Here is a 57671-nt window from a genome sequence, read left to right as displayed (position 1 = left end):
GCCGGAGTCGACGAGGTGCTGCAGCGCTGCCAGCGTCTCCTCGACGGGCGTCTGACCGTCCCACTCGTGCAGCTGGTACAGGTCGATGTGGTCGGTGCCGAGGCGGCGCAGGCTGGCCTCGCAGCCGCTGATGACGTGGTGGCGCGACAGGCCGCGGTCGTTGGGCCCCTCCCCCATGGGGAAGCGGACCTTGGTGGCGATCAGCCAGTCGTCGCGCTGGCCGGCCAGGGCCTGCCCGACGATCTCCTCCGACAGGCCTGTCGAGTAGGCGTCGGCGGTGTCCACCAGCGTCACGCCGGCGTCCCTCGCCATCGCCAGCTGCCGCTTGGCGCCGTCCAGCTGCGTGTTGCCGAAGGCGGCCAGGCCGCCTCCGAAGCCCGCCGTCCCCAGGGTCATCGTCGAGACCTTCAGCCCCGACCGTCCCAGTGCTCGCTGCTCCATGCGGCCCAGCCTGTCAGGTGGCGCAGATCACGTCGCACGCGACCTGGGGACACCCAGCGCAGGACTGAACGGCCACGAACGGTTGTTGACGAAGGTGACAGGACGGACAGGGCCCGTGACCGGGCCGCCGAGAGGGTGAGGACCGCGAGCACTCGACGCTCCACCGCCAGCAAGACCGTGCCGACGACCATCCGCACCGTCGAGACCCCGGTGCGCCCGCTGCCTGCGGCGTCGCAGCTGCAGCTGCCGAGCAAGCCCGTGTCCGACCGCATGCGGACCACCGTGACCGCAGCGGCGATGCGCGAGACCATCGCCGAGTGGCTCGAGGAGGCGGGTCCGCTGGGGCCGAAGGCCCTGCGGGACCTCGCCACGGCCGCGCACGTCCCCTACGACGTGGTCCGCGGCATGACCCGGCGCGAGGCCACCGGCACGGTGCCCGCCGGCCTGGCGGCCCGCCTGCTGTGGGCGATGGGCGAGCCGCTGCGGCCCGACCTGCGCCAGGCCCTCGCGGAGGACCTCGCCGTCGAGGCCTCCGCCGCCTGAGCCTGTCGGCCCGTCAGCGGGGCGGAGGCTCGCGCCGCTCGCCGTCCTTCGCAGCCTGCTGCTGAGGACGGCGACGGCGGCGCTCCCGCAGGCGCGCCAGCAGCGCAGCCCGGTACTCCTCCTGGAGACCGGGCTGCGCTGCTCCTGCACCCCCGGCGCCGCGGATCGCGTCGACTCCCATGCGACAGGAGTGCCCGCGGCCCGCCGCGCTCACACGCGGTCAGCGCCCGCTACGCCCAGTCAGCGCAACGGCGTCTGCCCTCACGTCGCCGTGGGGCGCCGGCGTCAGCTGAGCGTCTTCGGCTGCTGGGCCGGGTCGTCCAGCTCGGCGGCCTCGAGCAGCGAGCGGACCGTCGCGGCGTCCGCCGGGACGGGCGTGGCGACGTCGCCGTCCTTCGCGTACGGGAAGACGTAGACCGGCCGGCCGTTCTCGGCGCGCCAGCTCCGGGCCAGGGGCCCGCCGTCCACCGCGTCGTAGCCGAGGCCGTCGAGGAAGCGGGTGGCCGTGGCCTTCGCGTCGTCGTCGTCCCCGAAGATCGGCAGGGCCGCGCGGTCGGGGTCTCCAGCGGGCTTCGACAGGGCCGCGAGGGCGATGAAGAAGATGTTGTTGAAGACCTTCACCACGGACGCGCCGGCCAGGTGGCGCGCCACGAGCTCGCTGGTGGTGGCGCTGTGGTCGTCGAGCTCGGCGATGTGGCCGTCGCGGTCGGGGTAGTAGTTGTTGGTGTCCAGGACGACCTTGCCGGCCAGCTGCTCGGCCGGCAGCTCGCGGTAGGCCTTCAGCGGGACGGTCACGACGACGAGGTCGCCGGCCTGCGCGGCCTCGGCGGCCGTGGCCGCGCGGGCGTTCTCGCCGAGGTCGGCGACGAGGTCGGCGAGGGTCTCGGGGCCGCGGGAGTTGGCGATGACGACGCGGTGGCCCGCGTCGACCGCCAGGCGCGCCACGGTGCTGCCGATGTTGCCGGCGCCGATGATGCCGACGGTCTGGCTGGCCGGGCTCGTCGGCGCAGCGGGTCCGGTGGTGCTGGTGCTCATGCGGGTGCGAACACCGGTTGCTCGAGCGACCTTCCCGCGACCGCCTCGGCCCGCGCACCGGCGGCGGCGAGCGCGGCGAAGGCTCCCCCGGCGCTCGCCAGGTCCGCCGGCGCGCCCTGCTCCACCACGCGGCCGCCGTCGAGCACGGCGACGCTGTCCGCGCCGGTCACGGTGGACAGGCGGTGGGCGATCATGATGGTCGTCCGGCCGCGGCGGACCTCCTCGAGCGCCGCCTGCACCGCCCGCTCGGTGGTGTTGTCCAGCGCCGAGGTGGCCTCGTCGAGCACGAGGACCTTCGGGTCGCGCAGCAGTGTGCGGGCGATGGCCAGCCGCTGCTGCTCGCCGCCGGAGAAGCGGTGGCCGCGGGCGCCGACGAGCGTGTCGTAGCCGTCGGGCAGGGCGGTGATGACGTCGTGCACCTGGGCCCGGCGCGCCGCCTGCTCGACCTCGGCGTCGGTGGCCGACGGCTCCGCGTGCCGCAGGTTCTCGCGCACCGTCGCGTGGAGCAGGTAGGTCTCCTGGGAGACCACGCCGACCACCGAGGCGAGCGCGGCCAGGGACAGGTCGCGCAGGTCCACGCCGTCGAGCAGCACCCGACCGCGCGACGGGTCGTGGAGGCGGGCGACGAGCGAGGCCAGCGTCGACTTGCCCGAGCCGGTGGCTCCGACCAGCGCCAGCGACGTGCCGGCGGGCACGGTGACGTCGACGTCGGCCAGCGCGGCGCGGTCGGCGCCGGGGTAGGTGAACGAGACGCCCTCGAAGCGGACCTCGCCGCGCACGCGCTCCGGCTCGAGCGGGACGGGGTGCTCCGGGTCGGCGATGTCGACGGGCAGGTCGAGGTACTCGAACACGCGGCTGAACAGCGCCATCGACGCGGTGAGCTGCACGCCCACGTCCAGCAGCCCCATGAGCGGCCTGAAGATCGCCGCCTGCAGCGCGGTGAACGCCACGAGCGTGCCGACGGTCATGCCGCCGGAGGTGACGGGCAGCCCGGCGGCGAGGTAGATGAGCGCGGGGATGGCCGCGAAGACGACGTTCATGGTGGCCATGCGCCAGCGGCCGGCGAGCGAGGAGCGCACCTCGAGCTCGACCAGCTCGGCGGAGGTGTCGGCGAAGCGCTGCGCCTGGGAGCCGGCGGTGCCGAGCGTCTTGGTGAGGAGCGCGCCGGAGACGCTGAGGGACTCCTCCACCTGGTGCTGCAGGTCGGCGAGCCGCCGCTGCTGCGCGGAGGTGATCGAGCGGCGCAGCAGCGCCACCCGGCGCGTGAGCCACACCGCGGGCGGCAGCACGACGAGCGTCAGCAGGGACAGCCGCCACGACAGCGCCGCCATGGCGACGGCCGTGCCGACCACCGTGGTGGCGTTGGACGCCAGCGACGTCGCCGTGGAGGTCACCACGGACTGCATGCCGCCGATGTCGTTGGTGAGGCGGGAGGTGATCTCGCCGCCGCGGGTGCGGGTGAAGAAGTCCATCGACTGCCGCTGCAGACTCGTGAAGACGGACGTGCGCAGCCGGTGCATGACCCGCTGCCCGACGCCGGTGGAGATCCACGTCTGCACGACGCCGAGCAGCGAGGTGACCGCGGCGACGGCGACCATGCCGGCCACGGCGAGCACGAGCAGGCGCACGTCGGCGTGCGGCAGCGCGTCGTCGATGACCGCGCGGACGAGGAACGGCGAGGCCAGCGACACCACCGACGACGCCACGATCAGGACGACGACGAGCGCGACCTGCCATCGGTGCGGCGCGAAGAGGGAGGCGATGCGGCGCAGGGAGACGGGTGAGCGGCGCAGCTGCTCGCGGTCGGCGGGGTCGGTCTTCGCGGGACCTCGCCCGTGCTGGGCTCCGCGCGGGCCGTGACCGCCCGGGTTCCCGGGGGTGGTCGTGGGGACGGGGGGACTGAGGGTGGGACTGAGGGTGGGGCTCGACGTGGTGACCACGTCCTTCCGGTCGGGGACGGGTGGTGGGAGGCGATGCTGAGGTTACCTCACGAAGAGGTAAGCGCCAGACCTGGCGCTAGCATTCCCCGGTGACTCCCGGCCACGAGCGCTCCGACGCGGACGACCAGGGAAGCGCGGAGCTGGCCGACGCGCTGCTCGGCGCCGCCCGGGGTCTGCGCCGCGGCTTCCACGCCGCCCTCGAGCCCGCGGGCCTCTCGCCGCACCACGCCCGCGCGCTGCGGGTGCTCGCGCACGCCGGCCACACCGGCGCGGGAGGGGGCGTGCGCATCTCCGAGCTGGCCGCGGCGCTGCGCATCGCACCGCGCTCGGCCACGGAGGTGGTCGACGGTCTCGCCGACCGGGGCCTGGCGGAGCGGCGGGCGGACCCCGCCGACCGGCGCGCCGTCGTCGTCGTCCTCACCGGCGCGGGTCGGGAGGCGGTGGCGCACGCCGAGCGCGCCCGAGCGCAGGCCGCCTCCGAGCTGTTCGGGGCGCTCAGCGACGACGAGCGCACCCAGCTCACCGGCCTCCTGCGCCGCCTGACGCCCTGACGCCCTGACCGGGGACGCCGCACCTGGGAGGTCGCTGCGCGGTTGCCGGGGCGGGGCTGGATCGGGCGGGTCGTGGTCGCACGGCGCCCTAGCGTCGAGGCGTGCCGTCCACCGCCCACCCCCGGGACGCCTCGCCGCGCGCCCGCACGCTGCGGCGGCGTCGCCGCACGCTCCGCACCGTCGCGGCGGTCGGCGCGGTGGTGCTCGTGGGCGGCGCGGCCACGGCGTACGGCGTGTACCGGCACCTCGACGGCAACATCACCAGCGCCGACATCAGCTCCCAGCTGGGCGGGGACCGGCCGGCGGTGCTGGCCCAGGGGGCCGAGAACATCCTCGTGCTGGGGTCCGACAGCCGCGCCGGCACCGGCACGGAGTACGGCGCGGGCCTGACCACCGCGCAGTCCGACACGATGCTGCTGGTGCACCTGTCCGCGGACCGGAGGTGGGCGGCGGCGGTGAGCATCCCGCGCGACTCGTGGGTGTCGATCCCCAGCTGCACCGGCTCCGACGGCACCACCACGCCCCGTCAGGCCAAGATCAACGAGGCGTTCACGCTGGGGTCGGAGCACGGCGGCACCGCCAGCGGCGCGGCGTGCTCGATCAAGACCGTCGAGGCCGCCACGGGGGTCCACGTCGACCACTTCGTGGTGGTCGACTTCGAGGGCTTCAAGGACATGACCACCGCCCTGGGCGGGGTGCCGGTGTGCACCACCGCGCCCGTGGTCGACCCGAAGGCGGACCTCGACCTGCCCGCCGGCGAGCACAGGCTCGAGGGCGAGCAGGCGCTGGCGTTCGTCCGCGAGCGCCACGCCGTCGGCGACGGCTCAGACCTCGGCCGCATCGAGCGCCAGCAGCAGTTCCTCGCGTCGATGGCGCGCACGGCGGAGGGCGAGCTGACCGACCCCACCGCGATGTACGGCTTCCTCGACGCCGCCACCAGGTCGGTCACCACCGACTCCGGCCTCGGCAGCCTGGGCGCCCTCGCCTCGCTGGCGGAGTCGGTGAGGTCGCTGCCCCCCAGCCAGCTGCAGTTCTTCACGGTGCCCAACCACCCGCGCAGCGACGTGGTGAGGTCCGACACGGCCAACGTCCTGTGGAGCCAGCCCGCGGCGGGCACCCTCTTCGGCGACCTCGAGCACGACGTCGACCCGACCGCCGCCGCGCCCACCCCTGCGCCTTCGGCATCGCCGTCGACATCGCCGTCGACATCGCCATCGCCGTCGTCCAGCACGCCGTCGGCTCCGCTGACGCCGTCGGTGACCGGCTCGGACGAGGCCTGCACGGTCACCTGACCCGCGCCGTCAGCCCTGCGGCGCCCCGATCCACAGCTCCCCCGCCAGAGCGAGCCCGGGCCGCCGCCCCGGGCGCACGCCCCGCGGCGCGGTGCCCTCGAGGACGACGACGGCGGGACGCACCCGTCCGGTGAAGCGCACGGCGGCCGGCTCGCGCCGCGGCTGGCGCAGCTGGGCGGCGAGCCCGACCGGCACCCCGCGCCCCGCGGCGACGCGTGCGGTGACGGTGAGGTCGACGCCCTCGGCGAGCACCCTCGCCGTCGTCGGGCGGCTGCTCAGCCCCGCCTCGGTGTCGATCACGGCGAGCTCCTTGGGCAGCCCCCACCCCTGGCGCCCTCCGGCGCGCGAGGCCTCGGAGTCGACCACCATCCACGGCACCCAGCCGCTGCGGGCTGACAGCGCGACCGCGGTGAGCGCCTCGCGGTAGGGACCGACCGGCGTGTGCTCGTAGTCGACGACGGCGAAGGCCCCGGCGCGCAGCGACGGCGCCCGCAGCAGCGACGGGACCACCACCGCCTGCAGCTGGCACGTCCACGGCGGTGGCGGCGGGCTCACGCCCCGACAGTAGGCGGAGCCCCCGACCGACGCCGCTCAGCGACCGTGCGCGAGCGCTGCGTGATCAGCGCTCCGCGCGGGCCAGCGCCTCGCGGACCGCGTCCGCACCGGCCGGCTTCGCAGCGGTGAAGTCCTCGCCCGCGGCGTAGGGCAGCCCGTAGGCGGGACGCCCCGGCTCCGCGCGCCAGCTCTCGGCGAGGTCGCCGCCGTCCACGGCGTCGTAGCCGATCACGTCGAGGAAGGCGGTGGCGACGGCCTTCGCCTCCTCGTCGTCGGCGAAGACGGGCAGGGCGGTGCGCTCGGCGTCGCCGGACGGCCGGGCCAACGACCTCAGCGACTCGGAGTAGATGTTGTTGAACACCTTCACCACCGAGCTGTCCGCCAGGTGCTGCTGGGTCAGGGCGCTGGACGTGGTCGAGCCGTCGTCGAGGGCGGCCACCTGCCCGTCGCGCTGCGGGTAGTAGTTGCCGGTGTCCAGGACCACCGTGCCGGCCAGCGGCTCGGGGTCGATGTCGGTGGTGCTCTTCAGCGGGACGGTCAGGACGACGACGTCCCCGGCACGGGCCGCCTCGTCCGCTGTCGCGGCGCGGGCGTGCGGGCCCAGCGCGGAGACGAGGTCGGTGAGCGTCTCGGGCCCGCGGGAGTTGGCGATGACGACGTCGAGGCCGGCGTCCACCGCGAGCTGCGCGACGGCCGAGCCGATGTGCCCGGCACCGATGATCCCGATGGTGCTGCTGGAGCTGGACGTGCCGGTGTTGCTCGTGCTGCTCATGGTGGTGCCAACACCGCGGCGGCCTGCGCACTTCCGCTGCTGGGCGACCAGCCCGCGGCGTGTGCTGCGCGACCGGGTGCTCGACTCGCCCTAGCGTCGTGAGGGACGGCGGTGACGCCGACGACGGGCCAGCCGGGGGCGGACGTGGACGAGCGCACCATCGACCTGAGGACGGCGCCGCGCGCCCCGCAGCCGCACGCGACGCTGGTGCAGCGTCCGGGGCAGGGCGACCACGCGACGGCGAGCGCTGCGCTCGTGGGCGGCCAGACCGCCCGGGCGGCGGTGCCGCGCCCTCGTCGTGCCGCGCGGGGGTCGGCTGCACCTGCCGTCACCGCCGTCACCGCCGGCGCCGCCGGCACGGCGGAGGTGCGCGAGGGACCGGCCACCGGACCGGGTCCCCTGCCCTCGCCGGCGCAGCCCCGGCGCTGGCGCCGGCGCAAGTACCTCGCGGTGGCCGCGGCCTCCGGGATGGTCTCGCTGCTCGTGGGCATGGGCATCGGCGGTGCGGGCAGCTCCTCGCGGATCGCCGCGGCGGACCAGCGAGCAGACTCCGCGCTCCAGCAGGCCTCCGAGGCCGAAGCGGCCATCGCCGGTGCCCACCAGCAGATGGCCGAGGCGCAGGACAGCGCCGCCGACGCGGCCGCCGCCCAGGCGGAGGCCGAGCAGGGACGGGCTGCGGCGCAGTCCGCCGCGGACGCCGCGTCCGCCCGCGCCGCCGACCTGCAGGCGCAGCTCACGGCCGCCCAGACCGCCGCGGCGAAGGCGTCCTCACCCACCTCCTCGAAGGCCTCCTCCAAGGCCTCCCCGGCCGAGTCGGCCGCCCCGGCGCAGGGGCAGGACGAGGCGGACGACGCCCAGAGTTCGTCGGTCACCTACGCCAACTGCTCGGCGGCGCGGGCGGCCGGTGCTGCGCCGGTGCGCGTCGGCGACCCCGGCTACAGCCGCAAGCTCGACCGCGACGGTGACGGCGTCGGCTGCGAGTGATCCGCGGGTGACCGGTCGCGGCTCGCCCACGGACGGCTGAGCACGCCGCGGCGTCGCTGACGGGCCGCCAGCCGCTCCGCGTCGCGCAGCGCGCGGCGGGTGAGCGGGACGACGACGGCGCGGGCCCCGTCCGCTGCCTCGTCAGCCGTGCCGTCCCCGGGGTCGGTGCCAGGCGCCTGGGCGTGAGACGTGGGGGCCGCCTCGCCGAGCTGCCAGCGCAGGTGCGCGGCGATCCGGTGCGCCTCGTCGTCGTCGAGCCGGACGGGCAGCTCCAGCGCCCAGCGGTGCAGGTCGCACGCCGCCACCACCATCACCCCGGCCGCCAGCGGAACGGGGACCGGAGCCGTCTCCGGAGCCGGCGGCGTGGCCGATCCGGTCAGGCAGAGCACCGCGCGCACGGCGTCGTGGTGCTCGGCGTGCAGCAGCGACGCGACGGCGGCAGCCGCCCGGACCGCGGCCGTGCACTCCCTGGCCCTGGTCCTGCGGCCGACGCGCAGCACGCCCTCGTCGACCACCACCCCGGCCCAGGGCTGGACGTCCACCACCAGCACGCCGCCGGGGCCGACCACCACGTGGGCCAGCGGCTTGCGGAGGCGACCGGGCCAGCGCAGCTGGTGCAGCACCGTCCAGCCGGCAGCCGCGAGCGACACCAGCGCCCGCGCCAGTGCGTCGGGCGCCGGGCCCTGCGCAGGCACGACGCTCATGCAGCGGGCATCGGCAGCTGACGATCTTTCCCTCAGCGCTCTCGACGGCCCGGTCGTGGTGAACCGCTCACGACCACCCGATCGGCTGGCCCCTCAGGCAGCGTCAGACAGGCGCATGACCTGGAGATGGGCCCGGGGATGGGCCGGGGGATGGACCGGGAACGGCCGGCCTGGGCTGCCGCGCGCCACCCCGGATCGGTCCCGACGAGGGGTCGTCGCCCGTCGGCGCGCCGAAGGCCGTCAGCCAGGTCGCGTCGGCGACTGCGGTGTCCTGCGACGTCGTGCGGTGCGGCCGCGGCGGGTGCGAGCGAGCGGACGCGCCCGGAAGGCCCCCCGCGGTCGCCGTCACCGCGCTGGCCACCACGGCGGCGGTCACGACCACCGCCAGCACCACCAGCGAGGCGACCGCGGGAGCCCCGACGGCGAGGCCGACCACGAGGAGGACCGTCCGGAGGGATCGCCGGCCGCGGCGGTCCGCCGCCGGCGGAGGCTGAGGGAGAGGAGCGGGCGGGCACTGGTGGTCGATCATGGTCGGCAGGCTAGGAAGGCCGCGCCCACCCGCGCTGATCATGGTCGCCGGCCTGTGGACGGCCTCTGCCGAGCACCCCCGCGGGCCCGTGGGAGGCTCCGCCCGTGAGCACCCGCGCTCGCGGCGCCGCGGCCGCAGCCCTCGTCCTGTCAGCCGCCGTCGGGCTGGGCGGTTGCGTCACCGCCTCCGCCCCCGACGCCCCCACCGGCAGCCCCGCCGGCAGTCCCGCAGACGCTGCCACCGCCACGGCGACCGGCCCCTCGAGCGAGGGCGCTGCGCCGGAGCCGGCGGGCGACGGCTACGCCGTCCTGGAGACGGACGAGAGCACGGGCGAGCCGATCCGCTACAGCTCCTGCCAGCCCATCCGCTACGTCACCCACCTCGACGGCGCACCCGCCGAGGTGGGGCCGCTGGTCACGGAGGCGGTGGCGATGATCTCCTCGGCGACGGGGCTGACCTTCGTCGACGAGGGCGCCACCGACGAGGAGCCCGGTCCTGAGCGCGAGGCGCAGCTGGCCGAGTACGGCGAGGACCGGTGGGCGCCCGTGCTCATCGCCTGGACGGACGAGGAGACCATCCCCGACCTGGAGGGCGACACCGTCGGCCTCGCCGGCAGCCAGGCGTACACCGACGCCGAGGGCCGCAGCGCGTACGTCAGCGGTGACGTGATGCTCGACGCCCCCGACCTCTCGGAGATCCTCACCGAGCGGTCGGGGGAGGCCCAGGTGCGAGCGGTGATCGCACACGAGCTGGGCCACCTGGTGGGCCTCGACCACGTCGAGGACCCGACGCAGCTCATGTACGCCGAGGACAACCCCGACGTGGTCGAGCCGGCCGCCGGCGACCTCGCGGGCCTGGAGCTCATGGGGGCCGGTCCGTGCGTGGAGGACCTCGCCACCCCCTGAGGCCGGCCAGTGCCCGTCGGCCCCAGCGCCGGTCGGCTCAGGAGCCGGTCACCCGGACCAGTGCCGTCAGCGCTGCCACCACGGCCAGCACGAGCGCCACGAGCAGCGCGGCCGCGCTGAGGAGCGCGCCGGTCCTCGCGGCCCGCCGCCCCGGGGTGCCCCGCCGCAGCGACAGCCCGGACACCGCGAGCCCGGTGACGGCGACGAGCCACCCGACCAGCCCGAGCGCCGGGAGCAGCGCAGCGAGCAGCACGAGGACCAGGGCCGCGACGCCGAGCGCCGCGCCGAGGAGCGCGACGTCGTCGACGGGTGCCTCCAGCTCGTACGGCGCGGGCAGCTCCCAGGGCTGCTCCTCCGGCGCACGGTCGTCGGGCACGCGCTCACGGTAGCGAGCGGTCCTCCTGCCACCGCAGCACCTCGAGGGCCGCGGCGACGGCGAGCGCGTCCTGGGCGAGGGGTCGCGGCAGCAGCTCGTCGGCGCGCGCGAGCCGGCGCAGCACGGTGTTGCGGTGGGTGAAGAGCCGCTGCGCGGTGCGCGTGACGCTGCCCAGCTCGCGGACGTGGGTGAGCACGGTGTCCCGCAGCTCCGGCGGCGCGTCGGCGAGGGGGCCCAGGACGTCGGCCACCAGCTCCTCGACCCGCGCCGGGTCGCGGGTGAGGAGGTCCACCAGCTGGACGTCCTGGTAGCGCGCCACCTGCTGCGGGGACGTGAGCCGGGCCAGCAGCCGCTGGGTGGTCAGCGCGTCGAGGTGGCTGCGGCGGAACCCCTCGACGTCGTGCCCCGCCCGCCCGAGCGCCACCCGGACCGACGGCGCGGGGCCTGCGGCCAGGTGCGCTGCGACCTCCGCCACGGCCACCTCGCCGGCCACGGGCAACCACAGCCACAGCGCGGTGGCTCCCGCCACCACGGTGAGCCGGCGGCCGGCGCCGGCGGCGCGGGCGACGGCGTCGGCCGCGGCCTCCAGCTGGTCCGAGCCGGTGTCGGTGGTCCAGACGACGGCGGCGGTGTGCGGGCCGGTGAGGCCGTACCCGAGCTGCGCCTCAGCGCGGGCGCGGCTGAGGGGTGCGCCTTCCAGCAGCAGCGTCACCGCGGCGCGGCGCTCGGCGTGGGCGCCGCGGGTGAGCTCGGCGCGCTCGGCGCCGACGAGCTCCACCACGGCGGCGACGGTGTCGTCGAGGAAGGTGGAGATGGACAGCGCCGACACGTCCAGCAGCTCGCGCAGCAGCGCCGGGTCGGTGGTCAGCTCGAAGCAGGTGGCCGTCCACTGCCGCCACACCACGCCCTGCACCGCGCGGTAGGCCTCCAGGGCGCGCTGGTCGAGGCCGCGGCGGACGAGGTCGCGGGCCGTGGCCAGCGCCTCCGGTCCGGTGCCGGCGGGCACCCGCGCGCCCGGGTGGCGGACGTTGGCGGTGGCCCACTGCAGCAGGTTCGCCTCGTTGGTGCGGCGGACCGCGGCCGCCAGCACGGGGTCGGCGGCCACGGCGCGCATCGCCCCCGACCCCAGCGAGGCCTCGTGCAGCCGCTCCACCCACCGGGCGCGCAGGTCGAGCGCGGTCTGCGCGCCGCGGCGGAAGAGCTCCCTGGCGGCGTCGGACAGCTCCGGCCACGCACCGCCGGTGGTGGCGGGGACGACGCCGGGGGGCTCGTCGTCGAACGCATCCCCGGTCACCGCAGCATCGTGCACCACCAGAAGCGCTGCACGGTGCACGGTGCTGCAGCGGTGGCGGCGCGGCGGCGCGCAGGATGGTGTGGTGAGCGTGACCCCAGACGCCCCTGTCGGGCTCGAGCACCTCGACGTCGTCGTGATCGGCGCCGGCATCTCGGGCATCGGGGCCGGGCGCTACCTGACCGCCGAGCTGCCCGGCACCTCCTTCGCCGTCCTCGAGGCGCGCGGCGCCTCGGGCGGCACGTGGGACCTGTTCCGCTACCCCGGCGTGCGCTCGGACTCCGACCTGTCGACCTTCGGCTACGAGTTCAAGCCCTGGCTGGACGAGCAGGCCATCGCCGACGCGCCGCGCATCCTGCGCTACCTGCGCGAGGCGGCCAGCGAAGCCGGGCTCGACGAGAAGATCCGCTACCACCAGCGCGTGGTCGAGCTCGCGTGGAGCAGCGAGACGGCCCGCTGGACCGTCACGGTGGAGCGCACCGACGAGGAGCGGTCCGGGGAGCGGTTCCAGCTCACCGCCGGCTGGGTCTTCGCCGGCACCGGCTACTACCGCTACGAGGCCGGGTACACCCCGGAGCTGCCCGGCCTCGACAGGTTCGCCGCCACGCCCGGCAACACCGTCGTCCACCCGCAGCACTGGCCGCAGGACCTGGACCTGACCGGCAGGCGCGTCGTCGTCGTCGGCAGCGGGGCGACGGCCGTGACGGTGGTGCCGGCGATCGCCGAGCAGGTCGCCCACGTGACGATGCTCCAGCGCACCCCCACCTACGTCATGCCCGTCTCCCGCGGCGACGCGCTCGGCGCGCGGCTGCGGCGCTGGTTCGGCGACGAGCGTGGAGCGGCGCTGACGCGGCGCAAGAACATCGCCAAGCAGCGGGCGGTGTGGCGCTTCAGCCAGGAGCACCCGCGCGCGGCCCGCGCCGTCTACCGGCGCGTGGTGACGAAGGCGCTGCCCGAGGGCTACGACATCGGCACGCACTTCGACCCGCCGTACGACCCGTGGGACCAGCGCGTGTGCGCCTCCCCCAGCGGTGACCTGTTCGCCGCGATCCGCTCCGGCAGGGCTTCCGTGGTCACCGACCGCATCGCCACCTTCGACGCCACGGGTGTGCGCCTGGTCAGCGGTGAGCGCCTTGAGGCCGACGTCATCGTCACCGCCACCGGGCTCGCGGTGCAGATCTTCGGCGGGACGCGGATCACCGTGGACGGCGAGGTGGTCGTGCTGCCGGAGCGGCTCGCCTACAAGGGAATGATGCTGTCCGGCGTCCCCAACCTGGCGTTCGCCATCGGGTACACCAACTCTTCCTGGACCCTCAAGGTCGGGCTGCTGTGCGAGCACTTCGTCCGGCTGCTGCGGCACATGCGCGAGCACGGGTACGACACCGCGCGGCCCGTCCCGTCCGACCCGGACATGCCCACCCGGCCCTACCTCGACTTCGCCGCCGGGTACATCCAGCGTGCGGTCGGGGAGCTGCCGCGGCAGGGCAGCCGGCCTCCGTGGACCACGTCGATGGACTTCCACTCCGACGTCGCCCTGCTGCGCGAGGGCAGCGTGGTGGACCCCGAGCTGGAGCTCACGGCGGTCGGGCGGCCCTCGCAGGACCGGTTCGTGCAGCTGCCGGCCGGGCCCCGGATCTGCTTCCGGGACACCGGAGGCCCGGGCGAGGTGGTGCTGCTCGTCGCCGGGCTGGGACAGGACCTGACCGCGTGGCCCGCCGCCCTCGTCGACGGGCTCGTGGCGCGAGGGCTGCGCGTGGTGAGGTTCGACAACCGCGACATCGGGCGCTCCAGCCGCATCGACGCCCCCTCGCCCGGACCGGTGCGGCAGCTGCTGCGGCGCCCGCGACCCGACGCGTACGACCTCGCGGACATGGCGGCGGACGCCGTCGGTCTGCTCGACCACCTCGGGGTGCAGCGCGCCCACGTGGTGGGCCAGTCGCTGGGCGGGATGGTCGCGCAGGTGCTGGCGTCACGCCGGCCGGACCGGGTGGCGTCGCTGACGTCCATCTACTCGACCACCGGTGCCGCCGACGTCGGTGGCCCCGCCCGCTCGACGCTGTGGCGGCTGCGCCACGCCCCGGCGACCACGGTGGAGGTGGCCGTGCAGCGGCACGTGGCGATGATGCGCCACCTCGCCGGCCCGGGGTTCCCGTTCGACGACGACGACGCGGCCGCCGAGGAGGCCCGCGCCCGCGGGGCGTGGGAGCGCGGCGGTGGGCCGGCATCGCGGATCGGGCCGGCGCGGCAGATCCAGGCGATCGCCGCCAGCGGTGACCGGACGGCGGAGCTGGCGCGGGTGAGCGCGCCGACGCTCGTCATCAACGGTGACCGGGACGTCATGGTCGACCCGAGCGGTGGTGCCGCGACCGCGGCGGCGATCGCCGGGGCGCGGCACGTGGTGGTCCCGGGGATGGGGCACCTGCTGTCGCCCGGGCTGCTCGACCGGCTGGTGGGCCTCATCGGCGACCACGTCGCGGCCGCAGCAGCCACGCCGACCCCGCCGGCACCGACCCCGCCGGCACCGACCCGGCCGGCACCGACCCAGGACCAGTTCGAGGGAGCGCAGCAGTGAGCAAGACCGTCAACAGCGTCGCCGGCAAGGTGTGCGTGGTGACCGGGGCGGGGTCGGGCATCGGCCGCGCACTGGCGCTGGAGCTGGCCAAGCGCGGAGCGCGCCTGGCGCTGTCCGACGTGGGTGAGGCGGGGCTCGCCGAGACCGTGCAGCGCGCGCGGGCGCTCGGGGCGCAGGTCCACACCGCGCGGCTCGACATCAGCGACCGGGAGGCGTTCTTCGCGTACGCCCGCGTCGTCGTCGACGAGCTCGGGGTGGTCCACCAGGTCTACAACAACGCGGGCGTGGCCAGCAGCGGCACTGTGCTCACGAGCGACTGGTCGGAGTACCAGCGGGTGCTGGGCATCAACCTGTTCGGGGTCATCCACGGGACGCAGGCGTTCCTGCCGCACCTCATCGCCTCCGGCGACGGGCACGTGGTCAACATCTCCAGCCTCAACGGGTTCATGGCGCAGAGCGGGCTGTCGGCGTACAGCGCGAGCAAGTTCGGGGTGCGCGGCTTCACCGAGGCGCTGCGCGCGGAGGTGCTCGCCGCTGGGCAGCCGGTGGGCGTGACCGTGGTGCACCCCGGTGGGGTGCGGACGAGCATCGCGACGTCCGCGCTGGAGCACGCCAAGGCGTCCGGCCACCGCGTGAGCGCGGCAGAGGAGGCCCAGCAGAGGCGGTACAACGAGAAGCTGCTGCGGATGCCGCCGGAGCAGGCGGCGCGGATCGTCGTCGACGGGGTCGAGGCGGGTCGACCGCGGGTGCTGGTCGGGCGTGACGCGAAGCTCGTCGACGCCGTCGTGCGCCTCGTGCCGGCGCACTACCCGGCGCTCGTGGCGCGGCTGGCTCGCCGCACCTCCCGCTGAGACGACGGGAACGGTTCACGAGGCCGGCACGAGCACCGGGTCCGCGCGGAGGTTGACCGAGACGGACCGCAGCAGGGGCTCGGCGCCGGGAGCGACGCGGAGCTCGTCGCCCTCGGCGAGGAGGCCCCACGCGCGCAGCTCGGTGACGTGCTCCAGGACGACCCGGTCCACGTGCTCGGAGACGAGGTCGTCAGGTCGCAGCGCGCTCAGGAGGCCGAGCGGCCAGGGGTTCTCCTCGACGGAGGTCGCGAGCATCGTCGCGAGGGCGTGCCGGACGTGGTCTCCCAGCACGTGCTGGGCGGACACGTAGCGGGCGGTGCACTCGACGGCCGCGGCGACGACGAGGGCGCGGGCCCAGGCGCGTTCCTCCGGGTCGACGGCGGTCCAGCCGAGGACGTCCGGGCCGCGCTCCAGCCCCTCCTCGGTCAGCGAGACCAAGCCCCACCGCGTGCAGGCCATGGACAGCACGCGAGCACGCCAGCGCTCGACGGCGGTGCACCCGATGGGTGCGACGCCGAGGCGCGCGGAGAGCGCGGCCTCCGACGGGAGGGGGGCGTCCTCGGTGGGGTCGGTGTGCGGGTCGAGCTCACCGTCGAGGTCGTCAGGGTCGTCGCACTCCCCGACCCACTCCAGGAAGCGGCTCACGAGGTCGACCAGCGGGAGCTGGTCGAGGAACTGCTGGAAGGCCGGGTCCTCGGCGGCGCGGTGCAGCACGAGGAGGGCGTCGTCGTTGGAGACGAAGGGCTCAGCCCGTTGCGGGTGGCCGTCCTCAGGAGCCTGACGCTGCCGCGGGATGCTCGGGCGCGGGCGCCGCCGAGCGGCGGTGCGGCGAGCGGCGGACTTCGTGTGGCGGCGGCGTGATCGCGGGCTCATGTCCGCACTGTGCCGGGCGGTGAGACCGCGGTGAGCGGCACGAGGACCCCCTGTGGACAACCTCGGTCCTCGTCCCGGTGGGACCTGCGTGTGGGCGCATCAGGCAGCCGGGAGGTCGTCGAACAGGCACGGCTCCTCACCGTCGTCCGGCGCCGGATCGGGTGGCACGTCGCTGAAGGCGACCTGGGTCCAGTCAGGCGACCACGGCACCGCTGCGTGCGGCCCGCTGGGAGCGGGTCGTCCATCCGGTGGCCAACCCACCCATGCGGGCAGCACGTCGGCCAGCAGCCGGTGCACCCACGCCGGCAACCCACCCTCACCGGGCCCGCCGGAAGCGCCGGTGCTGCCACAGGTGCCGGAGCCGTCAGGGGTGCCGGGGTCATCGTCGGGGTCCAGCAGCGCCTGGGGGCTGACGCGGTAGGTGTGCCCGGTCGGTGAGGTCCACACCACCCCGTCCCCCGGCGCCGGGCCGGGCACTGTCCCGCCAGGTCCGGGTGGTCCGGTCCGCTGCACCGCCACGCTCCACCCGTGCCCGGGCCGGGCGTGCTCGCCGGTCTGCTTGAGCAGGTGTTCCACCTGGGCCAGCAGCTGCAGATTCGTCGCCTCCGTCGACCCACCAGCGCGGTCATCGGTGTGGCTGCCGGGGTGGTTGCCGGGGTGGTTGCCGGGGTGGTTGCCGTGGTCGTAGGGCTGGACGTGGTCCAGCTGGCCGCCCCCGGCGCTGCCCCCACCACCACCCCCACCGGCTGGGCCGTGATCCAACCCGACAGGACGGGTCGAGGACGGCATCGTCGAGGACCACCACCGCAACCCCACCAACCGCGCCAACGCCGTCGAGGACCGCCACGCGCCCTCCTCCACCGCGACCGCCGCACCACACACCGGGTCTGCCAGCACCCGGCGCCACAACCCGTCCGCCGCGATCCGCAGCGCCGCGACCGCACCGACCGGGCCGTACCCGGCCAGCTGCGCCCCTATCGTGGAGACACCGGCCAACACCGTCCACGGCAGCACCAGGTGCACCACCGGCTTGGACGCCGCCGTGCGCGCCACCGGGTACCACGTACCCGCCACCCCGGAGGTTCCGGAGATCTCCAACGCCGCGGTCGCCCACTCGCGCAGCGCCGCGATGCGGTGCTGGTCCAAGCTGCCCACCGCCGCCCGCTCGAAGGGGCGTCCCTGCTCCTTCGCCGCGGCGCGCTCGGCGGCGCGGGCCTGCTCCTGACGGCGACGGGCACGCGCGTCCATCGCCGCAGTGATCACCGCGATGTCCTCCGCAGGTCCGCGCAGCTGCAACGCCGCTTGCCCGTCGGGCTCGCTCCAGCGCGCGGTCGAGCACGCCGCACGGGCCTTCAGTGCGCGGCGTTGAGCAGCGTCAGCGTCAGCGCGGTGCACCGCGGTGTTCAGCCGCTTGGTCCACGCCCGCCGGTTCGGCCCCAACCCCGCACCCGCCGTCGGACGCGACGCCGCGGGCTGCTCCTGGCGGCCGCTGCCCTCTTCCTCGCTCTCCCCGGTCTGGGCCAGGTCCTGCCCGGCACCTGCGGCCGACCAGGCCGAGGTGCCAGTGGCCTTGCCCAGCAGCTCCCGGCGCACCGCCGCCGCGACCTGCTCGGCGTGCGCCGCAGCCGCTGCCTCAGCCTCGGCGTCGACCTGGGCCTGGTCAGCCGCCGCCCGCGCGCGGACCTCCTCACCGGTCAGCGGGGCCTGCCCGGCCTGCGCGCGGGCAGCGTCCTGCGCAGCCCGGGCGTCCTTGACCGTCTGCTCTCGGGCGGCCGCCTCCCGTTCCAGGGCGGACAGGTAGGAGGTGGTGCGCACCGCGGACAGCTGCTCCAGCAGCCACGAGCCCGCCCCCGCGCCCAGCGCCCCAGCGGCCATCGCTGCGGCCACGTCCCGGTGAGCACCGACCGCTGCCAGGCCCCGCTCGACGAGGGCCTCCGCCGCGAGCGAGCCGATGCCGAGCCGGGCACACAGCTCCGAGGGGGCGGTGGAGCGGATCCGGGTGGCCCACGGGCGGCCCTAGCCGTCACGGGCGCTCGCCGCGCGGGCCTCGGCGACGTCAGCCTCGGCCTCAGCCTGGCGGCGGGAGGCGAAGACCCCCGCGAGCTGGTCACGCCGCGCGGCCAGCGCCGCGATCTGGCGCTCGCACGCCGCGACCGCCTCCACCAGCTCAGCGTCCGAGACCCCGGTGCAGGTGCTGTCTGCGGCTGCGGTGTCGGTGGGGCAGCAGGCGGACTCGAGGTCGGTCGCCAGGTCCGCCCACAGCTCCTCGACCGCTGTCACCAGACCGACCCCGGGGGTCCGCGCCGCCCACTCCAGCGCCACCTGGTCACGCACCCCGACCAGGCACGCCTCCGGCAGCAGCACCGGCCCAGCCGGTCCCTCCTCCTGCACGTCGGCCAGCGCGGTCACGGGCTCAGCGGCGTCCGCCGGGGAGGCTCCCTCGTCGTCGTCCTCGTCCTGCTGCTCGAGGCCCAGCACGTGGAGCTGGGGGTCGAGCTCGTACCCGTCAGGGTGCGCCGCGACACGCCACCACAGGGACGCGGCGACGCGCGCCTCCAGCAGCGAGACCGACGTCGAAGCCATGCCCACATGTGATCACCCACCACCGACACCCCGTCCCGACCTGCGCGTTCGCGCCACGACCCCACCTCACCGAGGCTGGAGCGGTGAAGCCGGTCACCAACGAGGCGATGCTCATCACCTACGCCGACAGCCTCGGCGGAGACCTGCGCCAGCTGCACGAGCTGCTCGACGGCGAGCTGGTCGGTGCCTTCGGCGGGGTGCACGTGCTCCCGTTCTACCCGTCCTCGGGAGACCGCGGCTTCGCCGTCGTCCACTACGACACCGTCGACCCCCGCTTCGGCACCTGGGACGACGTCGAGCGCCTCGCCGACGAGTACACCGTCATGGCCGACTTCATGATCAACCACGTGAGCATCCGGTCGGCCGAGTTCCAGGACTACCTCGCCCACGGCGACGACTCCCCCTACCGCGAGATGTTCATCCGCTGGGACGAGTTCTGGCCCGGCGGCTCCCCCACCGCCGACGACCTGGACGCCCTCTACAGCCGCCGCGAGGGCGGCCCGGTCCGCACCTTCACCCGCGCCGACGGCACGGACGTGCAGCTGTGGAGCACGTTCTTCGCCGAGCAGGTCGACGTCGACCCCTTCGCCGAGGCCACCCAGGCCTACTACCGCCGCACCCTCGGCCGCCTCGCGCAGCTGGTCCCCATCGTCAGGTTCGACGCCGTCGCCTACGCCTCCAAGCGCCCCGGCACCAGCTGCTTCTTCGTGGAGCCGGAGATCTGGCGGGTTTTCGACATCGGCACCGAGCCGCTGCGGGAGGCCGGTACGCAGGTGCTCCCTGAGGTCCACGAGCGCTACGAGCTGCAGCTGGCCATGGCCGAGCGCGGCCTGTGGGTCTACGACTTCGCCCTGCCGATGCTCACCCTCCACGCCCTCATGACCGGGCGCACCGACCGCCTCGCGCACTGGCTCCGCATCTGCCCCCGCCGGCAGTACACGACCCTCGACACGCACGACGGCATCGGCGTGGTCGACGTCGCCGGGCTCCTCAGCGAGGACGAGGTCGACCTCGTCAGCGAGCGCGTCAGCGCGGTCATCGCCGACAGCCGCCACCTCGTCCGCGGCCGCGAGCCGGTCATCCGCCGCAGCGGTCAGCAGGCACGCCGCTACCAGCTCATGTGCACCTTCCACGACGCACTGGGCGACGACGACGCCCACCTGCTCGCCCGCGTGCTCCAGCTCTTCGTGCCGGGGATCCCGCAGGTCTACTACGTGGGCGCGCTCTTCGGCGGCAACGACCTGGAGGCCCTGGCAGCGGTCGGTGACCCCCGCGCCATCAACCGCCACGACTACACGGTCGAGGAGGTCCGCGAGCGCGTCGCGCTGCCGCACGTGGCGCTCTTCCTCGACGTCCTGAGGTGGCGCAACCGGTGCGCCGCCTTCGACGGGGAGCTCACCGTCACCGAGACCGGCGAGCCCGGTGGCCTGCTGCTTCGCTGGACCCGTGGCGGCGACGTCGCCGAGCTGCGCGCCGACCTGCTCGCGCGGACCTGGGAGATCACCGCGACGACAGCGGACCAGGACGACGACGCCGGCGCCCCGGTCACCCTCTTCCGAAGCCTGCGCTCCGGCGACCAGGGATGAGCCGGGGCGGCCGATCTTCACCCCCGGGCATGACGACCATCCGCCGGGGTCCGGCCACGCGCTGACGCCCGCCGAGCGGTCGACCCGGCAGCGTTCGCACCGTGAACGGCACCGCCACGACGAGCCCTCCCCGCGCCACGACGAGCACGGCTGACCGCCCAGGCCTGCGCGCAGCACCGCTGCTCGCCGTGGCGGTCGGCGTCGGGCTGGCGTGGGGTGCGGCGACGTCCGGTCTCCAGACCGTGCTGCCGTGGCCGTTCGCGGGGCTGGCCAACGCGGTCGGCCCGTGGGTCGCGCCCGCGTTCGTGGTGGGCGCGCTCGGACGCCGCCCGTGGGCCGCGGCGCTGGCGGGCGTGCTCGTGTGCTTCGGGGAGGTCGCCGGCTACTACGTCACCTCCGACCTCAGGGGTTTCGGCGTGAACCCCTTCTGGGTGGTGCTGTGGGCCGGGACCGGCGTGCTGGGTGGACCGGTGCTGGGGCTCGCCGGGTGGGCGTGGCGGCGCGCGGCGTCCCTGCGCCTGGCGGCGCTGGGAGCGGCGCTGCTCGGCGGGGTCTTCCTGGCGGAGGGCGCAGTCACCTACGCCTACTACCTCGGCTACGTCGGTGACGCCGTCGTGTTCTGCACGCTCGGGGCGCTCCTGGTGGCGGTGCTCGGCGCCACCGCGGGGGCTGCGCGGAGCGCCCGCGCCCGAGGTGTCGGCGCAGCGGCGGCGTGGCTGCTGCTGGTGCTGCCGCTGGGTGTCGCCGGCGAGCTGGTGCTGCACAGCGTCCTCAGCTGAACCGGCCGTCTCAGGCGAGGGCGTGCACCCACGCGACGAAGCCACCGACGACCACGGCGAGGAACCCCAGGCGGGTGACCACGTACTCGGTCTTCGACGGAGCAGGACGACGACGAACGCGCCGCTCCTGAGACGCCCGTCCTGTCGCCACCTCGCGCCTCGGCTGCGAGAAGGCCGGGGCAGCTGCGGCCGTCGGAGCGGACGAGGTCGACCCGAGCGACGCCACCGACACCGGCGCCGTGCGCTGCTCCCACGCGGAGGCTGTCAGCACCGAGGGTGACGTCGCACCGGCGAGCAGCTTGCGGAGCTGGGCGGCGACCGCGCGGACGTCGTCGTCGTCGAGGCGGCGGGGCAGGGAGCGCAGGTGGTCCGCCAGGTGCGCGTCACCGACCGCCACCACCCCTGCCTCCACGGGGGTGGGCGCGAGCGCGTGGTCGACGAGGCAGAGCACGGAGCTCACCGCCGTGCGGTGCTCCGGGCGCAGCAGCGAGGCGACGTCGGACGCTGCCCGCGCGGCAGCCTCGCACTCCCGCGTCTTGCGCCAGGTGCTCGCGCGCAGCACGTGACCGGTGACGCGGACGGGTCCGGCCCACTTCTTGGCGTCGACCACCACCACCCCGCCCGGCCCGACGGCGACGTGGTCGAGGTTGGCCTGCGGACGGCCGGGCCAGTGGACGTCGTGCAGGAGCACCCAGCCGTCGGCGCCCAGCACCTCGAGCTGCGCCGCCGTCCGCTGCTCCCCCTCGGCACCGGCGGCCCACTGGTGCAGCTGCGTCTCGAGGTTGGCGATCTCCACCTGGGTGCGCGCGAGCAGCTCGCGCTTGTCCGCCAGCCGCTGCTCGATCGCCTCGACGCGCTGCGCGGCACGGCCCCCCGGAGTCACCACCTCTGCACTCTCGACAGACGGGCGCGTGATCGGCAACAAGGTCACCCGGACGCCAGCCGCCGGGCCGTCGCGGCGTCGAAGGACCAGTCGGCGGGCAGGTCCCACTCGCCGTCCCACTCCTCCCACTCCTCGTCGGTGAGGTCGAGCTCCAGCTCCCGCTCGTCGAGTGCCTCACCGCGCACGTACCAGGCGACGGCGGCGTACTCGCTCTCGCAGGTCGTCACCGCGTGCACCACCACCGACGGATGTGCAGCGCTGAGCGCGCGGAACACCTCGGCGGGGTGGGAGTAGGCGGTGGCGAGCTCGTAGACGAGGCGGTCGTCGGACTCGTGCTCCAGGGACGAGTGCTCTTCCGGCCGACTGGTGCCCCACAGCTCGAGGGCGCGGTCCCCGTCCCAGGCGTCGAGCGACATGCCGGTGGGGACGACGGCCTCCAGGGAGAACGCCCGGGCGGTGGTCCTCACCCGCGGACGCCCGCGCTGCTCCCCCACCGCGTGGAGCCACGCCCGCAGCCCGTGGCCGGTGCTCTGCGCCGCCGGCGCCGCGACGTGTGCCTTGACGGCCGCGAGGGCCGCCGGGTCCGCAGACCACACCGTGACCGTCGAGCCGGCGAGGTTCGGCATGCCGCGGAGTGTGTCAGCGACCTCCGACAGTGCCCGCGCTCCTGGCGTCGAGCACTGCGGCCGCCGCCTCCACCCCACCGTCGGCGAGGGCGACGACGACGGCGTCGACCAGCGCCCTTGACTCGCGCTCCTGCTGCTCCGACACCTCTGGGACCCGGCCCCTCCACAGCAGTCCCCGGCGCCGGCGCGGGGGGCGGCGGGCGAGCTCCGCGCGCTCCAGCAGGCCGAGCAGCTCGTCGACGGCGTAGACGACCCCGTCGAGGGCTTCGTCGTCGTCGGTGGTGTCCTCGCGGTAGGGCCACAGCTCGCGCTGCAGCCACGGGAGGTCACGCCGTCCCTCCAGCACCTGCCGCGCCATCCACGGCGCGGCGGTCCGGCGGGCACCGACCACAGGGGTGGCGACGCCGAGCTCGGCCAGGGCGAGAGGCCACAGATCGCTGACCTCGCGCTCGACTCCGCCCAGCCCGGCCAGCTCGGCGAGGCGCTCACCGCCGAGCCCGGCCGCCACCCAGTGCGCTGCCCACCACGGGCGGAGTCGGAGGTCGGCCAGTTCGAGCGAGACCAGTGCCGCGCCCAGCTCGGGGTCAGGCACGGGCTCGGACACCACGCCACGGTAGCCGCGTGATCAGCGGGAGGGCTTCGCCTCGCTCGACCACTGCGCGCCGCACGCGCGGCAGGCCGTGTCGACCCACGGCCTCGGTGGAGGCTGCAGAGGGCGGCTGCTCCCGACGGCGTCGTCGCAGTCGGTCGGCGTCCGCGCCGTGGGGCTCGGACTGCCCAGCACCATCCGGACGCCCTCACGCTCCCCGCAGCCGGGGCAGAGGAGCAGCACGGCCATCACGTCATGGTGCCCCGCAGGGGCAGCCGCTGCCAGGCTGGTCCGGTGACCGCCGACGACGGCCCACCCACGGGCTGGGTGCTCGAACGCGAGGTCGGCAGCGCGAGCGGGCGGTGGCACGTGGTGGCCGAGTGGCCGGTGCTGCAGTTCGACGAGGACGAGCACGGGACCTTGGTGGGCGCTCACCGCGCTGCTCCGGTGACGAAGCCCGGCGGCACGACCACGTCAGGCTCGAGCCACCCGGTGCCCCGTGGGTCGTCTGCGTCCGGGGCCGCAGTCAGGCGATGCTGATACTCAGCGTCAGACGCTCGCTGCCGAGGCCGCCTGCACCACGTCGGCCGGTAGTGGCCGATGCAGCTTCCACGTGATCGCCATCGGCCGCTCCCCGCGGTGATCCACGTACGCCGCAGTCCCGAGGCACAGGAACGGCGGCGTCCCCATCTCCCCCTTCGGCGCCTCACGCGTGAACAGCACGACGTGCGATCCAGCCACCTGGTGCTCGGTGTACCGCCGCCCCGTCGGCGACTGCGGCGACGTCGCGTTCTGGCTCTCCCAGTGGAAGAGCTTCGGCGAGAGCGCGTAGTCGCGGTACATGGTGGTCGGGGTGAAGGCGCGCTCGTCCTTGCGCAGGTTGATCAGCAGCGCGTCCACCGCCGTCCGCTCGCACCACGCCACCCCGCTGACGTGGCCGGCGGTCGAGCGCTTCTGGTCGGCGTAGTCGAATCCCGCGAGCAGCTCGTCGCGCCGGTACGTCGCGTGGCTCAGCACCGGCAGGTGCGCCAGCGCCGGTCCCAGCGGCCTCGGCACGTGCCGCGCCCGCTCCACCGCCCCTGCCATCAGCTGCTGCACCTCCGCCACCACCGCGGGGTGCAGCCGCAGGTAGGCGAAGCCCTCCTCGTAGCTGCCGAACCCGCCGCGGTTCGGCCACAGCGTGAAGAAGAGCATCCGCGCGAGCCGCTGGTCGCGATCACCCAGCTCTTCGTAGGGCACCGCGCCTGGAGCCACGAAGCGCGCGTAGGCACGGGCGCGCTCGTCGTCGTCGACGTGGACCAGGGCCGCCACCCGCTTGAGCAGCGCAGCCTCCCCCGGACCGCCCTGCGGCGTCGACAGGCCAGCCGCACGGAGCAGACCGGTCCAGCTGCCGTAGGTGCCGCGGTCGCGGTAGACGTCGGCGGCCTCCCGGCCACTGTCGTCGAGGTACTCCTGCAGCGTCGGCACCCGACCGGCGGAGGCGTAGCTGCGGACGTCGGCCAGCAGCTCCTCCTTCGCCATCCGCAGGGACGAGCGCACGTTGGACAGCACGATCTGCTGGCTCACCGCATCGAGCACCAGCTGCGATCCAGGCGGCAGGTACGGGAAGCCCTGCTCGAGCTGCGCCTCCAGCTGCGAGCGGGTCGCACCGGTCAGCGCGCGGTAGCGCACGTCGAAGCGGTACTCGGCGCGGTGCTGCCCGATGAAGTCGAGCACCGTCAGCACCGCCTTCTTCGGCGCCCGCCGCAGACCACGTCCGAGCTGCTGCAGGAAGACGGTCGCCGACTGCGTGGGGCGCAGCAGCAGGAGCGTGTCGACGTCGGGCACGTCGAGGCCCTCGTTGAAGAGGTCGACGGCGAACAGGCACCGCACGTCGCCGTCCTTGAGCGCCCGGAACGCCTGCTCGCGCTCGTGGGCCGGAGTCGCTCCGTGGACGGCGAGCGCCGGGATGCCGTCCTCGCTGAAGCGCCGCGCCATGTACTGCGCATGCGCCACAGAAACGCAGAAGCCGAGCGCTCGCATGCTCATCACGTCAGTGACGCGGTCTCGCAGGGTCTTCAGGACGATGCGGGTGCGGGCGTCGTTGCCCGTGTAGACGTCGGACAGGCCGTTGAGGTCGTATCCCGCCCGCCGCGCGTAGTCGACGCGGGTGAGGTCCGTGCCGTCATGCACACCGAAGTAGTGGAACGGGCACAGCAGGTCAGCCTCGAGCGCCGTCCAGAGCCGCAGCTCGAAGGCCGTCCGCCCCTCGAAGTAGCTGCGGACGTCGATGCCGTCACCACGCTCCGGCGTCGCCGTGAGCCCGAGCAGCTCGGCCGGACGCAGGTGGTCGAGCAACCGCCGGTAGCTGGAGGCGTCAGCGTGGTGGAACTCGTCGACGACCACGACGTCGAAGCGGTCAGGGTCGAGCAGCGCGAGGCGCTGCGGGGTGAGCGACTGGATGCTGGCGAACACGTGCCGCCACTGCTCGGCCGTGTACTCGCCGACGTGCAGCTCGCCGAAGGATCCGTCCTTGAGCACCTCGCGGTAGGTGCGCAGCGACTGCTCGAGGATCTCCTTGCGGTGGGCGACGAAGAGCAGCTTCGGCTCACCGCGCCGCTCGGCGAGCCACTGCTCGCGGATCCGGCGGAAGTCGAGCGCGGCGACCACGGTCTTACCCGTGCCGGTAGCCGCGACGACGAGGTTGCGGTGCCGGTCGTGGACGGTCCGCTCGACGTCGAGCGCTTCCAGGATCTCCACCTGGTGCGGACGCGCCTGCACGTCGAGCCCAGAGACGGGGACGACGAGCGTGGTCCTAGGCCCTCCGCCCTGCTCGACGAGGGCGCGGTCGAGCAGCTCGGCGTCGCGGTCGGGGTCGTAGTCGCGGAAGCCGGCGTCGTTCCAGTAGGTGTCGAAGGTCGCCTCGAACTTGCGGACCAACGTGGGCGTGGCGACCGAGGAGATGCGGACGTTCCACTCCAGGCCGTCGACCAGGGCCGACTTCGACAGGTTCGAGCTGCCGACGTACCCGGTGTCGAAGCCTGACCCGCGGCGGAACAGCCAGGCCTTGGCGTGCAGCTTGGTGCTCTGCGTCTCGTAGCGGACCTTGACCTGCGCGCCGTACCGGCGGACCAGTGCGTCGAGGGCCTTGCGCTCGGTGGCGCCGCAGTAGGTGGTGGTGATGACGCGCAGCGGACGACCGCGCTCGGCGAGCTCCGTGAGGGAGTCTTCGAGCACACGGATGCCGTGCCAGCGGACGAAGGCGCACAGCAGGTCGACGTGGTCAGCGCTGGCCATCTCAGCGCGCAGCTCGGCACCCAAGTTGGGCTCGCCGTGGCTGTTGGTGAGCAGGGCGACGTCGGAGAGCGGCGTCACCGGGCGGTGGCGTGGCCAGCCCTCCCCCAGCCCGACGAGGCGCAGGGCGAGGAGCTGCTCGATCTGGCTGACGTGGTCGTCCTCAGGCGCGCCGACGAGGTCGAGGACGCGGTTGACCAGGCTGGCGCGCTTCTCGGGCTTGGCACTGGCGAGGGCTCGCTGGACGGCGACGGCCACGTGGCGAGCGAGGACCTCTGGAGCTGCCGCGTCAGGGACTGCACCGTGCTCCGCGACGAGGTCCGAGGCCTCGAGCGCCCGGTGGAGCCGCTGCGTGAGCAGGGCCTCGTAGGCACCAGGCGGCGTCGCGGCGGTCACGCCCAGCAGCTTCACACGCCAATGGGGGACGTGAACGCCTCTTCGATCCGTTCACGGTGATCACCCGGTCGAGCTACCGTGCGTGACGCGGCCCGACAAGCTTCCTCACCGGCTGTGCCGATGCCTGGACACGCTTCCACCCGCACGACTCGCTTCGTGCTGCCCTGGGGGAAGTCCACGTGCCGTTGGTCCGGACATCGGCGTCGTCATTGCTGCTCGACGCTGGTACAGACTCGTTCATCGAGCAGATGATCCGAGCAGGCCTCCACGCGCGCCTCGGCCGGGCTTCCACGGCAGAGCAGACGTCGTGGCGCTCGAGCTTGCCGGTACTAGCCCGCGACCTCGCCGATGCTGGGCTCGGTCAGGTCGAGGTGCTCGTGGAGCACACGCTGCCGCTGACCAGCAAGCGAGCCGACGTGATCCTCGCCGGGGTCCACCCGAAGACGCGGGAGCCTTCGTACGTCGTCGTCGAGCTGAAGCAGTGGTCGCGGGCGACCACCTTCGAGGGAGATCCGCACCTGGTCGACGTGGCGGGCATGCCCGGCGGTCCGAAGCTGCACCCTGTGGCACAAGTGCGCGGCTACTGGGAGTACCTCACCGACTTCCTCGTGGCGCTCGCCGATCAGCGAGACGCCCTGGTCGGCGCCGCCTACCTCCACAACGCCCACGACCCGTCCGCAGTCAGCGATCTCAACTCATACCCCATGGACGCTCGTGGACGGCTCTTCACCGGGGCCGAGCGAGGTTCATGGCTGGACTTCCTGCGGTCCCGGCTCGACGGGAGCGTGAGCGGTGTCGCCAGCGCCGACCACCTGGTGAGGTCGCGGGTGGCGCCGAGCAAGCAGCTGCTCGCCGTCGCCGCCGCCGAGGTGCGAGAGCGCGAGCAGTTCCGGCTGCTGGACGAGCAGGAGCTGGCCGCGCGGCTCGTCCACCATGAGGTGCGCCGCGCGCGTGAGTCCGACCACAAGCGAGTGGTCGTGGTCAGCGGAGGGCCCGGTAGCGGCAAGAGCGTCATCGCGCTGTCGCTGCTCGGGGAGCTGGCCCGTGAGCAGCGCACCGTTCTCCACGCCACGGGCTCGCAGTCCTTCACGCAGACCATGCGACGTGTGGTCGGCCGGGGCTCGACGCGGACCCAGAAGCTCTTCAAGTACTTCAACGACTTCATGACCGCCGAGAAGAACGGCTTGGACGTCCTGATCCTTGACGAGGCGCACCGCATCCGGCAGACCTCGGCGAACCGGTGGACCCGTGCACAAGATCGGACAGGAAAGGCGCAGGTCGACGAGTTGTTGGCTGCCGCGCGCGTGCCGGTCTTCCTCCTCGACGAGCACCAGGTGGTTCGCCCCGGCGAGATGGGTTCGTTGCACGAGATCACGTCGCACGCCGAGGCGGCCAACTTCGAGGTGGTGCACGTCAACCTCGATGGCCAGTTCCGGTGCGGCGGATCACAGGTCTACCTCGACTGGGTCCTGCGTGTGCTCGGTCTCCGCGAAGGCGGACCGGTGCCGTGGACCGGGGATGACCTCTCACCGTTCGAGGTCAGAGTGGCCGACTCACCCGAGGAGATGGAGGCGTTCCTCGCCGAGAAGCGGCGAGAGCGGGACGGCAAGCCCGGCTACAGCGCCCGGATGGCGGCCGGCTACTGCTGGCCGTGGTCCGATCCGGTCGACGGGCAGCTGGTACCCGACGTGCGGATCGGATCGTGGGCTCGACCGTGGAACGCCAAGGGCGAGCGCCGCGTCGGCGAAGCGCCTCCGTCTCCCCTCTGGGCGACGGAGGACGGCGGATTCAGCCAGGTCGGCTGCGTCTACACGGCTCAGGGCTTCGAGTACGACTGGTCCGGCGTCATCCTTGGGCCAGATCTGGTGTGGCGCGACGGGCGGTTCACCACGGTGCGGTCGGCGAACAAGGACCCGATGTACCGGAGCGCCAAGTCCGTCGACGACACCGCCTTTGATCGCCTCGTCCGGAACACCTACAAGGTGCTCCTCACTCGCGGCATGGTCGGGACGGTCCTCTACTCGGTGGATCAAGAGACCCGCGAGGCGTTCAGGCAACTGATCCGCTGACGTCAGGCGCCGAGCATCTCCCTGGCCATGCGAGCGATCTCCCTCGTCGCCGGTGACAGCACGGCGCCCCGGCGGCTGACCAGCGCCACCGTGTCGTACAGCGGCTCCGCGAACGGCACCACGCGCAGCCCCTCGGGGAACACCGCCGACTGCGTCACCGCCCGCGCCACGAACGTGTCCCCCAGCCCCCGCGCCACCAGCCGCAGGGCCGTCTCGACGTGCTCCACCTCGATGCTCGCCTCCAGCGACAGCCCCGCCAGCTGCGCCCTCTCGGCCAGCTGGCGGCGGGTGGGGTCGCGCCAGCCGTAATGCGCGTCGTAGAGCACCAACCGCGCCGCGGCCACGTCGGCGATCGACACCGGTCTCGCCGCCCGCGCCGGGTCAGCACTCACCCACAGCACCTCGTCGCGCAGCAGCGGCACCACGTCCAACCCGTCGTCGTCGACGGGCAGCACGGCGAGCCCCGCCTCGAGCTCACCGGAGACCACGGAGGCCGCCACCTCCACCGAGTTCTGCCCGACGAACCTCGCCCGCACCGCGGGGTAGCGCGTGTGGAACTGCTCCACCAGTCCGGCCAGTGCGTAGTGGTCGGCGTTGCGCAGCAGCCCGAACGACGCCGTCCCACCACCGAGCGCCCCCAGCGCCGCGACCGCTCGCGCCCCAGCGTCGGCAGCCGTCACCGCCTGCTCCGCGTACGGCGCCAATTCACGACCCGCCGCCGTCACTACCAGCCGGCGTGCCCCGCGGACGAACAGCTCGCCGCCGGACTCCTCCTCCAGCCGGCGCACCAGCTCCGACACCGACGCCTGCGTCATGCCGAGCTCGCGCGCCGCGCCCGTGAAGCTCCCCGTCCTCAGCGACGCCAAGAACGCCCGCAGCTGCACCAACGTCACGAGCGCCAGTATCCACAGGTCAACCCTGTGCTTCATACAAGACGTCGCCCTCTTGTCCTGGTGATGCGTGTCTCCCTACCGTCGCCGACGTGCTCTCCACGCCTGCTGTCCTCACCTCCCTCGCCGGCCGCTTCACCACCCTGAAGGCTCCCGCCGTCGACGCCCCGCCCGCCCAGCACGACCCCGCCGTCGCCAGCCGCGTCCGCCAGATGCTGCTCGACATCGAGGCGGGGGGCATGGACGCCGTGCTCAAGCACGCCGCGGAGCTGGACCGCTGGGACGGCCGCGACGTCGAGCTCTCCCCCTCCGACATCGCCAAGACCGCTGACGCGCTCCCCCGTGACCTCCGCGAGGCCATCGAGCTCGGCGCCCGCCGCACCCAGGCCTTCGCGAAGGTCCAGCGGAGCCACCTCGTCGACGTCGAGACCGAGCTCGAGCCGGGCCTCGTCGTCGGACACCGCTACATCCCCGTCGGCCGCGTCGGCGCCTACCTGCCCGCCGGCCGGTTCCCGCTGACCGCGAGCGCGTTCATGACGGTCGGCGTCGCGAAGGCCGCTGGCGTCGGCGACGTCGTCGCCTGCACCCCGCCCCAGCCGGACGGCAAGGCGAACCCGGCGGTCGTCTACGCCGCGCACGTGTCCGGCGTCGACAGGGTCTTCGTGCTCGGCGGCGTGCAGGCGCTCGCCGCGATGGCGTTCGGCCTGGTCGGTGACGGTCCCGTCGACATGCTGGTCGGCGCGGGCAACGCCTACGTCGCCGAGGCCAAGCGGCAGCTGTTCGGCCGCGTGGCCATCGACCTGCCCGCCGGGCCCAGCGAGGTGGCCGTCATCGCCGACGAGACCGCCGACCCGGTGCTCGTCGCCGCGGACCTGCTCGGCCAGGCCGAGCACGGCCCCACCTCTCCCGCCGCGCTGGTCACCACCTCACGCGAGCTGGGCGTCGCGGTCGTCGCGGAGATCGAGAAGCAGCTCGCCACGCTTGCCACCCGCGACATCGCCGGACCGGCCTGGCGCGACTTCGGCTCGGTGCTCGTCGCCGACGACCGCGAGACCGCCGCCACCCTCATGGACGACCTCGCCCCCGAGCACCTGGAGGTCCAGACCGCCGACGACGACTGGTACCACGCCCGGCTGCGCAACTACGGCTCCCTCTTCATCGGGGAGGCCTCCACGGTCGCGTACTCCGACAAGGGCATGGCCGGCACCAACCACGTGCTCCCCACCGCTGGCGGCGCCAAGCACAGCGCCGGCCTGTCGGTCTCGCGCTTCCTCAAGCCGCTGACCTACCAGCGCGTGACGAAGGAGGCGACGCCGCTGCTGGCCAGGGCCGTGCAGGTCATCTCCGACTCCGAGGGCATGGCCGCCCACAGCGCGACCGCCACCCTGCGCACCGCCCGCTGGGACGCCTGACCCCTCCCTCCACGACGCACTGCCATTCCCTGAAGACCTGCAGAGACCCCTGGGGGCCCCGCGATGTCCAGCACCACCACACCTCCCACGACGACGGGCGGTGGTCTCAAGCGCGAGCTCAAGGTCGCCGACGCCGCCGCCTTCTCCATCGGCCTCATGGGCCCGGTCGGCGTCATGGCGCTGCTCGGCGCCGGCGCCGCGAACATCCTCGGCCCGGGCGCGACGTGGGCCTTCGTCTTCGCGCTCATCGCCGTCTCGCTGGTCGCCTACGGCTTCGTGAAGCTGTCGCGCCACATCTCCCACACCGGCTCGGTCTACGCCCTGGTGGGCGTGACGCTCGGCCCGCGCGCCGGCTTCCTCGCCGGGTGGGCGCTGTTCTTCGCCTACGTCACCATCGGCGCCGGCTCGGGCATCGAGATCGGCTTCTTCCTCGACCAGCTGCTCGCTAGCCTCGGTGCCGGCTTCAGCATCGACTACGCGATCGTCTTCGTCGTCGTGCTCGCCCTCGTGGCGCTGCTGTCCCGGCGCGAGGTGCACGTCATCACGCGGTCGCTGCTCATCGCCGAGCTGGTCGGCGTGGCGCTCGTGACGCTGCTCAGCGTGGTCATCCTCGTGCGCCTCGGCACGGGCACAGCCCCCGAGGGTCGCGAGCTCAGCTGGGACTTCCTCAGCCTGCCCAGCGGGACCGGCGTCGCCGTCATCGCCGCGGCCGCCGTGTTCGGCTTCCTGGCGTTCGCGGGCTTCGAGGGCGCCGCCGCGCTCGGTGAGGAGACCGAGCACCCCAAGCGCGACATCCCCCGCGCCCTGAAGATCGCGATCGCGGTGGTCGGGGCGTTCTACCTGCTGTCGATCGTCGCGCAGTCCCTCGGCTACGGCACCGACGAGCAGGGCGTCACCACCTTCACCGGCGCCGCCGCCCCCTACAACGACCTCGGCCGCGCCTACGTCGGCGCCTGGCTCGGCGACCTGCTCACCATCGCCGCCATCGTCAGCCTCTTCGCCATCTTCCTCGGGACCGTCTCGGCGGCCGGCCGCATCCTCTACGCCCTCGGCCGCGACTCCGGCAGCTCGCGCGGCATCGCCCGCCTCTCCCCCACTGGCGCCCCGAGCACGGCGCTGGCGGTCGCCGGTGGGCTGGCGCTCGTCGTCGTCGTCATCGAGCGGCTGACCGTGCGCTCCGGTGCGCTGAACGCCACCTTCTACGCGCTGACCATCGGGACCATCGCGCTGCTCGTCGCCTACGTGCTGGCGACCGCCGGCGCCATCCGCTTCCTGTTCTTCCGGGGCGCGAAGAAGGCACCGACGTGGCAGGTGGTGGTGCCGGTGCTCGGTCTCGCGCTGGTCATCTACACGATCTACCGCAACGCCGTCGGCCTCGACGCGCCCTACTCCTGGTTCCCGTGGGTGGTGCTCGCGTGGCTCGTGGTCGGAGCGGCGATCTCCTTCGCGCCCGGGCTCGCCGGCCGGGTCCGCGACAACCTGGAACGCTCGCAGTCATGAGCTCGACGACGACGAGGGTCGCGGCGTGCCAGCTGGCTCCCGCCATCGCCGACCTGCCCGCCAACGCCGAGATGTCGGTGGCGGCGGTGCGGGCGGCGGTGGCGGACGGCGCGGACGTCGTCGTCCTGCCGGAGCTGGTGACGTCCGGGTACGTGTTCTCCTCGCCTGAAGAGGCGCGGACGGTGGCGGTGCAGCCCGACCACGGCGTCTTCGCGGCCTGGGCGGCTGCCTGCACCGGGCGCGACGGAGCCGTGGTGGTCGGCGGGTTCTGCGAGCTTGGCGACGACGGGCTGCTCTACAACAGCGCCGCCGTGGTCGACGCCAGCGGCGTGCGGGCGGTCTACCGCAAGGCGCACCTGTGGGACCGGGAGAAGCTCGTCTTCACCCCCGGCTCGGCAGCGCCGCCCGTGGTGGACACCGCGCACGGGCGGATCGCCGTGATGGTCTGCTACGACCTGGAGTTCCCCGAGTGGACCCGCACCGCCGCTCTGGCCGGGGCGGACCTCATCGCCGTGCCGACCAACTGGCCGCTCGTGCCGCGGCCCGATGGGGAGCGGGTGCCGGAGGTGGTCATCGCGATGGCGGCGGCGCGCGTGAACCACGTGGCGATCGCCTGCGCCGACCGCAGCGGCACCGAGCGCGGGGTGGACTGGAACGAGGGGACGAGCGTCGTCAGCGCGGACGGCTGGGTGGTGTCCGAAGTGGGCACCGGGACCGGGGTGGCGTGGGCCGACCTCGACCTGGCGGCGTCGCGGGACAAGCGGGTGACCGAGCACGCGCACCTCATGGACGACCGCCGCCCCGACCTCTACAGAGCGATCTCACCCACCCTCTGACCCCACCCCCTCGACGATCGAGAAAGTTCGCCTTGCGACGTCCCTGGGCTTCGTTCCCCTTCGGTGGACGAAGCCCACCGGAGTCGGCCAAACGCGTCCCCGGCGAGTCGAGCTCTGTCGACACTGCTTGGCGGAGGGCTGTGAAGACCACGCAGCCCCTCCACTGCCGCGGTGGCGCGGACAGACACCTGGGGGACCCATGGCGCGCTTCAACCCACCACCGAACTGGCCCCGGCCGCCGGCAGGGTGGGAGCCGCCGCCGGGCTGGCGTCCGGACCCGTCCTGGCCGCCGCCACCGCAGGGATGGCCCCTCTTCGTCGACGACGCAGCGACGCTTCACCGAGAGCCCGCTTCTCCGCCACCGCCGACGATGACCACTGCTCCGGCTCCCGATGCGGAAGGGGTTGAGGCACCGGCCGCTCGAGACCACAAGGTCGGCTTCTTCGGCGCCCGCAAGGCGGCGAGGTCGCTCGCCCAGGAGGTCGACCAGCTGCGGGCGGAACTCGACCGCTTGGGCGTGCTCGACATCGTCGAACTCGAACGACGTCGCGACGAGCTGTCCACGGAAGTCGCAGCCTTGACCGCCCGGTCAGCCGAGGAGCTGGCGGCTCACCAGCACCGCCTGGCGGAGGAGACCGAGAAGGCCGGCTACATCCAGCAGCGCAAGGTCGCCGTCCTTGAGCACGAGGTCGAAGAGCTCGCGCGCCGCAAGGCGGACCTGGAACAGCACATCGTGCAGACCGAGGACCTGGCCATCCTCCAGGAAGCCGGCATCTACTCCTACCGGCACCGGCTGGGTGACTCGGTCGCCCACCAGGCGGAGCTGAAGCGCATCCAGGACCAGGCCAAGGCCATGACCCGCCGGGACGGCGGTGCGGTGTCGGCGACCACCAACTGGCAGGTCAACGGTTCAGCCGCCAAGGGCCGCACCATGGTCAACGACATCTCCAAGCTCATGCTCCGCGCCTACAACGCCGAGGCCGACGACCTCGCCCGGACGATGAAGCCGTACAAGCTCGACTCGTCCGTGGAGCGCCTGGAGAAGGTGGTCACCACCATCGAACGGCTGGGCCGCAGCATGAGCATCCGCATCTCGCCCGGGTACCACCGACTCCGCGTCCAGGAGCTGGAGCTGACTGCGGACTTCATCGAGCTGCAGGCAGAGGAGAAGGCGCGCGAGCGCGAGGAGAAGGAGCGGCTGCGCGAGGAGCGCAAGGCCCAGCAGGAACTGGATCGCGAGCGCGACCGCCTCCTGAAGGAGAAGCAGCACTACGCGAACGCGCTCGCGGCGCTCGAGGCCAAGGGAGACGCTGAAGGTGCTGCGCGCCTGCGCGAGCAGGTCGAGGACCTCGAGAGAGCGATCGAGGACGTCGACTACCGAGCAGCGAACGTCCGAGCGGGCTACGTCTACGTCATCTCGAACATGGGGGGCCTTCGGCGACAGCATGGTCAAGGTCGGCATGACCCGGCGGCTGGAGCCCATGGACCGCATCAAGGAACTCTCCGACGCCTCGGTCCCCTTCAACTTCGACGTGCACGCGCTGTTCTTCTCGAACGACGCGGTGGGCATCGAGGCCGCCATGCATGCGAGGCTCGCGGAGCAGCGCGTGAACAAGGTCAACCTGCGCCGGGAGTTCTTCCACGCGACACCGGCCCAGGCCAAGGCGCACCTCGCTGAACTGAGTGGCGACCTCCTCACCTTCGAGGAGGTGGCCGAGGCGGTCGAGTACCGGCAGAGCCTCACGGCCTGATGAGATCCTGCGGCTCGCCGCGCCGACCTGCTCGCGCAGCAGGGCACTACACCAGACCGGTCGGCTCAGCCGATGCGGCGCTGGATTCCTCGGTCGTCGCGGGGACGGTCGGCGGCGATGGGCGGGTCAGCTCGACAGCTGGTCGGCGGCCTCCTGCGACGCGCGCCACACCTCGTCCCACCCCGGCGCCAGCGCCGCGGCCCGCTCGCAGGCCAGCACCAGGCTCGCCTCTCGCGCGACGCCGGTGCCAGCGATGTCGAACGCCGTCCCGTGGTCGACCGACACCCGCACCACCGGCAGCCCCACGGTGATGTTGACGCCCTGGTCTCCGTACACCGCCTTGAACGGCGCGTGGCCCTGGTCGTGGTAGCAGACGACGACCATCCGGTACCGCCCCTTGACGGCCGCGGGCAGCAGCGCGTCGGCTGGGATCGGGCCGACCGCGTTGATGCCGCGGGCGCGGGCAGCGGCGACGGCGGGTGCCAGCACGTGGGCGTCCTCGTCACCGAACAGCCGCGACTCCCCCGCGTGCGGGTTCAAGCCGGCCAGGGCGACCTCGTCGTCCGGACGTCCCAGGGTGCGGGTGAAGGCACCGGCCAGCCGCAGCACCGCCTCGGTGCGCTCGGGGGTGACGTCGTCGATGGCCTGGCGCAGCGAGACGTGCGTGGTGAGGTGGAACAGGTACAGGTCTCCCGCGGACAGCACGAGGCTGTAGCTCTTCACGCCGAACTCGTGCGCGAGCAGCTCGGTGTGCCCGGGGAAGCGGTGGCCCGCGGCGTGCATGGCGGCCTTGTTGAGCGGGGCGGTGACGATGGCGTCGACGGCACCGCGCTTGGCGAGGTCGCAGGCGGCCACCACGAAGCGGTAGGCGCCGTCGCCGGCCACCTCGCTGAGCTCGCCGAGCGGCACCTGCGGCATCGGGTCGCCGACCTGCACCACCTCCACGGTGCCCGGCTCGTTCGTCGCGGCGCGCGGGTCGTCCAGCTGCCGGACGGCGTCGGAGTCGCCACCGGCGGCGACGACAGCGCGGCGCAGCACCTCGACGTCGCCCAGGACCACCGGGGCGCACCGCTGGCGCAGCTCGTCGTGGCGCAGGAGCGCCTTGGCGGTGATCTCCGGGCCGATGCCGGCGACGTCGCCGACGGTCACCGCAAGCACGGGGGTGGTCATGGCTGGTCCCTCCTGGGGTCCGCGAGCTGGTCCGTGTGCTTCTGGCTGAGCCTCTGGACGACGTCGAGCAGCGTGCCAGGCGCCCCGAAGCCTCCGGCCTTGGTGGCCAGCGGCAGGCCGTCCGAGACGCCGCCGATGAGCACCCCGTGCGGCACGCCCTCGGCGAGCGCCCCGGCCACCGACAGGCCCGTGGCTGCCCAGCGCCGCACCAGCGCCTCGGCCCCGTCACCGCCGACCGCGACGACGGCGCGCAGCGGCTCCCGCCCGTGCAGAGCGGCGACGGCGTCGGCCAGCGCGGTGGCGACGCCGGGAGCGGCAGCAGCCCCGGCGGGCTCGGGAGGCGCGGTGAGCACCAGCAGGTCGGGCCTCGGCGGCCGGTCGGCGGTGGCGAGCCACCGGGCGCGGGCCGCGTCGTCGGCGAGGTCGGCGTGGGTGGGCGCCAGGTGGGTCACCGAGCCGGACCATCCGCCGCGGAGCACGTCGGCCTGCTCTCGCGCGACGTCGTGCAGGGAGCTCACCAGCACCAGCACCGCACCCGCAGAGCGCACCGCGGCGTGCGGTGGCCGCGAAGACTCGGCGGTCGGCGCGGACGTCCGCGGCCAGCACCTCGCCAGCGCGCCGGCCAGACCCGCAGAGCCGACCGGCACGAGCGCCGGGCCGCCGGCGGCGACCGCGGCAGCGACGACCGCGAGGTCGGCGTCGTCGGCCGCGTCCACCGTCACCACCCGCACCCCCGTGTCGCCTCCGGAGGCTGCGAGGACGGCGTCCAGCAGCGCACGACCCGCGCGCTCCGACGGTCCGGTCCCGGGGCGTCCGAGGTGCACGGCACCCGGAAGCAGCTCGCCGAGCACGGACGTGGCGACCGGGGTCACCGGGTCGCGCCCGGCGGGGCCCTCCTCGAGCCGCCGACCGTCGACCAGCGCCACACCGTCGACCACGGTGCGGCCCATCGCCGGGTAGGCCGGGCAGACGACGGCGACAGCCCGCCCGCCGCGTGCGTCGCCGGAGTCCCACGCGTCCAGCGCACCGGCGACCTGAGCGGCCACGGAGCCGCGCAGGGTGGAGTCGACCTTGAGGTACAGATGCGCGGCACCCCGCTCGCGCAGCCCGCGCACCGCTGCTGCCGTCACCGCGCGGGCGCCCTCGCCCAGCGCCCGGGCGTCGGTGGAGACCGCCAAGACGCCGTCCGGTGCATCCGCCGGCCCTCCGCCCGGCGAGGAGCTCCCCGGCGAGGATCCCCCCGGCAGGTCCAGCACCGCGGCCCACCCGGACGCGACGAACTGCACCGCAGTGTCGGCGGCGCCGGTCAGGTCGTCGGCGACGACGCCGACCCGGACCGGCACCGGAGCAGGCCCAGGCACCCGCCCACCCTCCCCGCTGTTGCGGACGCCGCCTCCGCGGCGGGTCAGGGACTCGCCGCGACGTCGGCGAAGAAGGCCGCCTTCCGGACCTCGTAGTCCTCGTCGGCCGGCACCTTCAGCGCGTTGTACCGCTCGCGGAGCTCAGCGCTCGCCGCCAGGCGGTCCCAGGCGCCCACGAAGTGGGCGTCCTGCGCTGACCCGACCGGGACGGCAGCCAGCTCGACGGGCACGGCGGTGTCGACGAGGAACAGGGACATCTGGTCCGTCCAGAGGTCCTCGCGGCGCGGCGGGTGCAGCCGCCGGAGCTGGTCGGTCACTGCCTGGAAGGCGTCGGGCTCGACGCGGAGCAGCAGGTCGACGTCCCCGTGGGTCAGCAGGCCCGGCATCGACGACCCACCGACGAGCCTCAGCTCACCGGTCACCCCGGAGCGCTCCAGCCGGAGACGCTCTCCGGCCAGCGCCGCGAGCGCCCGCGGGAGGACGTCCTCGGACCGGACGAGCGCTCGACCAGGCACAGCGGGGACTGTGGCAGACGCGGCTCCCTCACCCCGCTGGCTCCCCGCGCAGCCACCGTGCTCCGTGGGTGCAGGATGTGGCCCAGCGTGACTCCGCGGACCTGAAGACAGCGGGCACGGATCGCGCACAGCCGGCACTGGCGCCGGCATGAGCTCTGGGGGGCGCTCGTGCACCACTCGATCTGTCGACTCCTCGCCGCCACCGGCACCGCAGTCCTCGCGGGCGCCGGTCTGGTCGCCGGGGCGGCGCCCGCCTCCGCGGCCACGGCGCTGCCCACGGACCTGCTGCGCCAGCTCGTCGTGGAGCCGGAGAACAACTCCCCGGCCTACGAGCGCGCTCGCTTCGAGGAGGGGATCGACGCCAACGGCGACGGGTGCAACACCCGGCGCGAGGTGCTGAAGCAGGAGTCGACGGTTCCTGTCCGCCAGGGCGGCTCGTGCAGCCTCCAGGGCAACTGGGTCTCCTACTACGACGGCGCGACCACCACGAACATCGCCGACTTCGAGGTCGACCACGCGGTCGCCCTCGCCCAGGCCTGGCGCTCCGGCGCGCGGAACTGGAACGACGACCAGCGCCGGGCCTACGCCAACGACCTCGACTTCGCCCCCACCCTCGTCGCCGTGTCGTCGGCGTCCAACCAGGCCAAGGGAGACAAGGACTTCGCCCGCTGGCGCCCCTCGGCCGGGCAGCAGGCCGTCTGCCGCTTCGCCATCGAGCAGGTGCAGATCAAGTACCGCTGGAACCTCTCGGTCGACGCGGCCGAGCGCGACGCCCTGGCGTCCTTCCTGCCCTCGTGCGGCTCCTCCCCCGTGGAGGTCCCGGCCAAGGCGTCCGTGCCCGCCCCCGGCGGCAACCAGGGCGGCAACCAGGGCGGCAACCAGGGCGGCAACCAGGGCGGCGGCGCCACCAACCTCGGCTCCCGCCTGTCCGCCGGGCAGTCGATGAGCGGCGGGCAGTGGCTCATGGCGCCCAACGGCCGCTACGGCCTGGCCTTCCAGGCCGACGGCAACCTCGTCGCCTACGGACCGGACTACCGGCCCCTGTGGCACGCCGGCACCTACGGCAACCCCGGTGCTCGCTTCACGCTCCAGGCCGACGGCAACGCCGTCATCTACGCCCGCGACGGGCGGGTGCTGTGGCACGCGTACACCTGGGGCGACGGCGGCTCCACGCTGCGCGCCCAGTCCGACGGCAACGTGGTGGTCTACCGCTCCGGCGGCGCCCCGGCCTGGTACTCCGGGTGGGACACCGGCCAGCGCGCCGGTGCTGGCAGCCGCGGGGTCAACCTCCTCGGCCGCTGAGACCGCCGCCGAGCCCGCCGCCGTGCAGATCGCGGCGTTACGGCCGGGTCACCATCGCGTGTCACTCGGCACGCCTCCCACCACCGCGCGGCAGCGCCCCCCACCATCGCGGGCACCAGCCAGCCGCGAGCCAGGAGGAGCCACCATGCCGACGCCCGAGGAGTTCGCCCTGGCCTGGGCCAGGTCCTGCTACGCCGAGTCGCGCCACGACGGCCGGCGCGCCCTGGACGCCCTGCTCGACCAGCGCCTCGACGAGGACGCCTGAGCTCAGCAGCGGTCAGCTCAGGAGCGGTCAGCTCGGCAGGGGCCGCCCGCGCCGTCAGCGCCGCGGGTGGGCGATGTCGATGACGAGCCGCGGGTGCTCCCCGTGGATCTCGACAACGCGCACGACGCGGCCCCTCGAGCCGTCCGCGGTCCGCACCCCGACGCCCACCTGCACCGTCGCCTCGAAGCTCGGCGACAGGTAGGTCGAGCGGACCGCGGGCAGCTTCGGGGCCGTCCTGCGCGCCGCCTGGAACCGGTCGGCGCCGGTGATCACGACCTCCAGCACGCGGTCGCCCTGCAGCGGGACCACGCGACCGCTGCCGTCTGCCCGGAGCCGCTCACCGCGCGGCAGCCAGCGCTCGCGGTGCTGGGGGACGCCGCCGGTGAAGTCGATGACCACCCGGTCGAAGCCGGTGTGCCGGCCGGTGCGCACCCCGGTGACGGTCGGGTGCGCCGGGGACGTCAGGACCGCTGCCGCCACGGGCGCCGGACGGGCCTGCGCGGCAGCCGCGTCAGCCGCGCCCGGCAGCCCCACGGCGCTGCTCAGCACGAGCGCCGCGCAGCAGCTCCCCGAGGCCAGCACCCGCCGCACGCGCCGCTGGCGCCGGTGCTGGAAGACCGCCGCTGCGCCTCCTCGCGAACGCCACGCGTCCATGCCGTGGTGGTACCCGTTTCGTCACGCAGTGCAACCTCGACACGCCGCCCCCGACACCCCTCGCAGCACCGCCCGGGCGACCGGTGGAGGGTCGGCGATCACCCGCGGGGCGTGAGACCGTGGGCGATGGCCCGGAGGGCGGACGAGGACGTCGACGTCCTGCTCGTCGACCTCGACGCGCCCTGCCCCTGCGCCGACAGCCCCGGTAGCCCCGGCAGCGCCGACAGCGCCGTGCCGGCGGCCGCTGACCGGCACCACCCCTGGCCACGGCGTCTCGTCGAGGCCGTCGTGCTGGTGGTCCTGGCTCCCGTCGTCCTCGGCGGCCTCCTCCCGCCGCCACCGCCCGTGGCCGGGGTCGCCGCCCGTCCCGCCGCGGACCTCGCCGTGGCCGCGCAGCCGGCCCCGGGCCCGTGGGTGGACGCCAGGACCGCTGAGCGCACCGCCGTCGCCCGGGTCCGCGACGCTTCCCCGCTCACCGTGGTGGTGCCGGCGGACGCCCACCGCGGCAGCGCACCGCTGCCGGTGATGCTCACCGAGCGGGGCGCCCGCTACGTCGTCGTCCTCAGCTGCCTGCGGCCGGCGCACCTCGACGTCGGCCTCGCCGGGCAGGAGCCCGCCTCGCTCGCCTGCCCGACCGGTGCTCCGGTCTACCGCTTCACCGGCCGCGGCCACCTGGTGCAGGTGGTGGTGGAGGTCGACGACGACGTCGTGTGGGCCGCCGAGGTGGACACCACCTGAGCCCCGCGCCGCCGGCTCCTCACGGCACCTCGGCGCGCATCCACCGCTGCGGGTCCGCGCGGCCCTAGCCTCCGCTCACCACCGCCGCGCGACGCCGTGAAGGAGCTCGCCGTGAGCCTCCCGCTCCCCTCCCAGCCCACCGCTGCGGACAGGTCCCTGCACCGCCCACCAGCGACGACGGCGCGCGTCGCGGCCGTCCAGCTCGCGCCGGCCCTGCTCGACCTGCCGGGGAACACCCGCAGGACGACGACGGCGATCGCCGACGCGCTCGACGCCGGAGCCGACGTCGTCGTCCTGCCCGAGCTCGCCACCTCCGGCTACGGCCTGGCGGACGCCGCCGAGGCCCGCTCGGTGGCGGTCCGCGCCGACAGCGCCGTGCTGGACGGGTGGGCGGCCGCCTGCCGGCGGCGCCCCGGTGCCGTGGTGGTCGGTGGGTTCTGCGAGCTCGGCGAGGACGGCCGGGTCCACAACAGCGCCGCCGTCGTGGACGGGTCCGGCGTGCGGGCGGTGTACCGCAAGGCGCACCTGTGGGACGCCGAGCGCCTGGTCTTCACGCCCGGTGACGCCGCACCGCCGGTGGTCGAGACCGCGCACGGGCGCATCAGCACGGTCATCTGCTACGACCTGGGCTTCCCGGAGTGGGTGCGCACCGCCACCCTGGCCGGCGCCGACCTGCTCGCGGTGCCGACCAACTGGGCGCTCGGGCCGCGCCCGGCCGGCGAGCGGCCGATCGGGCAGGTCGTGGCCATGGCGGCCGCGCGCGCCGGGCACCTCGCCGTGGTCTGCTGCGACCGCACCGGGCGCGAGCGCGGCGTGGACTGGACCGAGGGCACCTGCGTGGTGGGCGCCGACGGGTGGGTGCTCGCCGAGGCCGGTCCGGGGACGGCGACGGCGTGGGCGGACGTCGACCTGCGCGCCTCGCGGAACCGGCGTGCGGGCGCCCTGGGCGACCTGCTCGGCGACCGCCGCCCGGAGCTCTACGCCGCGGTGTCCGCACCCCGCGTGCACCTGCCCGGGCAGCGCGACGCAGCGGCGGCCGTCTGCTGACGGCTCAGCCCGACCGGTGCCGCCACCGGTCGGGGTCCACCTCGAGGGCCGCCCGGTCCCACCCGGCGCCGTCGGCGGCCAGCTCGTAGGTGCGCTGCAGGAACGCCATGAGGGCTGCGTCAGGGTCGGCTGCGGTGCGCACCGCCTCGTACGGCAGCCGGTACTGGCCCCCCTCGACGCTGTAGGCCGACCCGTCCGGCAGCCCCGCGGCCTCCTGGAAGCCGGGCGGCTCGGGGTAGGCGTACGCGTAGAAGGCGCCCTCCTCGCCTCCCCCGGGCCAGAAGCCGCAGCTGCTGAGCTCATGGGAGTACCCCTCGACCATCACCCAGTCACCGCAGTTCGGCGCTCCTCCGGGGTGCTGGGGCGCGGTGCGGCCGGAGAAGCGCGTGCACGCGAGGTCCATCGACCCCCAGAAGAAGTGCACCGGGCTGACCTTCCCGCTGAACCGCGCCCGGAACCGGCCCATCACGCGGTCGGCGGACACCAGCTGGCGCCAGAACAGGTGCGCGGCGTCGGGGTCGTACGCGAAGTGCACGCGGTCGTCGGCGAACGGGATCGACGGGTCGACCTCGTTGGGCCGCGGCTGGCGCGGCGGGTCGATCCCCAGGGCGTCCAGGACGACGAGGAGCTCGGCGTAGAAGTCGGCCACCGGCCGCGCCCGCAGCCCCACCCGCCGGCGCTCGCCGGTGCTGCTCCTGACCACGAGCTCGTGGTCGACCAGGTCGAGCTCCAGGTCGACGACGCCGCCGCCCACGGGCACCGCCGACGTCGTCAGGCCGCGCGCGGTGACGTACAGGGCGCTGTTCCACCAGTGGTTGACCAGCGGCGCGTGCGCGAGGCGCACCTTCCCGACCACCTGGGTGATCATGTGCAGCGTGTCGCGCGTGGGCGCCCAGTCGTCCACGCGCAGCGCGGGCCACGCGTCGTGGCTCACGCGTGGAGCCGCTGCTGCCAGTCGGGCGGCACCGCCCCGGCCGGTCCGGGCGCGGGCTGGTCGGCGGGGTGGCTGCGCGGCTCGCGCAGCAGCGGGCCGCGGGCGTAGGTCTCGTCGCGGTAGTCCCACATCCAGTCCTCGCCGGGCTCGAAGCTCTGCACCACCCGGTGCCCGGTCGAGCGCGCGTGGGCGGTGGCGTGCTGGGCCGGGGAGGAGTCGCAGCACCCGACGTGCCCGCACGCCGCGCACCGCCGCAGGTGGAACCACCACCCCGGGGGCTGCGCCATCCGGCACTCCAGACAGCCCTCGCCGCTCGGTGCGGCCTCCGGGTCGATCACTGGCTCGTCGTCCCACTCGACCGGCACGGGTCCTCCTCGTCCTCCAGCGACGCTGCCTGCCCATCAACGGCCAGACGGTCGCAGGCGTCAAGGGGGCAGCTGTCACCGCCAGGTGACAACCTCGGGAGGTGGACGACGACGACCGCCCCCGCCTGCGCGTCACCTCGGTGACGCTCGCCGCCTCCGACGCGCAGCGCCTGGCGGCCTTCTACTCCCGGCTGCTCGGCCAGCCGGTCACCACGGACGAGCCCGGCTGGGCGCAGGTGCGCCCGGCGGGCTCCGACCCGGGGCCCGTGCTCAGCTTCGAGAGCGACCGGTGCTTCACCCCGCCCACGTGGCCGAGCGAGCCGGGGGCGCAGCACGCGACCGCGCACCTCGACGTCCTCGTCGACGACCTCGAGGCCGCCGTCGCGTGGGCGCTCGGGGTGGGCGCGCAGCTCGACCCGTTCCAGCCCCAGGACGACGTCCGGTGATGCGGGACCCGGACGGGCACCCCTTCTGCCTGTTCACCTGAGCGCGGCCCGGCCGAGAGGAGGGGGCGGAGGACCTTCTCCTGGCACACCCCCGGGTCTAGCCTCGGCCGCGACGCGGGAGGGCCCCATGGCGATGGACGTCGAGGACTACCGACCAGCGCTGCAGGCAGCGGCCGGGCACGCGCAGCGCTGGCTCGAGGAGGTGGGAGACCGTCCCGTGGGTCCTCGCGCCACGGCCGACCACCTGGCACCCGCCTTCGGGGGGCCGCTGCCTGCGACGGGCCTACCCGCGCACCAGGTGGTGGACGAGCTCGCCACCACGGCCGAGCCGGGGCTCATGGCCATCCAGTCCGGCCGCTTCTTCGGCTGGGTGATGGGCGGCACGCTGCCCGCGGCGCTCGCGGCCGACTGGTTGGTCAGCGCTTGGGACCAGAACGCCGGTCTGAGGTACGCCACCCCTGCCGTCGCCGCCGTCGAGGAGGCGGCCGCGGCATGGCTGCTGGAGCTGCTCGACCTGCCTCGCGGTGCTTCCGTCGGGTTCCCGACCGGAGCGACCGCCTCCAACTTCACCTGCCTCGCGGCGGCGCGCTCCCGCGTGCTGCGCGACGTCGGCTGGGACCTCGACGGGCGCGGCCTGGGTGGAGCACCTCCGGTGCACGTCCTCGTGGGTGCCGAGCGTCACGACACCGTCGACCTGGCGCTGCGCTACCTCGGTCTGGGGCGGCCCACCGCCGTGGCTGCCGACGAGCAGGGCCGGCTCGAGGTGGCCGGGCTGCGCGAGGCGCTGGCGCAGGTGCCCGAGGAGGCACCGCTCGTGGTGTGCCTGCAGGCCGGGAACCTGCACTCGGGCGCGTTCGACCCCTTCGCCGAGGCCATCGCGGCGGTGCGCGACCGGCGGACGCGCGGGGCGACCTGGGTGCACGTCGACGGCGCCTTCGGGCTCTGGGCAGCGGCGTGCCCCTCGCTGCGGTACCTCGTCGACGGCGTGGCGGACGCCGACTCCTGGACCACCGACGCCCACAAGACGCTGAACACCCCCTATGACTGCGGCATCACGGTGGTGCGCGGAGCGGCGGACCTGCGAGGGGCGATGGGGGTCCACACGAGCTACCTCGTGGCAGATGCGACCGGCGCCGGAGACCCGCTCGACCACGTCCCCGAGCTCTCGCGCCGGGCCCGCGGGGTGCCCGTCTGGGCGGCCCTGCGCGCGCTGGGCTCTGGCGGGGTGGCCCGGCTGGTCGGCGGCCTCGCCGAGAACGCCCGTGCCCTGGCCGACGGCCTCGCCACGGTCGCGGGCGCGACAGTGCTCAACGACGTCGTCTACACCCAGGTCTGCCTCGCCTTCGAGGACGACGAGCGCACCCGCGCGGTGACGCAGCGCCTCCTCGCCGGCGGGGAGGCGTGGATGTCGGGCTCGCGCTGGCAGGGGCGGGACGTCATGCGGATCTCGGTGAGCAACGCCGCCACGGACGCCGATGACGTCCGCCGCTCCGTCGCCGCCGTGCGCGCGGCGGCGTCGGCCTGAGGCCGCTACGCCGTCCAGGAGTGGTTCGGGCGGGTGAGGAGAGCACGTAGCGTGACGGGGTGCACTTCCCCGGCACAGCTGGCTTCGCCGTGCTCGACCTCGAGACCACGGGCTTCTCCCCGCGCACCGAGCGCGTCGTGGAGGTGGCCGTCGTCCACGTCGCCCCCGACGGCACCGCCGGCGCGGAGTGGTCGACGCTGGTGCACCCCGGCCGCCCGACCGTGGGCGCCACGCACGTCCACGGCATCCGCCCGGCCGACGTGCGCTCGGCCCCCCGCTTCGCCGACGTCGCGCCCGCGCTGGTGGAGGTGCTGGCCGGGCGCGTGGTGGTCGCGCACAACGCCGGCTTCGACGTGCCGTTCCTGCGCGCCGAGCTCGAGCGCGCCGGCGTGGTCATGCCGGACGTCGCCCAGCTGTGCACGCTCGCCGAGAGCCGCCGCCACCTGCCGCACCTGCTCCGGCGCAAGCTCGCCGACTGCTGCGCGGCCGCCGGCGTCCGCCTGACCGGCGCCCACTCCGCCCTCGGGGACGCGCGGGCCACCGCCGGCCTGCTCGCCAGCTACCTGCGCTCCGCAGGGCCTGGTGCGCACGCCGACCTCCTGCGGCGGGCGGCGACGACGGTCTGGCCCGCCGTCCCGGTGCCACCGCACCCGCCCGCGCTCCGGCGTCGGGGCGCCGCTGTCGCTGCGTCGGTCGGAGCACCACGCCCGGTGCCGTTATCAGAACAGGGGGCGCTGTCGGGGCTGCCGGGGCTGTCGGAAGGTGACGCCGTCGTCTTCACCGGCGGGGACCCGGACGTGCGCGCCCTCCTGGAGGCGCGCTGCCGCCAGCGCGGGCTGCGTGTGACGAGCGCCGTCTCGCGGCGCACGGCGCTGCTCGTCACCGACGACGTGCACTCCGGCACCCGCAAGGCCACCCGCGCCCTCGAGCTCGGCACACCCGTGGCCGACACCGCCACCGCGGCGGTGCTCATCGAGACGTCGCAGCTCGCGACCCACGACCGGCCCGCGGTGGTCGACCTGCGCCCGGCCCGCGTCCGCGCCTGGTGAGCGCAGCGTCAGTCGGCGCCTCCGGTCCGCTGCGCCTGCTGGCGCCACGACTCGGAGGTCAGACGGCGGTGGTGGACCTGCGACCGGTGCCAGCCGGGACGTCCGCCCGCTCCCCCACCCGAGGACGGGGCACGGAGGCGTCGAGCAGCCCCCTCGCCACGAGGCGGCGCTGCAGGGCCGGGAGCAGGTGGGCGTAGGTGTCCGGCGTGAGCGGCCGGGTCCACTGCCGCCAGCGGACCCGCCGCGGCAGCGGGAGCCGCAGGTCCGACAGCAGCTGGTCGAGCGCGGCGAAGGACCCGCTCGGCAGCTGCGGCTCGCCGTGCGCGGCGGCCTGGCGGTGCGTGAGGTGGTACCTCTCGGCCTCGCGCTCCACGTCGGCGCGGCGGCGCGACCGCAGCTCCCCCGCCAGGTGCGCCGCCAGCCACACCGCGCCGACCTCGGCGGTGAGCGGGCTGCGGTAGGTGTTGCCCCACCCGGCGAACGCCAGCCGCGGCACGCGCAGCGGGAGGATCCGGCGGTCGAGGGCCATGACCCCGTCGTCGTCGAGCAGCGCGCCGCGCACGGCCGGCGAGAGCAGCGAGAGGTCCTGGTCGAAGCCGGTGGCGGCGACGACGACGTCGGCGGGCAGCCGCTGCCCGTCGGCGAGCAGCACGTGCGGCTCGCCGTCGACCACCACCAGCTCGCGCACGGACGCCTCGCGCCGCACCGCGACCCGACCGGCGCGCACGGCCTCGAAGAAGCCGTCGGTGACGAGGCTGTCGGTGTGCGGCAGCGGCACCGACGGCAGCAGCCCGAGCTCGCGCAGCCCGCAGCGGTGGGCGACGTGCTCACCGAGCAGCCGGGTCAGCGTGCGCCGCACGGGCGCCCCGGCCAGTGCGAGCGCGCGACGGGTGCGGGTGTCGCGGCGCGGGGCGAGCAGGTGCTCCCCGGCCCGGGTCAGCAGCAGGTGGCGGAAGGTGAGTCCGCCGGCGAGGCGCCTGGGCACCTTCCACCGCAGCGCCCGGGCGAGCACGGTGGTCGACGCGGCCGTCGCCGCGCTGGCCACGGCCACGTCGCACGCGGTCTTGCCCCAGCCGACCACCACGACGCGCCGGCCCGCGAGCGCGGCGCCGTCGCCGAGCCGGGTGGGCTCCAGCACTCTCCCGCCGGCGGCCTCGTACTGCTCGCGGCCGGGCCAGTCGGGCACGTGGGGCGCGGAGAAGACCCCGCCCGCCACGACGAGCCAGTCGACGGCGTGCGTCGTCGTCGTCCTCGTCCCGGTGCGCGGCTGGGGTCCGGTGGTCGTGACGCGCCAGCCGTCGGCGGTGGGCTCGGCGGCGACCACGCGGGTGTCGAGGTGGAGGCGCTCCAGCAGGCCCTTGCTGCGCGCGTAGCCGTGCAGGTAGGCGCGCACCTGCTCGCCGCTCGGGTGGTCGGGCAGGTCGGCGGGCATGGGGGTGTCGGAGAAGGCGTAGGAGGTGCGGTCGTCCTGGGTGGCCACCCCGGGGTAGGCGCGGGTGGCGCTCCACACCCCGCCGAGGTCGGGCGCGGCCTCGAAGAGCACGACGTCGTGCCCGCACGCCGTCAGCACGGCGGCGGTGGACAGGCCGGACGGACCGGCGCCGACGACGGCGACCCTCACGCCCGTGGTGATCGGCACGGACGGCCCCCGGGAGCACGGACCGGGGCGCGCCGTCACCCGGCAGGACGCGCGCGGCTCCAGCCGGGACGGCGTGCGCCCGATGCCCAGTCCGTGGAGCTGCAGACGACGGTGCACCGCGAGCTGCCGGCCGTGAGGGCCCTGGCGGCCGAGTGGCAGTCCCTCCACGAGACCTCCGGGGCGACCAACCCGTTCACCGGGCCCGACTGGGCGCTGCCGTGGCTGGAGCGCTTCGTGCACGACACGAGGCACACCCCCTTCGTGGTGGAGGTGCGCTCCGGCGACCGGCTGGTGGGCGTGGCGCCGTCCTACCTGCGCTCGGTGGGCCGCGGCCTGGCCCGCGCCGTGCAGCCCGTGGGCACCGGTGACGTGTGGGTCGGCCCCTACGAGCTGCCGGGGCTGCTCACCGCGCAGGGCCTGGAGCGCGACGCCACCCGCGCGGTGGTGCGCGCGCTGTGCGCCGAGCACGCCGACTGGGACTGGGCGCACCTGCTGCTGGGCGGCGGCTCGGGCGCGCCGTGGCTGGAGCCGGAGTGGCTGCCGGACTGGTCCTTCACGGTGCAGCAGCGCCGCACCAGGGGCAACGTCGAGGTGGACCTCACCGTGGACGACGTCTACGCCGGCCGGCGCAACCTCAAGGAGTCGTTCCGCAGGGCGCGCAACCGCCTCACCCGCGACCTGGGTGCCGACCGGTGGTCGGTGACGCGCACCACCGACCCCGCCGAGGTGGGTGGCGCGCTGGCGCGGCTGGCGGTGCTGCACGGCTCGCGGGCGGGCCTGCGCGACGGCCGGCCCGTGCACGCCGACGTGCTGCTCGACCCCCGGGTCCTCGACCTCCTGCACGACGTGGTGGGCCGCATGGCGCGCCGCAAGGCCGTCAGCGTCTACGAGCTGGCGCTCGAGGGGACCGTCGAGGCGGCGCTCCTGGTGCTGCACACCGACACCGCCAGCTACAGCTCGCTGTCCGGCGTGGCCGAGCGGGCGTGGCCGTACTCCGCCGTCACCCACCTGCAGTCGGTGGCCGTGGAGGACGCGCGCGCGGCCGGGCACCGCGTGTTCGACCTCTCCTGCGGGCCCAACCAGGCCAAGCTGCGCTGGAGCTCGCAGGTGCGCACGGCCACGGAGTTCACGCTGCTCAGCCCCCGGCGCCGGTCGCAGGCGCTGCACCTGGCGGTGTCCGGGCACGCCGTGTGGGCCTCCTACCGCGAGGCGCGGCGCGCGCACCGCTGCTGAGCCGGGCACCGGCGCTCGGGCCGCCGTCGGGCCGCCGTCGGGTCGCCGTCGGACAGGTGATCGGCGAGGGTGATCAGGTGCGCCTGCCCACTCCCCCGGTCGACCGCAGCGACGACAGGGCGCAGGTGGTGGCGTGGGTGCGCGAGCACCTGGGCCACCTCGCCAGCGACGACGTCCGCGCCTCCTCCGTCCGCGGCGGTCAGTCGGCGGCGGACGCGGCGCTGGCAGCCCTCGACGTCACCGGCTACGCGGCGAGGCGCAGCAACGTGCTGCCCGAGTCCAGCCGGGGCGCCTCCCGCCTGTCGCCGTACATCCGGCACGGCCTGCTCACGCTGCCGTCCGTGTGGGAGGCCGTCGGCGACGCGCCCTACCGCGACCGGGAGAAGTTCCGCGACGAGCTGATGTGGCAGGAGTACTCCCGCCACCTCTACGCCCGGGTGGGGAAGGCCAACGGGGCGCCGCTGCGCTTCGAGACCCCGGTGCCGGTGCCGGGGAGCGCGGGCAGCACGTGGAGCGGTGACCCGTGGCCGCGGGAGATGGCGTGCATGGACGCCACCGTGGGCGAGCTGGTGGAGGACGGCTGGCTGGTCAACCAGACCCGCATGTGGCTGGCGTCCCAGTGGGCCGTGCGCGCCGGCGCCGACTGGCGCGAGGGCGAGCAGCGGATGTACCGCAACCTCCTCGACGGCTCCCGCGCCGCCAACCGCGTCGGCTGGCAGTGGGCCGCGGGGATGGGGACCGGCAAGGTCTACGGCTTCAGCCGCTGGCAGGTGGAGAAGCGCGCGCCGCAGCTGTGCGCCCGCTGCGCGCTGCGCGACGCCTGCCCGGTGCAGGACTGGCCCGAGGCGCAGTCGGGCGCGAAGGTCGACGGACCGGCGGACCTGGGCGGCGGCCCCACCGACGGCGGGCCCACCGAGCCGCTGCTGACCGGTGAGCCGGAGGCCGTGTGGCTGACCGCGGAGTCCCTCGGCACCGACGACCCGGCCCTGGCCGCCCACCCCGACCTGCCCGCGGTGTTCGTCTTCGACGAGCCGCTGCTCGCCGCGCTGGCGCTGTCGGGCAAGCGGCTGGTGTTCCTCGCCGAGGCCCTGGCCGAGCTGGGCTCCTCGGGCGAGCTGGAGGTGCACCTCGCAGACCCGGTCGCAGAGCTGTCAGGACGACGGCTGGCCACCACGTGGACGTACGTGCCGGGGTGGAAGAAGCGCTCGGCCGCGCTCGACGTCGTCGCCCTGCACCCGTGGCCGTGGCTGCGCCGTCCCGGCTCGGGCTCGCTGCGCTCCTTCAGCGCCTGGGCGGACCGGAGCCACGCCGGTGGGAACCGCGGCAGGAGCGGCGGCAGCCGGGGCCGCAGCTCCCAGCGCGCCCGCTGACACCCCCGCCCTCCCGCACTCTCCGCGGAGGGTGCGGGAGAGGCAGAGCTGGTCAGGGGGTCACGGTCGTGGTCAGGGTGTCCTGCACCAGGCGCGCAGCGGTCGGGCCGGCGTTGAGGTAGAAGGGCTCCAGCGGCACCTCCACGGCGTGCCCGGCCTGCACCGCGGACAGCCCGGGCCACAGCGCCGAGCCCTGGACGAGCTGCGCGCCGTCGCCGGCGGCCGCGAAGAAGACCCAGTCGGCGTCGGCGAGGTCGAGCTGCTCGGCGCTGATGTCCTGGGAGGTCTCGTCGAACTGCTGCGAGGCCGGGCGCCCCAGGCCGAGGTCCTCGGCGACGCCGCCGGTGAAGGACGGCAGCCCCATGATCCGGGTGCGGTCTCCGGTGGACTGCAGGAACGACACCGTCGGCGCCGGCTGCCCGGCGGGCAGGGCGACGGCGTAGGCGTCGGCGTCGGCGTGGAGCCCGTCGAGGACCTCCTGCGCGTCGCCCTCCTGCCCCAGCGCGTCGGCGAGCAGCAGGAAGTCGCTCTTCCAGTTCACGCCGTTGCCGAGCGTCACCACGGTCGGCGCGATCGCGGACAGCGCCGCGTAGTAGTCCTTGCCGCGCGTGGAGTTGATGAGGATGAGATCGGGCCCGGCCTGGGCGATCGCCTCGACGTCGGGCTCGGTGCGGGTGCCGGTGCTGGCCATGGCGCCGAGCGCAGCGGAGTCCTGCGTGAACGCCTGCGCCAGGTACTCGGGCACGAGGGCGTTGGACTCCGCCACGGTCGCGGCCACCGGCACGTGCCCCAGGGTGAGCAGCGCGTCGAGCTGGCCGGTGGAGACCACGGCGATGCGCTGCGGCGCCGCCGGCACCTCGGTGGTGCCGAGGTAGTGGGCGACCGTGCGCGGGAAGACGCCGTCCGCCTGGGTGGACCCCATGCCGTCGGCCATGGTCCGCGACACGACGTGCTGCCCCGTGGCGCCGGCCTCGTTGTCCGGCACGGACGACGACGGCGACGCGGCGGCGTCGGACGCCCCGGCTGCGGGCGCCCCGGCCTGCGAGCCGCTGAGGGCTCCCCCGCCGCAGCCGGCGAGCAGGGCGGCGGCCGCCGCGGCAGCGACGCCCAGCCTCCACGCGGGGACGACGGACGGGCGGCCCGAGGGCTCGTTGCGCATAGGTTAGCCTCACCTCAGCTCGTGGAGATCAAGGAGTACCGCCCCGATCGCCACCACGGCAAACCCGCTGCTCACGAGGGCCAGGAGGACGACGTCATGCCCGCCCGGCCGAGCCGCACACCGGCGCTCGCGTCCGCCCTGGCCCTCGGCACCGCCCTCGCCGTGCTCGTGGCGGTGCTCGCCCTCGCCAGCCTCGCCGTCGGCTCGCGGCCCGTGCCGCCGGAGGCCGCGCTGCGCGCGCTGTGGGCCCCCGACGCCTCCCCCGACGCGCTCGTGGTGAACCAGCTCCGCGTGCCCCGCACGCTGCTCGGGCTGCTCGTGGGCGCGGCGCTCGGCTGCGCCGGCGCGGTGGTGCAGGCCCTCACCCGCAACCCCCTCGCCGAGCCCGGCCTGCTCGGGGTGAACGCCGGCGCGGCCACCGCCGTCGTCGTCATCTCGGTGCTCGGGGTCAGCGCTCCGGCGGGCCTGGCGGCGGCTGCGCTCGTGGGTGCGGCCCTCGCGACCGGCGCGGTGCTGCTCATCGGCGCCAGCCGCGGCGTCGCCGCCGACCCGGTGCGGCTGGTGCTCGCGGGCGTGGCCCTGGCCGCCTGCCTGCACTCGGTCACCGGCGCCATCACGCTGCTCGACTCCCGCGCCTTCGACTCCTACCGGTTCTGGGTGGTCGGCTCCCTGGAGGACCGCCAGCTCAGCACCGCCGCCGTCGTGGCGCCGCTCGTGGTGGCGGGCGGGGTGCTCGCGTGGGCGCTGGGACGGGGGCTGGACGCGCTCTCCCTCGGGCAGGACGTCGGCCGCTCGCTCGGGCTGCGCACCTCCCGGCTGCGCCTGCTGGCGCTGCTCGCGGTGACGCTGCTGTGCGGCGGCGCGACGGCAGCGGCGGGCCCGGTCTCGTTCGTGGGCATGGTGGTCCCTCACGCCGTGAGGCTGGTGGTCGGGCCGGGGCTGCGGCGCGGGCTGCCGCTGTGCGCCCTCGGCGGGGCGGCGCTCGTGCTGGCCAGCGACGTGGTGGGCCGCGTGGTGGTGCGCCCGTCGGAGCTGGAGGTCGGCATCGTCACCGCCTTCGTGGGGGCGCCCCTGCTGCTGTGGCTCGCGCTGCGCGGTGCGCGCCGGTGAGCAGCAGGACGACGACGAGCGCCGGCCAGCGGCCCGCCCGGCGCGAGCTGCCCGCGGCCCGCGTGCTCCTGGTGCTCGGGCTGCTGGCGGTGGCGCTGGCCGTGACCTCGGTGCTCGGCGGGTCCTACCGGGCCTCCCCGGACGCCGTGCTGCGCTCGCTGCTCGGCGAGGGCACCCCCGCCGACGACGTCGTGGTGCTGGGCCTGCGCCTGCCGCGCCTGGCGGCCGCCCTGCTGGTGGGCGGCGCGCTGGCGACCGCCGGCGCCGTGTTCCAGACGCTCACCCGCAACCCCCTCGGCAGCCCGGACGTCATCGGCTTCACCACCGGCTCGGCCACGGGCGCGCTCGCCGTCGTCGTCGTGGGGGTGGGGGCCGTGAGCCCCGCCGTGGGCGCGTGGCTCGGCGGGGCGGCGGCCGCGGGCGTGGTGCTGCTGCTGACGCGCGGCGCGGGGACGGGCAGCGACCGGACGGTGCTGGTCGGCATCGCCCTGGGTGCCGCACTGGCGTCGGTGAACGACTACCTCATCACCCGCGCGCCGCTGGAGGTGGCGCAGGTGGCGCGGACCTGGCTGTTCGGGAGCCTGGCCGTGACGCGCTGGCCGGACGTCGCCGTGCTCGCCGCCACGGTGGCCGCGCTGCTGCCGGTGGTGCTGCTGCACCGCCGGGCGCTGGGTGTGCTGGACCTCGGCGACGACGTCGCCGCGGCCCTCGGGGTGCCGCTGGCGCGCACCCGCGTGGTGCTGGTGCTGGTGGCCGTCGGGCTGACGGGGGCGGCGACGGCGGCCGCCGGCCCCATCGGCTTCGTGGCGCTGGCCGCGCCCCAGCTGGCGCGCCAGGTGCTGCGATCACCGCACGTGCCGCTGGTCACCACCGCCGCCACCGGGGCGGTGCTGCTCCTGGCCGCCGACCTCGTGGCGCAGCGGCTGCTCGCGCCGCTGCAGCTGCCCGTGGGTCTGGTGACCGGTGCCATCGGCGGGGCGTACCTGCTGTGGCTCGTGGTGCGCGCGCCCCGCTGACCGCTACGCGTCGGGGTGCGCCTGCGCCCAGGCGCGGAAGGGCGCCTCCGGGTCGGGGTGCTCGGCCTGCACCGCGGGCAGTGAGCGCTCGGAGACGGGCTTGGCGTACTCGTCGCAGAAGGTGGCGAGGGTGGTGTAGCGGTTGCCGTCCTCGTAGTGGCGGCCCTCCTGCCCGCGCGTGGCCACGTAGACCACCCGCTCGGGCTGGGCGTAGTAGAGCGCGCCCAGGCACATCGGGCACGGGTAGGCGGTGACGTACACGTCGCAGCCCTCCAGCCCGGTGCGGCCCCGCTCAGCCAGCTGCCGGATGGCCGTGATCTCGGCGTGCGCGGTCAGGTCGCCGGACTGCGCGACCCGGTTGGTCGCCTCCACCAGCACCTCGCCGGTCCCGCGGTCGACGACGACGGTTGCGAACGGCTTGCCGCCGGCCTCCACGTTGGCGAGCGCCAGCTCGACGGCCCGGTCGGCGTGCTGGTCCTGCGGCGCCTGGTCTGGCACGCGTCCTCCTGCGGGTGGGCGGAGGTGGCTCCCCCGGCGGCCGGGGGAACACCGGGGCGCCCGGTCCGCCACCGATGGCCGGTGCGGACGTCGTGCGGACGTCGTGCGGACGTCGTGGGGTCAGCGGGGTCCGGCCGGGTGGGCGGCCCGCCGCGGGAGCTCTCAGGTGGCCACGCGGACGAGCGCGCGCAGGGCCGCACCAGCCAGGGGCGACAGGCCTCGGTGCGGCAGCCGGTGCAGGCGGCGCAGCTCCGCTGGGTCCCGGAGGCGGTCGGTGACGCCGTCGGCGACGGCACGGGCCACGAAGAGCGAGGCCTCGCGGTGGACGTCCAGGGCGCTGTGGCCGGTGGCGGGCAGCTCCACGAGCAGGCCTTGCGGCGCGAGCCCAGCGGCGCGGACTGCGATCGGGCGCGGGGTGGTGAGGTCGCGCTCGCCGGAGAGCACCACCACCGGGAACGCCGCCCGCCGCAGGCCCTCGACCAGGTCGAACGGCTCACCCGCGAAGGCCGGCTGGTTCCTCGCGGCCTCGACGTGGATGAGCTGCGGGTCGAGCGGGCCGCCGTCCGGGGGCTGGCCGAAGCCGAGCTGGCGGTAGGCGATGCCGGCGACGAGGTCGGGCTCCACGAGGAAGCGCTGCACCGACTCCGAGGCCTCCGAGGCGCCCAGCTCCGCCAGCCGCGACCACAGCCACCGCACCCGGCCCCGGCCCCGGGCGGTGACCAGGCGCCGCACCGCGTCGGGCCCGGCGAGCTCGTGGACCAGCGTGACCACGGCGGTCAGCTCGGCCATCAGCTCCACCGACCGCGCGCGCGAGCCGAGCTCTCGCACCGCCGCGGCCGCGCCGGCCAGCGCGGGCTCCTCGCCGTCCCACAGCAGACGGCGTCGGTGGGCGCGCACGGCAGCGACGTCGTCGACCACCGAGAGCATCGGCGAGTCGAGCACCAGCGCCGCCACCCGCCGGGGGTGCCGCACCGCGAACGCCTGCGCCAGGTACGTGCCGTAGGAGGCGCCGTAGACGACGGCGCGCTCGACGTCGTCGTCGTCCAGCACCGCGGCGAGGTCGTCGACCACGGCCTCGACGGTCACCGCGGACACCGGGAGGTCTCGGCCTGCGGCGTCCCGGCGCGAGAGCCCCACGCCGCGGTGCTCGACCATGAGCGCGTCGATGCCGAGGGCGGCGGCGCGGCGGCGCCACGTCCGGTAGGGCACGGCCGAGGCGAGACCGGGGCCGCCGGGCACCACGAGCACGGGCAGACCGCGCCGGCGGGCGGGCGGGGTGTCCCGCAGGTGCGCGAGGGGGAACGTCGCACCACCGAGCGCGCCGACCGGGCGCTCGACGACGCCGCCGCCGCGCACGACCAGGCGCCGCACGAGCCTCTCGACCCCGGTGCGGCGGTCCAGGCTCAGCACGTCGTTCCCCCGAGCGCGGTCGCTGCGAGCTCGCGTGAGCGGGGTGCCGGCATCACGGGCCTCCTCATGGGTCGGGGAGAACCGTCGCAGCCGGGGCCAGGAGCCGCCCGTCGAACCACGAGACGCTCACCGGGCCCGCAGCTGACGTGTCGCCACGCCGGGCGTCAGCCTCCGGGGGGTCGCCGGGGGTTGCCGCGCCCGGCGCGCAGCGGGACCCTCGGCGGCGTGGCGACGCCGAAGACGCAGCGCACCGGCACCGACCTCGGCGCGTTCCTGGAGGGCCTGCCCGCCGCGCGGCGCGAGAGGGCGCGGCGGCTCGCGGACGTGTTCGCCGCCGCCACCGGCGAGCAGGCGGTGCTGTGGGGCTCGATCGTGGGGTACGGGACCACGACGACGGCGTCGGGCGGCCGCACGCACGAGTGGCCCGCGGTGGGCTTCGCGGTGCGCGGCGCGAAGCTCGCGCTCTACGGGCTGCGCGGCACCCCCGACGCCGAGGAGCTGGTGGCCCGGCTCGGACCGCACGAGACCGGCGTCAGCTGCGTGTACCTCAGGGGCCTGGACGACGTCGACGTCGACGTGCTCACCGAGCTGGTGCGCCGGGGCCACGCCCGCGCGGCGGTCTAGGAGCCGCCAGCCCGGTCTGGCCGGTCAGCCCTCGGAGAAGTCGTGCGCCGACCACGACGTCGGGCGGACCCGGAAGGCGACGAACCCGGTGCGCACCTCGTAGGGGCCGCCGGTGTACGTGGTGGAGACCGAGTCCACCAGCACCATGGCCTCACCGCCGGTGAGGCGCTCCACCACCTCCCCGCGCACGGTGGCGAAGCTCAGCGGGTTGCCGGGAGCGGTGACGGACACCGCGAGCCGCGGGTCGCGGGCGAGGTTGCGGTCCTTGACGCTGCCCTCCTCCGTGAAGAAGACGAGCTGCTCGCCGTCGGCGTCCACCCAGACGGGCACCGAGCGCGGGCCGCCGTCCTTGCCGACCGTCGCCAGGTGCACGACCGCGTCGGTGGTGAAGTACCTGACGACCTCGTCCCAGTCAGCCACCGGACCACCGTGCCCCACCACGCGCCCGCCGGCGACCGGCGACCGGGCCGCTGCGTCTCGGCGCACGGTCGTCAGGCGCCGTAGCGCAGGCCGTCCACCAGGAGCTTCACGAGGCGCTGGTCGTCGGTGGCGGTGCCGGAGGAGCTGAGGCGGGTGACGGCGAAGAGCAGCTCGCTGGCCTCGACGTCGCGGCGGACCTCGCCGGCGGCCACGGCTGCGCGGAGCAGCTCGGCCAGGACGGGCCCGAGCGTGCCCTCGAAGTAGGCCGGCAGGCCCTCGAAGGCGGGGTCGCCGGAGTGCAGCGCCGCGGCCAGGCCCCGCTTGGTGGCCACGAAGCCGGTGAAGCGGAGCATCCAGCGCTCGAGGGCGTCCGCCGGTCCGTGCTCGGCGGCGAGGGCCGGTCCGGCCCGCGCGCAGGCGTCCACCTCGCGGCG

Annotated in this window: 54 protein-coding genes and 1 pseudogene (2 of these 55 only partly in view); 26 read left to right on the top strand and 29 right to left on the bottom strand. The window is 75.0% G+C overall.

All coding sequences use genetic code 11. The features are described from left to right. On the bottom strand, positions 1-441 hold the 5' end (the start) of the coding sequence (locus FHN55_RS02720; RefSeq protein ID WP_139710526.1) for an aldo/keto reductase. Its footprint begins 615 nt before the window's first position; 441 of the gene's 1056 nt are visible here — the first part of the coding sequence; it begins with the start codon at positions 439-441; its stop codon lies beyond the left edge, outside the window. 177 nt (positions 442-618) lie between these two features. Here FHN55_RS02720 and FHN55_RS02715 point away from each other — a divergent pair, with 177 nt between their 5' ends. Then, entirely contained in the window at positions 619-984 is a 366-nt protein-coding gene (locus tag FHN55_RS02715; RefSeq protein WP_139710525.1) for a hypothetical protein, read from the top strand. Between the two features lie 13 nt (positions 985-997). Here FHN55_RS02715 and FHN55_RS22495 read toward each other — a convergent pair whose 3' ends face one another. The 3 genes from FHN55_RS22495 to FHN55_RS02705 form a co-directional block, all read right to left on the bottom strand. Beyond that, a complete protein-coding gene (locus FHN55_RS22495) occupies positions 998-1165 on the bottom strand; it encodes a hypothetical protein (protein ID WP_180357595.1) in 168 nt (55 codons plus the stop codon). Positions 1166-1269: 104 nt separating this feature from the next. Further along, a complete protein-coding gene (locus FHN55_RS02710) occupies positions 1270-2019 on the bottom strand; it encodes an NADPH-dependent F420 reductase (protein ID WP_139710523.1) in 750 nt (249 codons plus the stop codon). Then, positions 2016-3812, bottom strand: coding sequence for an ABC transporter ATP-binding protein (locus FHN55_RS02705; protein ID WP_218974297.1), 1797 nt, complete (start codon positions 3810-3812; stop codon positions 2016-2018). The genes FHN55_RS02710 and FHN55_RS02705 overlap by 4 nt, the downstream gene beginning before the upstream one ends. A gap of 236 nt (positions 3813-4048) precedes the next feature. Between FHN55_RS02705 and FHN55_RS02700 the strand changes: the two genes are divergently transcribed. Together FHN55_RS02700 and FHN55_RS02695 are read left to right on the top strand one after the other, a co-directional pair. After that, positions 4049-4510, top strand: a complete 462-nt coding sequence (locus FHN55_RS02700; RefSeq protein WP_139710519.1) for a MarR family winged helix-turn-helix transcriptional regulator — start codon at positions 4049-4051, stop codon at positions 4508-4510. Between the two features lie 101 nt (positions 4511-4611). Beyond that, a complete protein-coding gene (locus FHN55_RS02695) occupies positions 4612-5802 on the top strand; it encodes an LCP family protein (RefSeq protein ID WP_139710517.1) in 1191 nt (396 codons plus the stop codon). 9 nt (positions 5803-5811) lie between these two features. Here the strand turns inward: FHN55_RS02695 and FHN55_RS02690 are convergent, their stop codons facing one another. Next, the gene (locus FHN55_RS02690) at positions 5812-6357 is read right to left on the bottom strand and encodes an acetoacetate decarboxylase family protein (protein ID WP_139710515.1); all 546 of its coding nucleotides are present in this window, start codon (positions 6355-6357) and stop codon (positions 5812-5814) included. Positions 6358-6421: 64 nt separating this feature from the next. Continuing rightward, complete coding sequence (locus tag FHN55_RS02685) at positions 6422-7129, bottom strand: NADPH-dependent F420 reductase (protein WP_139710513.1); 708 nt, start codon at positions 7127-7129, stop codon at positions 6422-6424. 111 nt (positions 7130-7240) lie between these two features. Between FHN55_RS02685 and FHN55_RS23525 the strand changes: the two genes are divergently transcribed. Further along, the gene (locus FHN55_RS23525; protein ID WP_257570646.1) at positions 7241-8113 is read left to right on the top strand and encodes an excalibur calcium-binding domain-containing protein; all 873 of its coding nucleotides are present in this window, start codon (positions 7241-7243) and stop codon (positions 8111-8113) included. Here the strand turns inward: FHN55_RS23525 and FHN55_RS02675 are convergent. Beyond that, the gene (locus FHN55_RS02675; RefSeq protein ID WP_139710511.1) at positions 8065-8817 is read right to left on the bottom strand and encodes an NERD domain-containing protein; all 753 of its coding nucleotides are present in this window, start codon (positions 8815-8817) and stop codon (positions 8065-8067) included. The genes FHN55_RS23525 and FHN55_RS02675 overlap by 49 nt on opposite strands. Before the next feature lie 633 nt (positions 8818-9450). On the opposite strand from FHN55_RS02675, the gene FHN55_RS02670 reads away from it, so the two are divergent. Further along, positions 9451-10251 (top strand): matrixin family metalloprotease, encoded by an 801-nt coding sequence (locus tag FHN55_RS02670; RefSeq protein WP_139710510.1) that lies wholly within the window; start codon positions 9451-9453, stop codon positions 10249-10251. Between the two features lie 37 nt (positions 10252-10288). Here the strand turns inward: FHN55_RS02670 and FHN55_RS02665 are convergent, their stop codons facing one another. Then, positions 10289-10627: a hypothetical protein gene (locus FHN55_RS02665; protein ID WP_139710508.1), complete on the bottom strand. Its 339-nt coding sequence runs from the start codon at positions 10625-10627 to the stop codon at positions 10289-10291. Between the two features lie 4 nt (positions 10628-10631). After that, a complete protein-coding gene (locus FHN55_RS24050) occupies positions 10632-11921 on the bottom strand; it encodes a CdaR family transcriptional regulator (RefSeq protein ID WP_306821781.1) in 1290 nt (429 codons plus the stop codon). Positions 11922-12003: 82 nt separating this feature from the next. Between FHN55_RS24050 and FHN55_RS02655 the strand changes: the two genes are divergently transcribed. Together FHN55_RS02655 and FHN55_RS02650 are read left to right on the top strand one after the other, a co-directional pair. After that, positions 12004-14490, top strand: coding sequence for an alpha/beta fold hydrolase (locus tag FHN55_RS02655; protein ID WP_139710504.1), 2487 nt, complete (start codon positions 12004-12006; stop codon positions 14488-14490). After that, positions 14487-15341 carry an SDR family oxidoreductase gene (locus tag FHN55_RS02650; RefSeq protein WP_139710502.1) on the top strand — a complete coding sequence of 285 codons (855 nt, stop codon included), beginning with the start codon at positions 14487-14489 and terminating at the stop codon, positions 15339-15341. Before FHN55_RS02655 ends, FHN55_RS02650 begins: the two co-directional genes overlap by 4 nt. Before the next feature lie 15 nt (positions 15342-15356). Here FHN55_RS02650 and FHN55_RS02645 read toward each other — a convergent pair whose 3' ends face one another. From FHN55_RS02645 to FHN55_RS02635, 3 genes are all read right to left on the bottom strand, one after another. Next, positions 15357-16214 (bottom strand): hypothetical protein, encoded by an 858-nt coding sequence (locus tag FHN55_RS02645; RefSeq protein ID WP_139710500.1) that lies wholly within the window; start codon positions 16212-16214, stop codon positions 15357-15359. Between the two features lie 99 nt (positions 16215-16313). Beyond that, positions 16314-18101, bottom strand: a complete 1788-nt coding sequence (locus FHN55_RS02640) for a hypothetical protein (protein ID WP_139710497.1) — start codon at positions 18099-18101, stop codon at positions 16314-16316. A 129-nt stretch (positions 18102-18230) separates the two neighbouring features. Then, on the bottom strand, positions 18231-18797 hold the full coding sequence (locus FHN55_RS02635; RefSeq protein WP_139710495.1) for a hypothetical protein: 567 nt from the start codon (positions 18795-18797) through the stop codon (positions 18231-18233). Between the two features lie 83 nt (positions 18798-18880). On the opposite strand from FHN55_RS02635, the gene gtfA reads away from it, so the two are divergent. Both gtfA and FHN55_RS02625 read left to right on the top strand, forming a co-directional pair. After that, positions 18881-20383, top strand: a complete 1503-nt coding sequence (gene gtfA, locus FHN55_RS02630) for a sucrose phosphorylase (RefSeq protein ID WP_139710494.1) — start codon at positions 18881-18883, stop codon at positions 20381-20383. Positions 20384-20484: 101 nt separating this feature from the next. Next, on the top strand, positions 20485-21162 hold the full coding sequence (locus FHN55_RS02625; protein ID WP_139710492.1) for a DUF6518 family protein: 678 nt from the start codon (positions 20485-20487) through the stop codon (positions 21160-21162). 10 nt (positions 21163-21172) lie between these two features. Here FHN55_RS02625 and FHN55_RS02620 read toward each other — a convergent pair whose 3' ends face one another. From FHN55_RS02620 to FHN55_RS02605, 4 genes are all read right to left on the bottom strand, one after another. Further along, complete coding sequence (locus FHN55_RS02620) at positions 21173-22048, bottom strand: NERD domain-containing protein (protein ID WP_180357593.1); 876 nt, start codon at positions 22046-22048, stop codon at positions 21173-21175. Between the two features lie 41 nt (positions 22049-22089). After that, positions 22090-22671 carry a hypothetical protein gene (locus FHN55_RS02615; protein ID WP_139710487.1) on the bottom strand — a complete coding sequence of 194 codons (582 nt, stop codon included), beginning with the start codon at positions 22669-22671 and terminating at the stop codon, positions 22090-22092. Between the two features lie 13 nt (positions 22672-22684). Further along, positions 22685-23275 (bottom strand): hypothetical protein, encoded by a 591-nt coding sequence (locus FHN55_RS02610; protein ID WP_139710485.1) that lies wholly within the window; start codon positions 23273-23275, stop codon positions 22685-22687. Between the two features lie 534 nt (positions 23276-23809). After that, positions 23810-26929 (bottom strand): DUF3427 domain-containing protein, encoded by a 3120-nt coding sequence (locus FHN55_RS02605; RefSeq protein WP_139710483.1) that lies wholly within the window; start codon positions 26927-26929, stop codon positions 23810-23812. A gap of 179 nt (positions 26930-27108) precedes the next feature. On the opposite strand from FHN55_RS02605, the gene FHN55_RS02600 reads away from it, so the two are divergent. Further along, positions 27109-28998, top strand: a complete 1890-nt coding sequence (locus FHN55_RS02600; RefSeq protein WP_306821780.1) for a DUF2075 domain-containing protein — start codon at positions 27109-27111, stop codon at positions 28996-28998. 2 nt (positions 28999-29000) lie between these two features. Here FHN55_RS02600 and FHN55_RS02595 read toward each other — a convergent pair whose 3' ends face one another. Beyond that, a complete protein-coding gene (locus FHN55_RS02595) occupies positions 29001-29891 on the bottom strand; it encodes a LysR family transcriptional regulator (RefSeq protein ID WP_139710481.1) in 891 nt (296 codons plus the stop codon). An 89-nt stretch (positions 29892-29980) separates the two neighbouring features. Here FHN55_RS02595 and hisD point away from each other — a divergent pair, with 89 nt between their 5' ends. From hisD to FHN55_RS24220, 5 genes and pseudogenes are all read left to right on the top strand, one after another. After that, positions 29981-31300, top strand: a complete 1320-nt coding sequence (hisD, locus tag FHN55_RS02590) for a histidinol dehydrogenase (RefSeq protein WP_139710479.1) — start codon at positions 29981-29983, stop codon at positions 31298-31300. Positions 31301-31363: 63 nt separating this feature from the next. Beyond that, positions 31364-32800, top strand: a complete 1437-nt coding sequence (locus FHN55_RS02585; protein ID WP_139710477.1) for an APC family permease — start codon at positions 31364-31366, stop codon at positions 32798-32800. Beyond that, on the top strand, positions 32797-33636 hold the full coding sequence (locus FHN55_RS02580; protein WP_139710475.1) for a nitrilase-related carbon-nitrogen hydrolase: 840 nt from the start codon (positions 32797-32799) through the stop codon (positions 33634-33636). Before FHN55_RS02585 ends, FHN55_RS02580 begins: the two co-directional genes overlap by 4 nt. A gap of 199 nt (positions 33637-33835) precedes the next feature. Beyond that, positions 33836-34741, top strand: a pseudogene (locus FHN55_RS24225) (DUF4041 domain-containing protein); the annotation flags it as partial. 340 nt (positions 34742-35081) lie between these two features. Continuing rightward, complete coding sequence (locus tag FHN55_RS24220) at positions 35082-35387, top strand: GIY-YIG nuclease family protein (protein ID WP_373995691.1); 306 nt, start codon at positions 35082-35084, stop codon at positions 35385-35387. Positions 35388-35513: 126 nt separating this feature from the next. On the opposite strand, the gene pdxA is transcribed toward FHN55_RS24220, so the two are convergent. Genes pdxA through FHN55_RS22490 form a run of 3 tightly spaced genes read right to left on the bottom strand, consistent with a single transcriptional unit; the run spans position 35514 to position 38433 of the window. Then, on the bottom strand, positions 35514-36557 hold the full coding sequence (gene pdxA, locus FHN55_RS02570; RefSeq protein ID WP_139710473.1) for a 4-hydroxythreonine-4-phosphate dehydrogenase PdxA: 1044 nt from the start codon (positions 36555-36557) through the stop codon (positions 35514-35516). After that, entirely contained in the window at positions 36554-37918 is a 1365-nt protein-coding gene (locus FHN55_RS02565) for a four-carbon acid sugar kinase family protein (protein ID WP_218974285.1), read from the bottom strand. The genes pdxA and FHN55_RS02565 overlap by 4 nt, the downstream gene beginning before the upstream one ends. A gap of 44 nt (positions 37919-37962) precedes the next feature. After that, positions 37963-38433 carry a GrpB family protein gene (locus FHN55_RS22490; protein WP_180357592.1) on the bottom strand — a complete coding sequence of 157 codons (471 nt, stop codon included), beginning with the start codon at positions 38431-38433 and terminating at the stop codon, positions 37963-37965. 168 nt (positions 38434-38601) lie between these two features. On the opposite strand from FHN55_RS22490, the gene FHN55_RS22485 reads away from it, so the two are divergent. After that, positions 38602-39735 (top strand): DUF1524 domain-containing protein, encoded by a 1134-nt coding sequence (locus tag FHN55_RS22485; protein WP_180357591.1) that lies wholly within the window; start codon positions 38602-38604, stop codon positions 39733-39735. A gap of 319 nt (positions 39736-40054) precedes the next feature. Here FHN55_RS22485 and FHN55_RS02545 read toward each other — a convergent pair whose 3' ends face one another. Further along, positions 40055-40654: a hypothetical protein gene (locus FHN55_RS02545; RefSeq protein ID WP_139710467.1), complete on the bottom strand. Its 600-nt coding sequence runs from the start codon at positions 40652-40654 to the stop codon at positions 40055-40057. A 111-nt stretch (positions 40655-40765) separates the two neighbouring features. On the opposite strand from FHN55_RS02545, the gene FHN55_RS02540 reads away from it, so the two are divergent. Then, complete coding sequence (locus FHN55_RS02540; protein WP_218974284.1) at positions 40766-41392, top strand: hypothetical protein; 627 nt, start codon at positions 40766-40768, stop codon at positions 41390-41392. A gap of 111 nt (positions 41393-41503) precedes the next feature. Beyond that, complete coding sequence (locus tag FHN55_RS02535; protein WP_257570645.1) at positions 41504-42439, top strand: nitrilase-related carbon-nitrogen hydrolase; 936 nt, start codon at positions 41504-41506, stop codon at positions 42437-42439. Between the two features lie 4 nt (positions 42440-42443). Here the strand turns inward: FHN55_RS02535 and FHN55_RS02530 are convergent, their stop codons facing one another. Beyond that, positions 42444-43373: a DUF5996 family protein gene (locus FHN55_RS02530; RefSeq protein ID WP_257570644.1), complete on the bottom strand. Its 930-nt coding sequence runs from the start codon at positions 43371-43373 to the stop codon at positions 42444-42446. Next, positions 43370-43738 carry a UBP-type zinc finger domain-containing protein gene (locus tag FHN55_RS02525; RefSeq protein WP_257570643.1) on the bottom strand — a complete coding sequence of 123 codons (369 nt, stop codon included), beginning with the start codon at positions 43736-43738 and terminating at the stop codon, positions 43370-43372. The genes FHN55_RS02530 and FHN55_RS02525 overlap by 4 nt, the downstream gene beginning before the upstream one ends. A 101-nt stretch (positions 43739-43839) precedes the next feature. Between FHN55_RS02525 and FHN55_RS02520 the strand changes: the two genes are divergently transcribed. The 3 genes from FHN55_RS02520 (at position 43840) to FHN55_RS02510 (ending at position 46758) form a co-directional block, all read left to right on the top strand. Further along, positions 43840-44184, top strand: a complete 345-nt coding sequence (locus FHN55_RS02520) for a VOC family protein (RefSeq protein ID WP_257570642.1) — start codon at positions 43840-43842, stop codon at positions 44182-44184. 127 nt (positions 44185-44311) lie between these two features. Next, complete coding sequence (locus FHN55_RS02515; protein ID WP_139710463.1) at positions 44312-45709, top strand: pyridoxal-dependent decarboxylase; 1398 nt, start codon at positions 44312-44314, stop codon at positions 45707-45709. A gap of 59 nt (positions 45710-45768) precedes the next feature. Continuing rightward, the gene (locus FHN55_RS02510; RefSeq protein WP_139710461.1) at positions 45769-46758 is read left to right on the top strand and encodes an exonuclease domain-containing protein; all 990 of its coding nucleotides are present in this window, start codon (positions 45769-45771) and stop codon (positions 46756-46758) included. Positions 46759-46816: 58 nt separating this feature from the next. On the opposite strand, the gene FHN55_RS22480 is transcribed toward FHN55_RS02510, so the two are convergent. Beyond that, positions 46817-48397 carry an NAD(P)/FAD-dependent oxidoreductase gene (locus FHN55_RS22480; protein WP_180357590.1) on the bottom strand — a complete coding sequence of 527 codons (1581 nt, stop codon included), beginning with the start codon at positions 48395-48397 and terminating at the stop codon, positions 46817-46819. Between the two features lie 93 nt (positions 48398-48490). On the opposite strand from FHN55_RS22480, the gene FHN55_RS22475 reads away from it, so the two are divergent. Then, the gene (locus FHN55_RS22475; protein WP_180357589.1) at positions 48491-49630 is read left to right on the top strand and encodes a GNAT family N-acetyltransferase; all 1140 of its coding nucleotides are present in this window, start codon (positions 48491-48493) and stop codon (positions 49628-49630) included. A 77-nt stretch (positions 49631-49707) separates the two neighbouring features. Further along, positions 49708-51000: an FAD-binding domain-containing protein gene (locus FHN55_RS02500; RefSeq protein ID WP_218974283.1), complete on the top strand. Its 1293-nt coding sequence runs from the start codon at positions 49708-49710 to the stop codon at positions 50998-51000. 52 nt (positions 51001-51052) lie between these two features. Here the strand turns inward: FHN55_RS02500 and FHN55_RS02495 are convergent, their stop codons facing one another. Further along, the gene (locus tag FHN55_RS02495) at positions 51053-52159 is read right to left on the bottom strand and encodes an iron-siderophore ABC transporter substrate-binding protein (RefSeq protein WP_139710457.1); all 1107 of its coding nucleotides are present in this window, start codon (positions 52157-52159) and stop codon (positions 51053-51055) included. Positions 52160-52180: 21 nt separating this feature from the next. On the opposite strand from FHN55_RS02495, the gene FHN55_RS02490 reads away from it, so the two are divergent. Continuing rightward, positions 52181-53269: an iron ABC transporter permease gene (locus FHN55_RS02490; protein ID WP_257570641.1), complete on the top strand. Its 1089-nt coding sequence runs from the start codon at positions 52181-52183 to the stop codon at positions 53267-53269. After that, complete coding sequence (locus FHN55_RS02485; protein WP_180357588.1) at positions 53266-54285, top strand: iron chelate uptake ABC transporter family permease subunit; 1020 nt, start codon at positions 53266-53268, stop codon at positions 54283-54285. The genes FHN55_RS02490 and FHN55_RS02485 overlap by 4 nt, the downstream gene beginning before the upstream one ends. A gap of 3 nt (positions 54286-54288) precedes the next feature. On the opposite strand, the gene FHN55_RS02480 is transcribed toward FHN55_RS02485, so the two are convergent. Both FHN55_RS02480 and FHN55_RS02475 read right to left on the bottom strand, forming a co-directional pair. Continuing rightward, positions 54289-54783 carry a nucleoside deaminase gene (locus FHN55_RS02480; protein WP_139710454.1) on the bottom strand — a complete coding sequence of 165 codons (495 nt, stop codon included), beginning with the start codon at positions 54781-54783 and terminating at the stop codon, positions 54289-54291. Positions 54784-54945: 162 nt separating this feature from the next. After that, the gene (locus FHN55_RS02475; protein WP_180357587.1) at positions 54946-56193 is read right to left on the bottom strand and encodes an alpha/beta fold hydrolase; all 1248 of its coding nucleotides are present in this window, start codon (positions 56191-56193) and stop codon (positions 54946-54948) included. 225 nt (positions 56194-56418) lie between these two features. Here FHN55_RS02475 and FHN55_RS02470 point away from each other — a divergent pair, with 225 nt between their 5' ends. After that, positions 56419-56817, top strand: a complete 399-nt coding sequence (locus FHN55_RS02470) for a DUF1801 domain-containing protein (protein WP_139710450.1) — start codon at positions 56419-56421, stop codon at positions 56815-56817. A 24-nt stretch (positions 56818-56841) separates the two neighbouring features. Here the strand turns inward: FHN55_RS02470 and FHN55_RS02465 are convergent, their stop codons facing one another. Both FHN55_RS02465 and FHN55_RS02460 read right to left on the bottom strand, forming a co-directional pair. After that, a complete protein-coding gene (locus FHN55_RS02465; protein ID WP_139710449.1) occupies positions 56842-57237 on the bottom strand; it encodes a TIGR03618 family F420-dependent PPOX class oxidoreductase in 396 nt (131 codons plus the stop codon). A gap of 71 nt (positions 57238-57308) precedes the next feature. Further along, a protein-coding gene (locus FHN55_RS02460) for a TetR/AcrR family transcriptional regulator (protein WP_218974282.1) crosses the window boundary here: on the bottom strand, positions 57309-57671 show its 3' portion. Its footprint extends 207 nt past the window's final position; the window shows 363 of its 570 coding nt (coding positions 208-570); its start codon lies beyond the right edge, outside the window; it ends in the stop codon at positions 57309-57311.

Origin of the sequence: Streptomyces sp. NP160, assembly GCF_006335115.1 — a bacterium.
Taxonomy (GTDB): domain Bacteria; phylum Actinomycetota; class Actinomycetes; order Actinomycetales; family Quadrisphaeraceae; genus Quadrisphaera.
Note: the sequence above shows the minus strand (reverse complement) of the source record. Positions and strands in the feature narration are given on the sequence as shown.

Coding starts and splice junctions, on each gene's coding strand:
- FHN55_RS22495 (WP_180357595.1), bottom strand. CDS start 1,165: ATGGGAGTCGACGCGATCCGCGGCGCCGGGGGTGCAGGAGCAGCGCAG.
- FHN55_RS02710 (WP_139710523.1), bottom strand. CDS start 2,019: ATGAGCACCAGCACCACCGGACCCGCTGCGCCGACGAGCCCGGCCAGC.
- FHN55_RS02685 (WP_139710513.1), bottom strand. CDS start 7,129: ATGAGCAGCACGAGCAACACCGGCACGTCCAGCTCCAGCAGCACCATC.
- FHN55_RS02675 (WP_139710511.1), bottom strand. CDS start 8,817: ATGAGCGTCGTGCCTGCGCAGGGCCCGGCGCCCGACGCACTGGCGCGG.
- FHN55_RS02645 (WP_139710500.1), bottom strand. CDS start 16,214: ATGAGCCCGCGATCACGCCGCCGCCACACGAAGTCCGCCGCTCGCCGC.
- FHN55_RS02635 (WP_139710495.1), bottom strand. CDS start 18,797: ATGGCTTCGACGTCGGTCTCGCTGCTGGAGGCGCGCGTCGCCGCGTCC.
- FHN55_RS02615 (WP_139710487.1), bottom strand. CDS start 22,671: ATGCCGAACCTCGCCGGCTCGACGGTCACGGTGTGGTCTGCGGACCCG.
- FHN55_RS02585 (WP_139710477.1), top strand. CDS start 31,364: ATGTCCAGCACCACCACACCTCCCACGACGACGGGCGGTGGTCTCAAG.
- FHN55_RS02580 (WP_139710475.1), top strand. CDS start 32,797: ATGAGCTCGACGACGACGAGGGTCGCGGCGTGCCAGCTGGCTCCCGCC.
- FHN55_RS24220 (WP_373995691.1), top strand. CDS start 35,082: ATGGTCAAGGTCGGCATGACCCGGCGGCTGGAGCCCATGGACCGCATC.
- pdxA (WP_139710473.1), bottom strand. CDS start 36,557: ATGACCACCCCCGTGCTTGCGGTGACCGTCGGCGACGTCGCCGGCATC.
- FHN55_RS02545 (WP_139710467.1), bottom strand. CDS start 40,654: ATGGACGCGTGGCGTTCGCGAGGAGGCGCAGCGGCGGTCTTCCAGCAC.
- FHN55_RS02515 (WP_139710463.1), top strand. CDS start 44,312: ATGGCGATGGACGTCGAGGACTACCGACCAGCGCTGCAGGCAGCGGCC.
- FHN55_RS02495 (WP_139710457.1), bottom strand. CDS start 52,159: ATGCGCAACGAGCCCTCGGGCCGCCCGTCCGTCGTCCCCGCGTGGAGG.